General features: G+C 71.9%; 58 protein-coding genes (2 of these 58 cut by a window edge). 43 read left to right on the top strand and 15 right to left on the bottom strand.

Features of this window, described 5'->3' with window-relative positions:
• A protein-coding gene (locus N7L95_RS18380) for a hypothetical protein (protein ID WP_301256698.1) crosses the window boundary here: on the bottom strand, window positions 1-63 show its start. The gene continues 510 nt to the left of window position 1, outside the view; only the first 63 of its 573 coding nucleotides appear in the window; it begins with the start codon at window positions 61-63; its stop codon lies off the left edge, out of view.
• Window positions 64-381: 318 nt separating this feature from the next.
• On the opposite strand from N7L95_RS18380, the gene N7L95_RS18375 reads away from it, so the two are divergent.
• Together N7L95_RS18375 and N7L95_RS18370 are read left to right on the top strand one after the other, a co-directional pair.
• Complete coding sequence (locus N7L95_RS18375) at window positions 382-1,644, top strand: pectinesterase family protein (protein ID WP_301256697.1); 1,263 nt, start codon at window positions 382-384, stop codon at window positions 1,642-1,644.
• Between the two features lie 21 nt (window positions 1,645-1,665).
• Complete coding sequence (locus tag N7L95_RS18370; protein WP_301256696.1) at window positions 1,666-3,471, top strand: pectate lyase family protein; 1,806 nt, start codon at window positions 1,666-1,668, stop codon at window positions 3,469-3,471.
• Between the two features lie 25 nt (window positions 3,472-3,496).
• Here the strand turns inward: N7L95_RS18370 and N7L95_RS18365 are convergent, their stop codons facing one another.
• From N7L95_RS18365 to N7L95_RS18350, 4 genes are all read right to left on the bottom strand, one after another.
• A complete protein-coding gene (locus N7L95_RS18365) occupies window positions 3,497-3,826 on the bottom strand; it encodes a hypothetical protein (RefSeq protein ID WP_301256695.1) in 330 nt (109 codons plus the stop codon).
• Between the two features lie 23 nt (window positions 3,827-3,849).
• A complete protein-coding gene (locus tag N7L95_RS18360) occupies window positions 3,850-4,026 on the bottom strand; it encodes a DUF1328 family protein (RefSeq protein ID WP_301256694.1) in 177 nt (58 codons plus the stop codon).
• Between the two features lie 110 nt (window positions 4,027-4,136).
• Window positions 4,137-4,841, bottom strand: coding sequence for a response regulator transcription factor (locus tag N7L95_RS18355; protein ID WP_301256693.1), 705 nt, complete (start codon window positions 4,839-4,841; stop codon window positions 4,137-4,139).
• Window positions 4,842-5,438: 597 nt separating this feature from the next.
• Entirely contained in the window at window positions 5,439-6,200 is a 762-nt protein-coding gene (locus N7L95_RS18350) for a lytic transglycosylase domain-containing protein (protein WP_301256692.1), read from the bottom strand.
• A gap of 382 nt (window positions 6,201-6,582) precedes the next feature.
• Here N7L95_RS18350 and N7L95_RS18345 point away from each other — a divergent pair, with 382 nt between their 5' ends.
• From N7L95_RS18345 to N7L95_RS18255, 19 genes are all read left to right on the top strand, one after another.
• Window positions 6,583-6,855: a hypothetical protein gene (locus tag N7L95_RS18345; RefSeq protein WP_301256691.1), complete on the top strand. Its 273-nt coding sequence runs from the start codon at window positions 6,583-6,585 to the stop codon at window positions 6,853-6,855.
• Window positions 6,856-6,880: 25 nt separating this feature from the next.
• Entirely contained in the window at window positions 6,881-8,719 is a 1,839-nt protein-coding gene (sctC, locus tag N7L95_RS18340) for a type III secretion system outer membrane ring subunit SctC (protein ID WP_301256690.1), read from the top strand.
• 10 nt (window positions 8,720-8,729) lie between these two features.
• Window positions 8,730-9,752, top strand: a complete 1,023-nt coding sequence (gene hrpD5 / locus N7L95_RS18335; RefSeq protein WP_301256689.1) for an HrpD5 family protein — start codon at window positions 8,730-8,732, stop codon at window positions 9,750-9,752.
• A 17-nt stretch (window positions 9,753-9,769) separates the two neighbouring features.
• The gene (locus N7L95_RS18330) at window positions 9,770-10,033 is read left to right on the top strand and encodes a hypothetical protein (RefSeq protein WP_301256688.1); all 264 of its coding nucleotides are present in this window, start codon (window positions 9,770-9,772) and stop codon (window positions 10,031-10,033) included.
• A gap of 20 nt (window positions 10,034-10,053) precedes the next feature.
• Entirely contained in the window at window positions 10,054-10,458 is a 405-nt protein-coding gene (locus N7L95_RS18325; RefSeq protein WP_301256687.1) for a hypothetical protein, read from the top strand.
• A gap of 105 nt (window positions 10,459-10,563) precedes the next feature.
• Window positions 10,564-10,806: a hypothetical protein gene (locus tag N7L95_RS18320; RefSeq protein WP_301256686.1), complete on the top strand. Its 243-nt coding sequence runs from the start codon at window positions 10,564-10,566 to the stop codon at window positions 10,804-10,806.
• Between the two features lie 28 nt (window positions 10,807-10,834).
• Entirely contained in the window at window positions 10,835-11,380 is a 546-nt protein-coding gene (locus tag N7L95_RS18315) for a hypothetical protein (protein WP_301256685.1), read from the top strand.
• Between the two features lie 11 nt (window positions 11,381-11,391).
• Entirely contained in the window at window positions 11,392-12,561 is a 1,170-nt protein-coding gene (locus N7L95_RS18310; RefSeq protein WP_301256684.1) for an HrpF/NolX family T3SS translocon protein, read from the top strand.
• Window positions 12,562-12,565: 4 nt separating this feature from the next.
• Window positions 12,566-13,225: a hypothetical protein gene (locus N7L95_RS18305; protein WP_301256683.1), complete on the top strand. Its 660-nt coding sequence runs from the start codon at window positions 12,566-12,568 to the stop codon at window positions 13,223-13,225.
• An 89-nt stretch (window positions 13,226-13,314) separates the two neighbouring features.
• Window positions 13,315-13,770, top strand: a complete 456-nt coding sequence (locus N7L95_RS18300) for an HrpB1 family type III secretion system apparatus protein (protein ID WP_301256682.1) — start codon at window positions 13,315-13,317, stop codon at window positions 13,768-13,770.
• Window positions 13,771-13,798: 28 nt separating this feature from the next.
• A complete protein-coding gene (locus N7L95_RS18295; RefSeq protein ID WP_301256681.1) occupies window positions 13,799-14,185 on the top strand; it encodes a hypothetical protein in 387 nt (128 codons plus the stop codon).
• Between the two features lie 14 nt (window positions 14,186-14,199).
• On the top strand, window positions 14,200-14,985 hold the full coding sequence (gene sctJ, locus N7L95_RS18290; protein WP_301256680.1) for a type III secretion system inner membrane ring lipoprotein SctJ: 786 nt from the start codon (window positions 14,200-14,202) through the stop codon (window positions 14,983-14,985).
• A complete protein-coding gene (locus N7L95_RS18285) occupies window positions 14,982-15,614 on the top strand; it encodes a type III secretion protein HrpB4 (RefSeq protein ID WP_301256679.1) in 633 nt (210 codons plus the stop codon). The genes sctJ and N7L95_RS18285 overlap by 4 nt, the downstream gene beginning before the upstream one ends.
• Window positions 15,608-16,288 carry a type III secretion system stator protein SctL gene (gene sctL / locus N7L95_RS18280; protein WP_301256678.1) on the top strand — a complete coding sequence of 227 codons (681 nt, stop codon included), beginning with the start codon at window positions 15,608-15,610 and terminating at the stop codon, window positions 16,286-16,288. Before N7L95_RS18285 ends, sctL begins: the two co-directional genes overlap by 7 nt.
• A gap of 38 nt (window positions 16,289-16,326) precedes the next feature.
• A complete protein-coding gene (gene sctN / locus N7L95_RS18275; protein ID WP_435870027.1) occupies window positions 16,327-17,649 on the top strand; it encodes a type III secretion system ATPase SctN in 1,323 nt (440 codons plus the stop codon).
• 133 nt (window positions 17,650-17,782) lie between these two features.
• Entirely contained in the window at window positions 17,783-18,310 is a 528-nt protein-coding gene (locus tag N7L95_RS18270; protein WP_301256677.1) for a hypothetical protein, read from the top strand.
• Window positions 18,307-19,134, top strand: coding sequence for a type III secretion system export apparatus subunit SctT (gene sctT, locus N7L95_RS18265; RefSeq protein ID WP_301256676.1), 828 nt, complete (start codon window positions 18,307-18,309; stop codon window positions 19,132-19,134). The genes N7L95_RS18270 and sctT overlap by 4 nt, the downstream gene beginning before the upstream one ends.
• Window positions 19,135-19,273: 139 nt before the next feature.
• Window positions 19,274-20,890: a phage tail family protein gene (locus tag N7L95_RS18260; protein ID WP_301256675.1), complete on the top strand. Its 1,617-nt coding sequence runs from the start codon at window positions 19,274-19,276 to the stop codon at window positions 20,888-20,890.
• A 148-nt stretch (window positions 20,891-21,038) separates the two neighbouring features.
• Window positions 21,039-23,663: a galactose-binding domain-containing protein gene (locus N7L95_RS18255; RefSeq protein ID WP_301256674.1), complete on the top strand. Its 2,625-nt coding sequence runs from the start codon at window positions 21,039-21,041 to the stop codon at window positions 23,661-23,663.
• Between the two features lie 22 nt (window positions 23,664-23,685).
• Here the strand turns inward: N7L95_RS18255 and N7L95_RS18250 are convergent, their stop codons facing one another.
• From N7L95_RS18250 to N7L95_RS18240, 3 genes are all read right to left on the bottom strand, one after another.
• Window positions 23,686-24,354 carry a hypothetical protein gene (locus N7L95_RS18250; RefSeq protein WP_301256673.1) on the bottom strand — a complete coding sequence of 223 codons (669 nt, stop codon included), beginning with the start codon at window positions 24,352-24,354 and terminating at the stop codon, window positions 23,686-23,688.
• Window positions 24,355-24,436: 82 nt separating this feature from the next.
• Window positions 24,437-25,183, bottom strand: coding sequence for a YkgJ family cysteine cluster protein (locus N7L95_RS18245; RefSeq protein WP_301256672.1), 747 nt, complete (start codon window positions 25,181-25,183; stop codon window positions 24,437-24,439).
• On the bottom strand, window positions 25,180-26,622 hold the full coding sequence (locus N7L95_RS18240; RefSeq protein WP_301256671.1) for a helix-turn-helix transcriptional regulator: 1,443 nt from the start codon (window positions 26,620-26,622) through the stop codon (window positions 25,180-25,182). The genes N7L95_RS18245 and N7L95_RS18240 overlap by 4 nt, the downstream gene beginning before the upstream one ends.
• Before the next feature lie 287 nt (window positions 26,623-26,909).
• Here N7L95_RS18240 and N7L95_RS18235 point away from each other — a divergent pair, with 287 nt between their 5' ends.
• From N7L95_RS18235 to N7L95_RS18160, 16 genes are all read left to right on the top strand, one after another.
• Window positions 26,910-27,377 carry a hypothetical protein gene (locus N7L95_RS18235; RefSeq protein ID WP_301256670.1) on the top strand — a complete coding sequence of 156 codons (468 nt, stop codon included), beginning with the start codon at window positions 26,910-26,912 and terminating at the stop codon, window positions 27,375-27,377.
• A 219-nt stretch (window positions 27,378-27,596) separates the two neighbouring features.
• Window positions 27,597-27,800, top strand: coding sequence for a hypothetical protein (locus tag N7L95_RS18230; RefSeq protein ID WP_301256669.1), 204 nt, complete (start codon window positions 27,597-27,599; stop codon window positions 27,798-27,800).
• On the top strand, window positions 27,797-28,408 hold the full coding sequence (locus N7L95_RS18225) for a GNAT family N-acetyltransferase (protein WP_301256668.1): 612 nt from the start codon (window positions 27,797-27,799) through the stop codon (window positions 28,406-28,408). Before N7L95_RS18230 ends, N7L95_RS18225 begins: the two co-directional genes overlap by 4 nt.
• Before the next feature lie 21 nt (window positions 28,409-28,429).
• Window positions 28,430-29,527 (top strand): type III secretion system export apparatus subunit SctU, encoded by a 1,098-nt coding sequence (gene sctU / locus N7L95_RS18220; protein ID WP_301256667.1) that lies wholly within the window; start codon window positions 28,430-28,432, stop codon window positions 29,525-29,527.
• Between the two features lie 21 nt (window positions 29,528-29,548).
• On the top strand, window positions 29,549-31,603 hold the full coding sequence (gene sctV, locus N7L95_RS18215; RefSeq protein WP_301256666.1) for a type III secretion system export apparatus subunit SctV: 2,055 nt from the start codon (window positions 29,549-29,551) through the stop codon (window positions 31,601-31,603).
• Window positions 31,603-32,250: a type III secretion HpaP family protein gene (locus tag N7L95_RS18210; RefSeq protein ID WP_301256665.1), complete on the top strand. Its 648-nt coding sequence runs from the start codon at window positions 31,603-31,605 to the stop codon at window positions 32,248-32,250. The genes sctV and N7L95_RS18210 overlap by 1 nt, the downstream gene beginning before the upstream one ends.
• Window positions 32,247-33,290: a type III secretion system cytoplasmic ring protein SctQ gene (gene sctQ / locus N7L95_RS18205; protein WP_301256664.1), complete on the top strand. Its 1,044-nt coding sequence runs from the start codon at window positions 32,247-32,249 to the stop codon at window positions 33,288-33,290. The genes N7L95_RS18210 and sctQ overlap by 4 nt, the downstream gene beginning before the upstream one ends.
• Window positions 33,268-33,930: a type III secretion system export apparatus subunit SctR gene (gene sctR / locus N7L95_RS18200; protein ID WP_301256663.1), complete on the top strand. Its 663-nt coding sequence runs from the start codon at window positions 33,268-33,270 to the stop codon at window positions 33,928-33,930. The genes sctQ and sctR overlap by 23 nt, the downstream gene beginning before the upstream one ends.
• 12 nt (window positions 33,931-33,942) lie before the next feature.
• Complete coding sequence (sctS, locus tag N7L95_RS18195) at window positions 33,943-34,203, top strand: type III secretion system export apparatus subunit SctS (protein ID WP_301256662.1); 261 nt, start codon at window positions 33,943-33,945, stop codon at window positions 34,201-34,203.
• Entirely contained in the window at window positions 34,200-35,084 is an 885-nt protein-coding gene (locus tag N7L95_RS18190) for a hypothetical protein (RefSeq protein ID WP_301256661.1), read from the top strand. The genes sctS and N7L95_RS18190 overlap by 4 nt, the downstream gene beginning before the upstream one ends.
• Before the next feature lie 23 nt (window positions 35,085-35,107).
• Window positions 35,108-35,563 carry a type III secretion system chaperone family protein gene (locus N7L95_RS18185; protein WP_301256660.1) on the top strand — a complete coding sequence of 152 codons (456 nt, stop codon included), beginning with the start codon at window positions 35,108-35,110 and terminating at the stop codon, window positions 35,561-35,563.
• A gap of 137 nt (window positions 35,564-35,700) precedes the next feature.
• The gene (locus tag N7L95_RS18180; protein ID WP_301256659.1) at window positions 35,701-39,024 is read left to right on the top strand and encodes a hypothetical protein; all 3,324 of its coding nucleotides are present in this window, start codon (window positions 35,701-35,703) and stop codon (window positions 39,022-39,024) included.
• A gap of 136 nt (window positions 39,025-39,160) precedes the next feature.
• The gene (locus N7L95_RS18175) at window positions 39,161-39,388 is read left to right on the top strand and encodes a hypothetical protein (protein ID WP_301256658.1); all 228 of its coding nucleotides are present in this window, start codon (window positions 39,161-39,163) and stop codon (window positions 39,386-39,388) included.
• A gap of 23 nt (window positions 39,389-39,411) precedes the next feature.
• Window positions 39,412-39,732 carry a hypothetical protein gene (locus tag N7L95_RS18170; protein WP_301256657.1) on the top strand — a complete coding sequence of 107 codons (321 nt, stop codon included), beginning with the start codon at window positions 39,412-39,414 and terminating at the stop codon, window positions 39,730-39,732.
• 70 nt (window positions 39,733-39,802) lie between these two features.
• On the top strand, window positions 39,803-39,985 hold the full coding sequence (locus N7L95_RS18165; protein WP_301256656.1) for a hypothetical protein: 183 nt from the start codon (window positions 39,803-39,805) through the stop codon (window positions 39,983-39,985).
• A gap of 33 nt (window positions 39,986-40,018) precedes the next feature.
• The gene (locus N7L95_RS18160; RefSeq protein WP_301256655.1) at window positions 40,019-40,246 is read left to right on the top strand and encodes a hypothetical protein; all 228 of its coding nucleotides are present in this window, start codon (window positions 40,019-40,021) and stop codon (window positions 40,244-40,246) included.
• Window positions 40,247-40,282: 36 nt separating this feature from the next.
• Here the strand turns inward: N7L95_RS18160 and N7L95_RS18155 are convergent, their stop codons facing one another.
• On the bottom strand, window positions 40,283-41,212 hold the full coding sequence (locus tag N7L95_RS18155) for an NAD(P)/FAD-dependent oxidoreductase (RefSeq protein ID WP_301256654.1): 930 nt from the start codon (window positions 41,210-41,212) through the stop codon (window positions 40,283-40,285).
• Between the two features lie 97 nt (window positions 41,213-41,309).
• Here N7L95_RS18155 and N7L95_RS18150 point away from each other — a divergent pair, with 97 nt between their 5' ends.
• The 5 genes from N7L95_RS18150 (at window position 41,310) to N7L95_RS18130 (ending at window position 46,474) form a co-directional block, all read left to right on the top strand.
• Entirely contained in the window at window positions 41,310-42,173 is an 864-nt protein-coding gene (locus tag N7L95_RS18150) for a cyanophycinase (protein WP_301256653.1), read from the top strand.
• Between the two features lie 92 nt (window positions 42,174-42,265).
• Entirely contained in the window at window positions 42,266-43,237 is a 972-nt protein-coding gene (locus N7L95_RS18145; RefSeq protein ID WP_301256652.1) for an SDR family oxidoreductase, read from the top strand.
• Window positions 43,238-43,281: 44 nt separating this feature from the next.
• The gene (locus N7L95_RS18140) at window positions 43,282-44,331 is read left to right on the top strand and encodes an alpha/beta fold hydrolase (protein WP_301256651.1); all 1,050 of its coding nucleotides are present in this window, start codon (window positions 43,282-43,284) and stop codon (window positions 44,329-44,331) included.
• 117 nt (window positions 44,332-44,448) lie between these two features.
• Window positions 44,449-45,174 (top strand): c-type cytochrome, encoded by a 726-nt coding sequence (locus tag N7L95_RS18135; RefSeq protein ID WP_301256650.1) that lies wholly within the window; start codon window positions 44,449-44,451, stop codon window positions 45,172-45,174.
• A 10-nt stretch (window positions 45,175-45,184) separates the two neighbouring features.
• Window positions 45,185-46,474 (top strand): cytochrome c, encoded by a 1,290-nt coding sequence (locus N7L95_RS18130; RefSeq protein ID WP_301256649.1) that lies wholly within the window; start codon window positions 45,185-45,187, stop codon window positions 46,472-46,474.
• A gap of 40 nt (window positions 46,475-46,514) precedes the next feature.
• Here the strand turns inward: N7L95_RS18130 and N7L95_RS18125 are convergent, their stop codons facing one another.
• Entirely contained in the window at window positions 46,515-47,060 is a 546-nt protein-coding gene (locus N7L95_RS18125; RefSeq protein ID WP_301256648.1) for a 2OG-Fe(II) oxygenase, read from the bottom strand.
• 134 nt (window positions 47,061-47,194) lie between these two features.
• Here N7L95_RS18125 and N7L95_RS18120 point away from each other — a divergent pair, with 134 nt between their 5' ends.
• Entirely contained in the window at window positions 47,195-48,409 is a 1,215-nt protein-coding gene (locus N7L95_RS18120) for an AGE family epimerase/isomerase (RefSeq protein ID WP_301256647.1), read from the top strand.
• A 33-nt stretch (window positions 48,410-48,442) separates the two neighbouring features.
• Here N7L95_RS18120 and N7L95_RS18115 read toward each other — a convergent pair whose 3' ends face one another.
• From N7L95_RS18115 to N7L95_RS18095, 5 genes are all read right to left on the bottom strand, one after another.
• A complete protein-coding gene (locus tag N7L95_RS18115) occupies window positions 48,443-49,477 on the bottom strand; it encodes an STAS-like domain-containing protein (RefSeq protein WP_301256646.1) in 1,035 nt (344 codons plus the stop codon).
• 159 nt (window positions 49,478-49,636) lie between these two features.
• Entirely contained in the window at window positions 49,637-50,404 is a 768-nt protein-coding gene (locus N7L95_RS18110) for a carbonic anhydrase (RefSeq protein ID WP_301256645.1), read from the bottom strand.
• Window positions 50,405-50,586: 182 nt separating this feature from the next.
• A complete protein-coding gene (locus N7L95_RS18105; protein WP_301256644.1) occupies window positions 50,587-51,330 on the bottom strand; it encodes a hypothetical protein in 744 nt (247 codons plus the stop codon).
• 188 nt (window positions 51,331-51,518) lie between these two features.
• Entirely contained in the window at window positions 51,519-54,020 is a 2,502-nt protein-coding gene (locus N7L95_RS18100; RefSeq protein WP_301256643.1) for a penicillin-binding protein 1A, read from the bottom strand.
• A 148-nt stretch (window positions 54,021-54,168) separates the two neighbouring features.
• Window positions 54,169-54,270, bottom strand: partial view of a hypothetical protein gene (locus N7L95_RS18095; protein WP_301256642.1) — the 3' portion only. Its footprint extends 432 nt past the window's final position; the window shows 102 of its 534 coding nt (coding positions 433-534); its start codon lies beyond the right edge, outside the window; it ends in the stop codon at window positions 54,169-54,171.

Raw genomic sequence — 54,270 nt, 5'->3', positions numbered from 1 at the left:
GTTCCATTCCAGGCTCAGGTGCTTGTAGGCGAACCGCACCGGCGCGGCGGAGGGTTCTGGCATGGAGAGAGCAGTCATGGAGGCGGTCCCGTTCACCGGACACCCCTGTGCCCGCGGATGCATGCTACGAAATGTACAGACTCCGGGGCATCCCTCGGAGGGGTGATACCCGCAGCTGCACTGCCGCAGCGGGGCTGCCGGAGCACGGCCGGGGCTAGCGTGAACCCTAGTTGGAACAGCGTTTCAATCTCATGACAATCTACCGGCGGAGGCGCTGACATGGCGCCGCCGGCCGCCGGGCCCTGTGTGCCCCCCGCGGTGGAGCGCGTGGACTGCTGCCATGCCGAGCCAAGCACCACCACCACCGCGAGGAGACAAGCGATGCAGCGCATCCCGAAGGCCGGCCGGCTCGCCGGCCTGGCCGCCAGTGCCGTCCTGATGACCGCCTTGCTGGCCGCCTGTGGCGGCGGGGGCAGCACAGGTCCGGCCCCCGCCCCGGCGGCTGCGCCAGACCCGGGCCCTGCCGGCGCCGACCACCGCCCGCAGCTGGACGATGCGGCGGCGGCCGGCCACACCCCGGCCCGCTACCTGGCCCAGGCCGGCACGCTGAGCGGCCCGCAGGGCGCCGGCCTGACGGTAGACCACTGGATGCCGCCGGCCGTCGGCGAGGTGGCGAACCTGCAGGCCACCTACACGGTGGCCGCCGATGGCAGTGGTACCCACACCCGCGTGCAGGACGCGATCGACGCGGTGCCCGCGGCCGCAGACAGCGGGGACCGGGTCTACATCCGAGTCAAGCCGGGCATCTACCGCGAGGTGGTCTGCGTGCGCGACAAGGCACCGATCACGCTCTACGGCAGCGGCAGCGACGCCAGCCAGGTGCTGATCGTCCACGACAACTACAGCGGCAAGCCCAAGGCCGCCGGCCAGCCGGCCAACCCCTGCAACCCCAACCTGGACAGCACCACCCACGGTACCAGCGGCAGCGCCTCGGTGGCGATCTACAGCGCTGACTTCCATGCCAAGAACCTGAGCTTCGGCAACGACGCGATGAAGGACGTCGTGGCCGGCGTGGGGTATCCGCCTGGCGGCGAGAAAGCGGCGCAGGCGGTTGCGCTGATGACGCAGGGAGACCGCCTGGTGTTCGAGCAGGTGCGGGTGCTGGGACACCAGGACACGCTCTACATCAAGACCGCCAACGCCGCCACGGTGGCACGGGCCTACTTCAAGGACTGCCATGTCGAGGGCGATGTGGACTTCATCTTCGGCCGTGGCACGTTGGTGATGGACCGCTGCACCATCCACTTCCTGAGCCGCCGCCTCGGCCCGGGCCATGCCAGCCCGATGATCGCGCCGAGCACCTCGCCGCTGCACGAGCGCGGCTTCCTGATCGTCGACAGCCGCTTCACCGCGGACGCGCAGGCCAGCGCGGGCACCAGCCACCTGGGCCGGGCCTGGGACGAAGGCGTGCCAGCCGGCACCTGGGTGGCCGGCAGCTCGCCCAACGGGCAGCTGCTGATCCGCGACAGCCTGCTGGGGCCCCACATCCGCCCGCTCGACCCGTGGGCCGCTTCCACTTCCCGGCGCGCCTTCAGCGCCGCGGTCAATCGATTTGCCGAATACCGCAACACCGGCATGCACTGAGACAGCACGGCGGAGTCCACCATGATCGAACTGCTTCCTTCCCAGCGGCGGACCGCCTCGGCGGCCGCCTGCAGCCTGGCCCTGCTGGTCACCGCCGGCGGCTGCGGCGGCCGCGGTGACGGCAACGGCCCTGCCGCGGCGATGCCGGCGCCCGAGGCGGCGGCGACCCTGCCCGGCTCCCTGGGCGCCGACGGCTGGGCCAGCGTCGCGGCCGACGGCAGCCGCTACACCGTCACTGGCGGCCAGGGCGCGGATGCGGCCCACACCTTCCATGTGCGCACGCGCCGCCAGTTGATCGAGGCCTTGTACGGCCCGGGCGGCGACCCTCGCACGGCCACCCCCGACAACACGCCCAAGCTGATCTATGTGCATGGCACCGTCGACCTGGGCAGCGACGACACCGGCCGGCCACTGGCGGCCGAGGACTACATGCGATCCTGCCCGACCGCCTACGACAGCTTTGCCCGCTTCGACGCCGACTACAAGGCGGCCTACCAGCCCGACCGCTGGCTGCGCCAGTCGCTCGACAGTGACAACCGGCCACCGGCACTGCCGCTGGCAGACGCCGATGGCCGCCCGACGCTCGAAGCCCAGCGTGCTTGCTTCGCGGCGGCCCAGGCACGCCAGGTGGTCCTGCAGGTCGGGGCCAACACCTCGTTGTTGGGCGTGGGTCGCGATGCGCGCATCGTGCACGGCAACCTGCGGCTGGGGGAGCTGGCCACCGCCGGCAGCGATGCCGAAGGCCGCCCCGTCCTGGCGGTGCACCGGCCGGTGCACAACATCGTCGTGCGCAACATCGGCTTCGAGGACGCCTACGACTTCTTTCCCGCCTGGGACCCGAAGGACTCCTTCAGCATCGCCGCGGCCGACTTCGGCGTCGGCCTGTGCAGCAAGACCTACGAGGCCGCCACCGACCAGGGGCCACACCAGTGCCCTTCGCGCAAGGGCGGGCGATGGAACGCGGAGTACGACCTCCTCTCGGTGATCAACGCCAGCCAGGTCTGGATCGACCACAACAGCTTCAGCGACGGCGACCGGCCAGACCGGCTCGATCCGCCGGTGCCGCATTGGCCCGCCCCCTTCAACGAGCGCGAGCAGAAGGTGCAGCATCACGACGGCGCGCTGGACATCACGCTGCTGGGCACCCGGGTGACGGTCTCGTACAACCACTTCCATCACCACGACAAGACGCAGCTGCTCGGCGGCAGCGACAGCACCGTGCGCTACAGCGACGGCCAGCGTGAGGTGGCCAGCTACGGTCCCGGCAGCCTGGCGGTGACGCTGCATCACAACCGCTACCAACACACGGTGCAGCGCCAGCCGCGGGTGCGCTTCGGGCGGGTGCATGTCTACAACAACCACTACAGCGGCCAGCTGAAGCCGGACGATGCCAGCCTGCCGGTACCGGACTATGCCTGGTCGGTGGCCTGGACGCTGAGCACCGCCGCCAAGCTGTACGTCGAGAACAACGTGCTGGAGATCCTGCCCGGCAGCGAGGGACAGGCGCTGCCGGGGGCGGCCAAGCTCAGCTTCGGCGACAGCCTCTCGTCCTCATTGGCTAATCGTGGCAAGTGCGTGGCGGCCGGCTTCCGGGACGCCGATTGCGACACCTACTTCCACGAAAGCGGCACCCTGCTCAACGGCAGCGAAGTTGCGGCCGGCAGCCTGCTGGCAGCGGCCCAGGCCAGGGGCACCGGCAACAACGCACCGGTGCGCGTGCTGGATGCGGGGTACTGGGTGCCTGCCTCGAGCTACGCCTATACGGCCCAGCCGGCCGCGGCGGTAGCCGCCGAAGTGCTGGCCCGCGCCGGCGCCGGCAAGCTCTAGCGGAGGGCGGCAGCCGGAGGCGGCATCAGGCGGGGTCGACGCCGTGCAGGCTCAGGCGCGTCTGATGGGCAGCAGGGTCGGTCACCACATGGATCTCGGCGCCGGTGCCCAGGCGGTACACCGAGTGGACCGGCGTGCCGTCGGCCACTGCCTGCCAGTTGAGTTCCTCCTGCTCGCACGACAGGTCGCCGAAGTCGCCGCGCTCGTGCCGCTGGACCAGGCTGGTCTCGGTGGCACGGGCGGCAATGAGGGCGACCATCGCGGCGGCGGTACGGACCACGAAGCCGCAATCGAACAGCGGCCGCGGTGGCGCCGGCAAGCCGGCGTGGCAGGCGGATGCGAGCTGCGTGTTCATGGTCCGCTCCTGCACCGCGGCCGCTACTTGCGGATGCGGTTGAACAAGGTGCCGCCGGCCAGCAGGGCCAGCACGAACAGCACGACGAAAACGAAGAACAGGATCTTTGCGATACCGGCGGCACCGGCGGCAATGCCGCTGAAGCCCAAGGCGCCGGCGATCAGCGCGATGACTGCAAAGACGACAGCCCATTTCAACATGACGTTCGCTCCTGAGATCGGTTGCCGCGCGGCGTGCGCGGTGACTTCATCATCGATCCAGGCCCGGTGCCTGACTGTCAGTCGCGCACACAGTGACGGTCGGCGCCGTCCTACACCGGAGCCACTGCCGCCGCGGCCGCCTGTCGTTCCAGCTCGAGCCGGTAGCCCACGCCATAGACGGCCTGGATGCGTGGGCCGCTCGCCCGGTCAGGCCGGAGCTTGCGCCTGAGCTTGTAGATGTGCTGCTCGATGGTGCGCTTGCAGACCTCGCTGGAGCGGCCCCACACACGGGCCGACAGGGTGTCCACCGTGACCACCCGGCCCTGGTTGACGAACAGCGTCCAGGCCAGCGCGAACTCGCGGGCGGTCAGGCTGATCTCGCGCCCGCCCTTGCGCAGCACCAGGCTGCAGGCATCGAGCAGGTATTCGTCGACCTTGAGCTGCGTCTCGCTGGCGGCGCGCCGCCGCAACTGCACATGGGCCCGCACACGGGCCACGAAGTCGGCAGCACCGTCGTCGAGCAAGGCGTAGTCATGCGCCCCGTGATGCAAGGCCCTGGCAAGGCCCGAGCACGAGCCGGTGCCCACCACGATCTTGGGCAGGTGGCTGGTGCTGTGCAGCTGCAACATGGCGAGCCAGTTCGGCAGGTCGTCGTGCGTGTCCTCCAGCACGACGGCATCGAAAGCTTCCTGCCTCAAGGCACAGATGAGGGCGCCGATGCTGCGGAAATCCTCCGCCCTCATCCCGCCTTCCAGCAGCGCGGCCAGCGCGATGGTTTCCGCGTTATGACTGGCAAACAGTGTGGCGATCTTCATGGGTTCACCGTGGCTCTCACCACCGCGCGCCGTGCCGGCGGCAGCCGGTTCGGCGGCGGCTTGTTCCTGCGAGTTCACCGCACTTGGGAATGGATCCCTCACAGGTGCTGCATTTGTTCAAGACATGCAGTGCTTGCTTCTGCTCGACGACCGGCCTGCACATACACACATCGGCATGCAGCAGGGCCGGACGGCAGGCAGCGCAAGGCGCCGTCAATCGCCTGAACTCAACCACTTTTTGTGCATCTCTGCACAAATGGTGGGGCCCGAGACTATGGACTCGCGATGCCACCGTCAAGCCGTTTGTAGGCGGTTTTCTTGCGGCCAAGACAACCCGACACAACCAATGCAGGCGGTTGCCCTGGCTTATATGAAGCTGACGCGGCAAGGCCTGCGGCGGCATCGCGCCGCAGCGCGATCGAGGTGGGCACCTGCTCCAGCGCGAAGCCTCTTGGCAGCAGGCCACCCGGCGTCGACGCTTCGGCGTCCCGTAGGATGGGCGCCCTGTCGACGGGTCGGTAGCGCCCGTAATGCCGCCCAATGCTGGCAGCAACTGTTCCATTGGGCACGACAGATCCGGGCCGCGCCTGACCGGGCTCAGCGCTGTGCCACCTGGGCGCCGTAGAGTGCAGTGATCTTGCGCACGTAGTCGCGCGTTTCGCGGTAGGGCGGGATGCGACGGCCGTACTTGGCGACCGCGCCCTCGCCTGCGTTGTAGGCGGCAAGGATCAGCTCCAGCTCGCCATCGAACATGCGCGACAGGTCGCGCAGGTAGCGCGTGCCGACATCGATGTTGACGGCCGGCTGGAGCAGCTCGGCGGCCGAGTGCACGCCATAGCGCGCCCCGGTGGCCGGCATGATCTGCATCAAGCCGAGGGCCCCCTTGGGCGAGCGAGCCGTCGGCCGGTAGCCGGATTCGACATGGATGAGGGCGGCCACCATGCGGGGATCGAGCCCATGGCGCCGGCTGGCCTCTCGCACCAGGCCGGCAAACGCTTCCGGAATGGCCAGCCCGGCCGCTGCCACCTGACGCGACAGCGGCAGGACCGGCAGGCGCCGCGAGGCTTCGCTCCAGCCCGGCAGCACGGCCAGCGCGGCGCGCCCGCCGCTCGGCGGTGGCGGCGGCTGCAGCAGCGCCGCATCGACCTCGAAGGCTTCGCAGCTCGGTGCCGCCCGCGTGAACAGGCGCGACAGGTCCTGGGCCACCACCTTGACGGTGCCGTCGAGCAAGGTGCACCGGAAGCGGGTGACACGCTCGCCTGCCTGCAGCGCGCCATGCCACGCGAGCAGCAGGGCGGCGAGCCAGGCGCCTCGGCAGCGCCGTCGCCAACGGCCTGCCCGGGCTGCGACCCGCCTCACGGCACGCGCACATGGAGACCGACGGAGCCGCACTCCGCCCTGCGCGCCGACGGCCGGCCGGCGGGCTGCTGCAGCCTCGATGCGATGCCGGCCGGCGGCGCCGTCCTGGCGGGTTGCTGAAGCACGAATCCCTTCATCGGAACACCTCCTGTGTGAGCGGGCATGGAATGCGGACGCGGCGCCGCGCCCGGGGCGCAAGCACACGGGCCTGACTGTGACGGTGGCGAGGGACCGGCCGGCGCGGCCCCACGAAGCAGCGTCGGCAGCGGCGAAGGTGGGTCGCTGCCGTGCGCCTTCGCCGCCGCTCACGGCGCTTCGCGCACGGCAGCAAGGCGGCCAGGGCGGGCTTCTAAGGTTCGGGGCATCGAAACCAGGAGCGACCATGTCCATCACTTCCGTCCGGCCCTCCATGCCCCCCGCGGTCAGCCCCGTTCCCCCCACGGCAGCGCCCGGCCAGGCCGGCACCTCCTTCGATGCCACGGCGGCCCAGCAGGGCGGCAGCAACAACACGGCGCAGCAGAAGGCTTTCCAGGACCTGATGATGCAGACCGCCCAGGGCTTCCAGAGCCAGATGCAGAACAGCGTGCAGGAGACCATGCAAAGCCTCGGCGGTGGCGAGGAAGACGAGCCCGAGGAAGGTGACGAGCCCCTGTGAGGTGGTGCCCGCCATGAGCATGCGCATGCACTCCCCCCGCCCCCGCCTGCCGCTGGCAGCCCTGGCCCTGGCCATCGCCGGCGCCTTTGGCCTGCCCTCGGTCCTGCTGCCCACCGGCGCACAGGCCGCGCCGCGGGCCAGCGCCGCAGCGGCCAGCACACCGGCTTCGCGCAGCTGGAGCCAGCCGCGCTTCGTCTACCGCGCCGAAGGCAAGCGGGTGGCCGAGGTGCTGCAGGACTTCGCGGCCAGCCAGGGCCTGCCGGCGGTCATTGCCGAAGGCGTGGAAGGCCTGGTCAACGCGAACTTCGACACGCCGCCGGGCGCCTTCCTGGATGCCATGTCGAAGGCCTACGGCCTGATCTGGTACCACGACGGCACCGCGCTCTACTTCTATCCGGCCAAGGCGGTGCAGAGCCGCCTGTTCCGGCTGAAGGGCTTCAACCGCTCGCAGGTGCAGGAGCTGCTGGATTCGCTGCAGATCGGCGACCGCCGCTACCCGCTGCGCTTCAACGATGCGCAGAAGACCTTGCTCGCCTACGGCCCGCCGCGCCACATCGAGCTGGTGCGCGCAGCGCTGGAGTCGCTCGACACCGGTGCCCAGGAAAGCAACCGCATGGTGGCGCGGGTGTTCCCGCTGCGCTTCGCCTCGGCAAGCGACCGGGCGCTGGGCGAATCGACCATCCCGGGCGTGGCCTCGACGCTGCGCTCACTGTTCGGCGGGCCGGCCGAGCCGGAGCCCGACCCCCGGGCCGCCGCACGCGACCCGCGTGCGATGGCGGCCAAGGTGAAGGCCATGCGCTCGATGTACGGCAGCGACCGGCTGGTGCCCGAGCTGGAGCACAAGGCGCCGGACCCGGCCGTGGCCACCGGCGAGAAGCCGCCGCTGGGCACCGCCACGCGAGGCCTGCGCAGCCCGGTGGACTTCGACGATGACCAGCCCACCTTCCAGGCCGACGAGGGCACCAACTCGGTGGTGGTCTACGGCCGTGCCCATCGCATGGACGAGTACGGCGACATCATCCGCAGCCTGGACGTGCGGCCGACGCTGGTGGAGCTGGAGGCGATGATCATCGACATCAGCGACGACAGCGTGGAGTCGCTGGGCATCGACTGGTCGGTGCGCGGCAACCGCGGCAGCCTCTCGGTCGACTCGCCCGGCGGCAGCATGCCCGATGCCAGCCGCGGCGGCGGCCTGACGCAGGGCGTCTTCAACATCCAGACGCTGCTGTCCGACGCGGGCCGCGAGCTGATGCTGCGCATCCATGCGCTGCAGGCCAAGGGCAAGGCGCGCATCGTCGCCAAGCCCAAGGTGCTGGGCGTGGCCAACCGCGCGGCGGTGATGAAGGAAAAGCGCGTGGCCGCGGTGCGGGTGGCCGGCAACCTGGAGGCCAACCTGTTCCAGGTGGAAGCCGGCACCCTGCTGCAGGTGACGCCGCAGGTGACGACGCAGCTCGGCGCGCCGCAGATCAAGCTCTCGCTCTACATCGAGGACGGCAACTTCGAGGCCCGCCAGGTCGACAACATCCCGGTGGTCAAGCGCACCGAGATCCGCACCGAGGCGCATGTGGCCGACGGCGAGAGCCTGCTGATCGGCGGCATCACCATCGAGGCGGACACGAGCGACACCAGCGGCGTGCCGGTGGTCTCCAAGATCCCGTTGATCGGCGGCCTGTTCCGCTGGCAGGGCTCGCGCACCACCCGCAGCGAGCGGCTCTTCCTGATCACGCCCAAGCTGGTGCGCAGCATCGACCAGCTGCCCAGCACGCCGGTGCCGTCGGGCTCGCTGGAGCCCTATCGCCAGCCCGCCTCGGCCGCGCCGGGTGCGGCCACCGCCGCCGCGCCTGCGCAGCGGTCCCTGCGCTGATTCGCCAACCATGAAGCAGCTTCGCATCCTCACCGGTCGCCATGCAGGGGCACAACTAAGGTTGACGCAGTCGCGCTATGGCATCGCCCGCGACGACGACGCCGACGTGCAGATCACCGACTGGAATACCCCGCCCCTGCTCCTCACCCTCGAAGAAGGACAAGCCGTGACCCTCCTGGCCCTCGACACGCAAGCCCCCGACGCCGCCGCGGCGCCGCTGGGCACGCTGGAGGACTTTTGCCCGCGGCGCTTCGGCGACGTGGTGCTGTGCGTGGGCCCGGAGGACGCGCGCTGGCCGAGCGACATGGCGTTGCTGGAGCGCCTGGTGCATGACAGCTCGGCCGGGCAGCGTGCCGCGGCGGCGGCCGGCGGCGGTGCACGCCGCACGCTGCTGGGCATGGCGCTGGCCGGTGCGGTGCTGCTGCTGGGCGGCCTGGTGGTGGTGGCCAAGAGCGGCGACGCCAAGGCCGAAGCCCCGCCCGAGCCGCTGGTGCGGCAGGTGGAGCGCGCGGTGCAGGCGGCCTCGGTGTCCGGCGTGCAGGTGCGCCAGGCAGGCCGGCAGGTCGAGGTCGACGGCCTGCTGGCCGGCGCCGCCGACATGGCGCGGCTGCGCAGCGCGCTGGCGCCCTTCGCGGGCCAGCCACTGCTGCAACGCTATGCCTCGGCCAGCGACATTGCCCAGTCCATCACGGATGCGCTGGCCGACCCCAAGCTCGCCATCAGCTATCGCGGTGCCGGCGTGTTCCTGGTCGACGGCCATGCCGCCGACCTGCCGCGGGTGCGCGAGGCGGCCCAGCGCATCGCCACCGACCTGGCGCCGCTGGTGCGCCGCATCGATGTGGCCGCCATCGAGCTGCCGGCTCCCGAGCGGGTGCCGGTGGGCGCGATGCTGGCCGCCGACGACCTGCAGTACGTGCAGACGCGCGACGGCGTGAAGCACCTCTCCCTCAAGCCGCTGTCCCTGCCCGAGGAGACACCGAGCGACCCGGCCGACGGCGGCGCTGCGACGCCGCGGCCTCCCCTCACCCACTGACCCCCCAAGGACTTGCCATGGATGCACAAGCAGAGAAGACCGTGTTCGACGACCTCGCCCAGCTGGAGAAGACCCTGTCGGAAGACAGCAGCGGCGACCGTGCGCGCGCCATGTTGGGCTACTTCGACGAGGTGGCCCGCGCCAGCGAGGCCATGCTGGCCAAGCAGATCGTCGATACCGAGCGCCAGCTGGTGACGCACCTGATCGAAGGCTTCCGCGCCTCGCAGCGCATCATCCGCCACGTGTGGGAGACCCTGCACACCGCGTCGCTCGCCGTCTGAAGCCCAGGAGGAGACACAGCATGCACACCCTGCAAGGCGGCACCTCCGGCGACTACCCGGTCGTCTACCGCAACCTGATGGCGGTCGCGCTGCTGGGCGCGGTCTACAAGGCCCGCGACGATGCGGAGACGGTCAGCGCCGCGGTCGAGAAGACGCTCAACGACCCGCTGCAGTTCCGACTCTGCCGTGCCATCGCGCAAGGCATCGGCGGCGACGCCGAGTTCGCCCGCGGCACGCTCGGCAAGCACCTGGAGCAGCACCCCGACGACGATGGCGCCAAGGTCGCCATGGCTGTCTCGATGATGCTGGCCGGCAATGCCGAGTGGAAGCAGTGGATCGACAACGTGCTGGCCACCAGCACCGACCAGTCGGCGCGCGAAGCGGCCAACGGCGTGATCGCCTACCTTGGCTCGCTGCGCCACTGAACCGGACCTCATGAGGGCAGGCAGCCCGCCTGTCTACCGGCGACGCCTGGGCACAGGCGCGTCACGGGAAGCCCCGCTTCCCTCCACCAACCGAAAGGAAACGCGATGACGATCAATTCGAGTTCGGGCCTCAACGGCTTCCTCGGCGGCGCAAGCCAGATGAGCGCCGGCGCCACCGGCCAGGCCGGCGACGTGGGCGGCGACATGATGGGCCAGATCCAGCAGACCGCTGCGATGCAGATGAAGTTCCAGACCGAGATGGGTCTGATCCAGATGATGGTGAAGATGAACGAGGCGCTGGCCAAGATGTTCAAGTCCATCGGTGAAGCCATCAAGGGCCTGGCCTGAGCACGCTCGCTGACGGAAAGGAAACGTCATGGGAGCACCTCCGGTAGAAGGGGTGAGCGGCCCCTCAGGGCTCGGCAGTGCCAACCGCTACGCCGCCAACCTCATGCTCGACGTGATCGAACAGGCCATGAAGCAGTCGGGCCTGCCCCAGAACGAGCAGACCACGAATGCGCTGCAGAGCCTGCGCAACGAGATCAACGGCAACCAGAAGAACGCCGCCGGCCAGCTCGATGGCGGCAAGGGCACCGAAAGCGCCAAGGGCGCAGAAGGCACCAACGGCGCAGAAGGTCCCGGCGAAGCCGAAGGCGGCGAAGGCAAGGGCCTGATCGAGATGCTGATGAAGCTGCTGCAGATCCTGATGCCGCTGCTTCAGCAACTCGCCCAGGGCAAGCAAGGCGGCGCCAACGGTCCGGCCGACAAGGTCGCCGGCGGCCTGCCCGAGGGCTCGGGCTCGCCGCTGGGTGGCAACTGGCAGGACAGCCTCGGCAACCTCTTCACCAGCTATGGCGAGATGTTCGAGGGCATGAACAAGCAACTCAAGCCCATGCTGGGCAACAACATGTCTTGGAATTAAAGGATTCAACCATGAGCATCACTTCCCTCCAGAACCCCGCAGCGATGATGCTGCAGCAACCCGCCTTGTCCGCGCTCGGCTCTGGCAGCCAGCTGATGGGCAGCGTCGCCAATGTCCTGCAATCGCTGAGCGGCCTGCTGCAGGCCCTCGGCCCGCTGCTGCAGCGCCTGGGCGGCGGCGCTGGCGGCATGGGTGGCGGCATGGGCATGAACCCCGGCGCCACCACGCTGAGCCAGGGCATGCCGAACATCCCCGGCGGCCCGCTGGGCCAGGGCGGCCCGACGATGATGCCGGCGCTGCCGGGCATGGGCCAGCAACCCGGCATGGGCATGCCGGGGATGGGCATGCCGCCGGCACTCGGCCAGCCGGGCAACAGCCACTTCGGTGGCCTGCCCAACAACGGCAACTTCGGCGGCAACTTCGGCCTGCCCAACGGTGGCAACTTCGGCGGCATGCCGAACGGCGGCATCCAGACCGGCAACTCCTTCGGCAACGGCGGCGTCAACGCCGGCCAGATCCCGATGGACAACGACCGTGCGGTGCGCGAGCTGGCCCGCAACTTCACCAACCTGCGCGGCGCCGACGAGAAGCTGACCGTCAAGGACCTGAAGGCGATCGCCTCCGGCAACATCATGAACGGCAAGCTCAGCGCGAACTACACGCCTGAGCTGCGCGCCGCGGCCCAGCACATCCTGAACAACCCCTCGCTGATGCGCCAGCTGGACACGGCCGACTCGGTCAACTCCAAGGGCGTGGGCAAGGCCGACGGCAAGATCGGCATCGGCGACGTCAACGCCATGCTGCAGCGCACCGGCCGTGCGGTGGGCGAGGAGCAGACGCTGCAGACGCTGGCCAAGTACGGCGACCAGTTGTTCACCAACTCGGGCAAGACCTTCAACCGCCAGGACATGCAGACCATCGCCAGCACCGGCAAGATGCCCAACGGCAGCCAGGCACCGGCCGACCTGCAGGCCGCCGCCAAGGACCTGATGGCCCGTCCGGAGCTGTTCAACAAGCTCGACAACGCGGTGAAGATCCAGCGCGAAGGCAAGGGCGACCAGCGCGGCGACGGCAAGATCAGCGTGGAAGACCTGAAGGTCGCCATCAACGGCCCGCAACGCATCCAGACCGGCCACATCCAGGCTCCCATCATCGGCCAGCTCGACGTCGCGCGGAGGTGAGGCGATGAGCATCAACGCGATGAGTAACGGCGCCAACCTGGCCAGCGCCGGCCTCAACCTGGCCAGCACCGCGCTGAACGTGATGTCCACCGGCCTGCAGCTGGCCGGGCAGCTGCAGCAGAACCTGATGAGCGCGGCCCAGCAGCTGCCCTATGGCGGCGGCAACGGCACGCAGAGCGCGGCGCAGACGCCGGGCGGCGCGCCGGGCCTGGGCGGGCCGGGCGGCCCGGGGCGGGCAGCCGGCATGGCCAACGGGCTGGCCGGCATCCTGCAGGCGCTGACGCAGCTGCTGCAGATCCTGTCGTCGCTGCAGCAGGGCGGCATGGGGGGCATGGGCGGCGGCATGGGCGGCATGAACCCGATGGCCACGGGCGTGGCCAACCAGTTCCCGCAGTCGGCCGCAATGCCGCTGGCCATGCCGATGCAGGGTGGCTACGGCATGCCCATGCAAGGTGGCATGCCCATGCAGGGTGGCATGCCGATGCAGGGCGGCATGCCGATGCAAGGGGGCTACGGCATGCCCATGCAGGCCGGCATCCCGCTGGGCCAGCAGCAGGCCATGCAGTGGGCCTCGGGCTACGCCACCCCGCTGAGCAACCAGAGTGACATGCAGAACCTGATGAAGCTCTACATGATCTTCAACACCGGGCGCAATCACCTCTGACCTTCCTGCTCCGGGCCGGCCGCGCGGCCGCCCGGGGCCTTCTCTTCGACATTTTTCTGGTGTGCCGCTGCAACAGGAGGAAGCGCACGATGGACGCAAGACTGCAACGCAAGGAATTCGTCTCGGGATTGGTGGAGATCATCAGCCAGGGCATTTCCAACAACCGACTCGAAGATGCCGAAGCCGTGCTGTGCGCCGCCCGCGCGCTGCGGCCGCGGCTGGCCGAGCTGGACACCTTCGACGCCTGGATCGCCATCAAGCGCGGCTTCTGGCCCGACGCGATCCGGCTGCTGCGCAACCTCGACGCCTCGGCCAGCAACTGGAGCCTGGGCAAGGCGCTGCTGGCCTTCTGCCAGTTCGCCACCGGCGACGCGGCCTGGAGCATCAGCGCCCACGAGGTGCTGCAGAACAGCCAGAACGCCGAAGCCATCGGCCTCGTCAAGCTGCTGCTCAACCAGGACGACGGCCCGGCGGAGCCGGCGCACGAAACCACCTTCCCGGCCAGCCAGGCGCCGGTCGCCCAGGCGGCCTACCTGCGGGCCTGAGGCCGGCCTCGACAGCCAAGGAGCCGCCATGATCGAAGCGATCCCCACCACCCTGGCCGCCGCCCCCGTGCTGGAGCAGGCCGCCACCCAGGGTCCCGGCACGCAGGCGCTGTCCGAGCGCTTCCAGCAGATGATGTCGGCGCCCGGCGCCGCGCCCGCCGAGCCGGCGGCGCCCAGCCAGGGCCCGACGCCGGTGACCGCCTTCATCCGCGCCCAAGAGGACGTGATGCGCCAGACCTATGCCGAGGTGCGCAACTTCACGACCCAGGCGCCCCACATGGACATGCACGAGATGGCCTCCCGCCATATCGACCTGACCTACCAGCTCTCGATGGTGCAGGTGCAGTTCAATGCCGGCGTCTATGTGGCGCAAAGCGGCAAGAGCGGCCTGCAGACGCTGATGAAGAACCAGTGACCGACGGAGTCCCCATGCCCGCCCCCACCTGCCGCCGCCATGCGCGCGCTGCCGCGACGCTGGCCCTGTGCCTGGCGCTCGCCGCCTGCAAGACCGACCTCTACACCAAGCAGACCGAGGCCGACGCCAACGACATGGTGGCCGCGCTGCTGGAACGCGGCATCCACGCCGAGAAGCAGACGCCCGACGCCGGCAAGACCTGGAGCATCGTGGTCGAGCAGGACGAGGTGGTGCAGGCGCTGGCGGTGCTGCGCGCCAGCGGGCTGCCGCAGGACAAGCGGGTCAGCCTGGGCGACATGTTCAAGAAGGAAGGCCTGATCTCCACCCCCACCGAGGAGCGGGTGCGCTTCATCCACGGCGTGTCGCAGGAGCTGTCGGACACCCTCTCCAAGATCGACGGCGTGGTGGTTGCCAAGGTGCACATCGTGCTGCCCAACAACGACCCGATGGCCACCGAGAGCAAGCCGTCCAGCGCCTCGGTCTTCGTCAAGTACCGGCCCGAGGCCAACCTCAGCGCGCTGACACCGGCCATCAAGAACCTGGTGGCCCGCAGCGTGGAGGGCCTGGCCTATGACAACGTCACCGTCACGCTGGTGCCCGGTGCGCTGCTGCCGCCGCCGGCGCCGCTCGCGCAGCGCGGCATGCCGGGCTGGGCCTGGGGCGCCGCTGCGCTGCTGCTGCTCCTGCTGGCTGGCGGCGCGGTCGCGGTGCTGCGGCCAGCCTGGCTGCCGGCCGGCCTGGCGCGCCGCCTGCCCGCCCGCGGCAAGCCCGCCGCTGCTGCTGCCGCGGGCGCCGCATGACGGCGCCCGCCGTGGCCGAGCTGGCCGAGGGCGCGCTGGCCTTCGAGGCCAAGCTGCGCGCCCTGCCCGGCGACCTGCATGCCGACTGGCAGCGTGATGCGGACTCGCCCTGGGCCCTGCTGCTGCAGCTGCCGGAGGGCCCGGCACGCGAGCGGGCGGCTGCCGGGCTGTTCGCCGCCCACTGCGGGCCGCTGCCGGCCCTGCCGCGCCTGCTCGATGCAGCCGGCGCCTGGGTGCTGCAGGACCGGCCGACACTGACCCGGCTGTTCTGCGCGCTGGCCATCGCGCGGCGGCCTGGCGTGCTGCGCTGCTGCATCGAGAAATCCGCGCGGTTGGCGCTGCGGGCGGCGCTTGGCGAGTGGTTCGGCCGCCTGGCGGCACTGGCGCCGTCCGGGCGCGGGGTGCCGGCGCAGGTGGCGCACTGGTCGCCGATGCACTGGGCCTGCATCGGCTATTGGGACTGGGCCACGCTGCTGCAGCCCGATGACGGCCCGCTGCGCCGGCTGGCGCGGCTGTCGCTGCCGCGCGGCTTGCTGGGCACCGGCGCAGCGCGCGGTGCGGCCGCCCCCGACTGGCCGGCCGCCCAGGCGCTCGCCTGGCTCGGCGAGGAGGAGGCGGTGCCATGCTGATCTGGATGAACGGCGGTCCGGCGCCCGCGGGCCTGGAGCACGGCATCCTGCGCGCCGGGCAGGCGCAGACGGTGATCCGCCTCGCGCAGGCGCGGCAGGACCTGGCCGAGCAGCGCGAGCAGCTGCTGGCGCAGGCCCGCCGCGAGGCCGACGCGCTGTTGGCCGCCGCCGCCGAGGAGTCGGTGCGGGTGCTGGCCCAGGCGCGCGAGCAGGGCTTCGCGGAAGGCTGGCGACAGGCCGCCCTGGAATGGCACGAGAAGCAGACCGGCCAGAGCCTGGAGCAGGCCCGCGCGGTGCAGGCCCTGCATGCCCGCCTGGCAGAGATCGTCACGGCCGCGGTCGAGCGCATCGTGCACACCGAGCAGCGCGGCGCGCTCTACCAGCGGGCGCTGAAGAACGTGCAGGCACTCACGCGCGGCGCGTCCTCGCTCACGCTCAAGGTCGGCCCGGCCGACTACCAGGAAGCGCAGGACGGCATCGCGGCGTTGTCGGCCGTGGCCCTGGAGGGGCTGTCGGTGGAAGTGCAGGTGGACCACAGCCTGCGCCCCGGCAGCTGCATCTTCGAGTCGGAACTGGGCGTGCTCGATGCCAGCCTGCAAACCCAGCTCGATGGCCTGCGCGCCGCGATGGAGCGCGCGGTGCGCCGCGCGGTGGCCGACGGCGGCACCGAATGAGCCACGCCGCCGCTTCGCTTTCGACAAGGAATGACGCCATGGACCTGAAGGCCTTGACGCAATGGATGGAGACCGAGCTGGCCAGCGCGAGCATCGTGACGCGCGCCGGCAAGGTCACCGAAGTGGTCGGCACGCTGATGCGCGTGAGCGGGCTGGATGCCAAGCTCGGCGAGCTGTGCCACCTGCTCGACGCCAGCGGCGAGGTGATGCAGGTGGCCGAGGTGGTGGGCTTCTCCGGCGGGCGCACCATCCTGTCGCCCTTCGGCTCCATCCTCGGCGTGAGCGCGGGGGCCACCCGGGTGGTGGGCACCGGCCAGGTGCTGTCGGTGCCGGTGGGCGACCGGCTGCTGGGCCGGGTCATCGACAGCCTGGGCCAGCCCATCGACGGCAAGGGCGAGATCCAGTGCAGCGAGCAGCGCCCGGTGTTCGCGCTGCCACCCAGCCCGATGGACCGGGCCATGATCGAGCACCCGCTGCCCACCGGCGTGAAGATCATCGACGGCCTGCTCACGCTGGGCCAGGGCCAGCGCATGGGCATCTTCGCGCCGGCCGGCGTCGGCAAGAGCACCTTGATGGGCATGCTGGCGCGTGGCACCCAATGCGACATCAGCGTGATCGCGCTGATCGGCGAACGCGGCCGCGAGGTGCGCGAGTTCATCGAGATCATCATGGGCGAGTCGGGCATGGCCCGCTCGGTGGTGGTGTGCGCCACCTCCGACCGCTCCTCCATCGAGCGCGCCAAGGCCGCCCACGTGGCCACCGCGGTGGCCGAGTACTTCCGCGACCGCGGCCTGCGCGTGCTGCTGATGATGGACTCGCTGACCCGCTTCGCACGCGCCCAGCGCGAGATCGGCCTGGCCGCCGGCGAGCCGCCGGCACGGCGGGGCTACCCGCCTTCGGTGTTCGCCGAGATTCCGCGCCTGCTGGAGCGCGCCGGCATGGGCGCCACCGGCTCCATCACCGCGCTCTACACCGTGCTGGCCGAGGACGAGAGCAACAGCGACCCGATCGCCGAGGAGGTGCGCGGCATCCTGGACGGCCACATGATCCTGTCGCGCAAGATCGCGGCACGCAACCAGTACCCCGCCATCGACGTGCTGGGCAGCCTGAGCCGGGTGATGTCGCAGATCGTGCCGCGCGAGCACCAGATGGCCAACGGCAAGCTGCGCAAGCTGATGGCCAAGTACGAGGAGCTCGAGACGCTGCTGCAGATGGGCGAGTACAAGCCGGGCAACGATCCGCTGGCCGACGAGGCGGTGCAGAAGATCGAGGCCATCAAGGACTTCCTGAACCAGGCCACCGACGACCTCTGGCCCTACGAGAAGACGCTGGCGGCGCTGGGCGCGCTGGTGCAGGCATGAGGGCCGGGCCCCGCGGTGGCGCGCAGCGCGCGCTGGTGCGGCGCCCGTTGGCGCAGCACACCGCCTCCGCCGCCCCCCGCAGCCGGCGGCCGCGAGACGCCAACGGCGCGCCGCAGCGCCAGGAGCCGCGCCGATGAGCAGCCCGCAGGCCCTCAAGGTCCTGCTGTGGGCCAAGCGCCGCCGCGTGGAGCAGGCGGAGGCCGAGGTGGTGCAGCAGCAGTCCGTGCTGGCCGCCTGCCGCGCGGCGCAGGCGCAGGCCGAGCAGCACGAGCAGGCCTGCCGCGACGAGCAGCAGGCCTGCTTCGACAAGATGGAGGCGCTGTCCATGCGCGCCGAAGGCTTCAACGCCGCCGACATCGTCACCTTCCAGCATGTGCTGGACACCCTCAAGACCCGCCACCAGCAGGCCGCGCAGGCCGTGCAGGCGGCCAGCCAGCAGTGCGCCGACGCCGAGCAGCTGCTGCTGCTCAGGCGCCAGGCCGTCAAGCGCGCCCAGCAGCAGGTCGAGCACATCGAGGCGCGCCGCCGGGCGCTGCTGCAGGCCCAGGAGCTGGCGCAGGAGGACAGCCAGGACGAGGAGTCCGAGGAAGCCGCGGTGGCCCGCATCCTGGCCGGCCGCGCGCGTGAGCAGGCCGAGCTGGCGGCCGGGAGCCTGCAGTGAACGAATGGTTGTCGCGCCCGCTGGCCATCATCCAGTACGGCGAATCGCTCAAGAGCCTGATGACGCTGCTGGCGCTGTGCAGCCTGCGCGGCTATGCCGCCATGCTGCTGATGCCGCCCACCGCCGACCAGAGCCTGCAGGGCATCGTGCGCAACGGCGTGGCCCTCACCTTCGGCCTGTTCATCGCCTGGGGCCAGCCGCTGCATGTGGTGGAGGGCATCGGCACGCCGATGCTGCTGGCCCTGCTGGCCAAGGAGGCGCTGCTGGGCGTGCTGTTCGGCTTCGCGGTGTCGGTGGTGTTCTGGGTGGCCGAGGGCGTGGGCACGCTGATCGACAACCAGGCCGGCTACAACAACGCGCAGCAGACCAACCCGCTCAGCGGCGAGCAGAGCACGCCGGTGGGCAACCTCGTCTCGCAGCTGGCGATCGCCGGGTTCTACCTGCTGGGCGGCATGACGGTGCTGGCCGGGCTGCTGTTCGAGTCGTTCCTGTGGTGGCCGCTGGACCGGCTGACGCCCACCTGGTCCACCGCGCTGGAGGACTTCCTGGCCTTCCAGCTGACGCACTACCTCACCACCGTGATGAAGGTGGCCGCGCCGGTGCTGCTGGTGCTGGTGCTGATCGACATGGGCTTCGGCCTGATCGGCAAGACGGCCGACAAGCTGGAGCCCAACAGCCTGGCCCAGCCAGTCAAGGGCGCGGTGGCGCTGCTGATGCTGGCGCTGCTGGTGGCCCTGTTCTTCGAGCAGGCCCGCCCGGCGCTCGGGCTCAAGCCACTGGCCAGCGAGCTGGTGCGCTGGCTGAAGGCCGGCGCGGTGCCGTAGCGACTTCGCTCGCCGGCACCTGCCTTCCGCTGCCCGCCCGGCATGCCCGGGCGCGCTTCGCATGCTGTGAGCTGCCGATCCCCCGCCCGCCACGAGCGAGCGGCGACCTGCGCCGCGGCGCATACCAGGAGAGTCGTCCATGACCGTGTTGATCAACGGCAGCCGCGAGAGCAGCCTGCCGCTTCTGTCTCCCGACGTCGCCCCGCCCGGCCACGGGCTGGCGCAGCAGTGGGTCCAGCAAGGCCTGCTGGACCAGCTGCTGGCGGCGGCCCTGCGCAGCGCCTACGGCGGCGGCGCGAGCGGGGGCAACCTGCCGCCCGGTGCCTTCAGCGCCCCCCCGGCGCCGCATGGCTTCACCGCCCCGGGGGCGCCGACCGCCCAGCCGTTTGCGGCACTGGCGCCACCGGCCTTCACACCGCACGGCGGCATGCCCACCCTGCCCGAGCTGCTGGCGCCGCCCGGCAGTCCGGCCGCTGCGCCGTCGCCGGCCGCCGCAGGCGCGCCGCCTGCGGCCATCCCGATCCCGATCCGGCCGGAGCAAAAGTACTTCGGCGCCATGGGCAAGCCGGTGGAAGTCGACCGGCACGGCAAGCCGGTCGCAACGCCCCCCGCATCGCCGGAGGCCCGCCCGCCCGCACCACCGCGCCAGGCGGCCGCGCCGGGTGGTCCGTCGCAGGCCGGCGCGCCGCAAGCCGGCGGTCAGCAGGCGGCCGAAAAGCCGCAACGCGGCAAGGCCGACCCGATCAGGACCTTCAACAGCTACGAGCGCGAGATCGCCGCACCGGCCAACGGGCTGGAACGCAGCTCGCACGCCGGCAGCAAGCACGAGCAGGTGAGCGGCAGCGGCGCCAACCAGAGCCGCACGCTGGAGCAGACCGGCGCCTGGGCCCGTTCCAGCGAGCTGGCCGAGGTGCGGGGCGGCAATGCCGTCGCGGCCGGCTACGGCGAGGCGGCGGTCGGCGCCAAGGGCGAGGCGAGCTACAAAGCCAGCGGCTCCAAGGGCAGCGTGGAAGCGTCCGCGCAAGGACAGGCCGGCGCCGAGGCGCGCGGCTACGGGCGGGCCAATGCAGGCGTCGGCGGACTCAACCTGCAGGCCGGCGGCCTGGCCAAGGGTGGCCTGTTCGGCGAGGCGGGCACCGAGCTGAGCCCGGCACGCCAGTCGGTCAACCTGGGGGGCGTGAACCTGGACCTGACGCCCAGCATCGGCGTCAAGGGCCGCGCCATGCTGGGGGGCGAGGCCGGCGGCACCGGCTTCCTGGGCGTGCAGATCCCCACGCCGGCCGAGATGGCCGAGGGCATGCGCTTCAAGGCCGGTGCCGAAGCCTCCGGCAGCGCCTTCGCCGGCGCCAAGGCCGAGGGCGAGCTGAGCGCCGGCATCGGCGGCAACAAGCTCGGCGTCAGCGGCGGCGTGATGGCCGGCGTCGGCATCGAGGGCAAGGCGTCGGCCACGGTGGCGGAGGTGAACGGCAAGAAGCGGCTGAAGCTGGAGCTCAAGCTCGGTGCGGCACTCGGCATCGGCGCCTCGCTCGGGATCAAGCTCGACATCAACGTGCAGCCGCTGGTGGATGCCTTCAAGGCGGTGAAGAACGTCGGCAAGAAGATCGTCAAAGGCGTCTCGAACGCGGTGGGCAAGGTCAAGCAGCACTTCAACAACGTGGGCGACGCCTTCAACAAGGCCAAGCAGGAGGCCGGCGGCGGCGTGAAGGGCTTCTTCGCCGGCATTGGCGCGGGCATCAAGAAGTTCTTCGGCGGCTGAGGCCGGTTGCGGCCCTGTTGCGCGCGGGGTCCGCGCCGGCAGGCGGGCGCCGGCCCTCCTATCCTGTGAGAGTCCAACCGGACCAGGCGTGCGCCCAGGCCGCGGCGGCGGACGCCCCGCGTCGACCGCGGCTCAGTGGAGGCTCACCATGGACAGGAACTGTCTTCCGGCGGTACACGCCACCGGCATCACCGCCCGGCTGGGCGCATTGCCGGCCTTCCTCAGCCTGGCCCTCGCCGCCTGCGGCGGCGGGGGCGCTGGCAGCGGCGGCAGTGGACCGGGCACACCGGCCACCCCCCGCAGCGGCAGCCCGAGCAGCCTGCGCGCCACCCGCCAGGCGGCGGTGATCGCGCCGCGCGAGGACGCGCTGGTGGGCGCCCTGACGCCGACCGCCGACGCCCCCGAGAAAGGCATGTGGTCGCCGCTGGTCCCGTGGCCGGTGATGGCCGCGCATGCCACCTTGCTGCCCGACGGCCGGGTGCTGAGCTTCGGCACCCAGCCGCCCGACATCGAGCAGGCCGAGGCCCGCACCTTCGACGTCTGGACCCCGGCCCTCGGCCTGGTGCCCGAAGCGCACCGCACGGTGCCCAACCCGACCAAGGTGGACAGCTTCTGCACCGCCAGCACGATGGGGCCGGACGGCATGGTGCTGATGGTGGGTGGCGACAACCCTTCGCTCTACGCCACCACGCAGTGGGACCCCGACCGCGACCTGCTGCGGCTGCGCGCCGCCCAGCCGCAGCTGCCGCGCTACTACGCCACGCTGGTGCGCCTGGGCGACAACCGCATCCTGCTGCTGGGCGGCAACAACAAGCCGCGGCTGCCCGAGCTGTATGCCGAGACGCCGGAGGTCTTCACTGCCGCCACCGGCTGGCGCCTGCTGCGCGGTGCCAAGAGCAGCGAGCTGTTCGGCAAGTTCGACTCGCGCTGGTGGTACCCGCGCGCCTGGCTGGCGGCCGACGGCCGGGTGGTGGGCGTCTCCAACGACCGCCTGTGGCGGCTCGATCCGGCCGGCGATGGCCACATCGAGGCCCTCGGCGAGACCGGCCACCGCCTGGGCGTCAGCGGCACCGGGCTGATGTTCCGGCCCGGCAAGCTGCTGCTGCTGGGCGGCGGGCAGCTGAGCAATGTCGACCCTGCGCCGGCCACCGCGCAGGCCACCGTGGTCGACTTCACCGGCCCGCAGCCGCAGGTGATGCCGGTGGCGCCGATGGCGCATGCGCGCAACTGGGGCACGGCCGTGGTGCTGCCCGACGGGCAGGTGATGGTGACCAGCGGCACCAGTGTCGGCAACAACGGCGCCAAGGCGGTCTTCCCGGCCGAGCTGTGGCAGCCGGACAGCGGCCAGTGGCGGCTGCTGGCGCCGGCGGCCGAGCGGCGGCTCTACCACTCGCTGGCCATGCTGCTGCCCAGCGGCGCGGTGCTCAACGCCGGCGGTGGCTCGCCCGGGCCCATCTATGCACAGAACGCGCAGGTCTTCTTCCCGCCCTACTTCTTCCGGCGAGCGGCGGACGGGCAGGTGGTGTGGGCCGACCGGCCCGGCATCCGCAGCGTGCCGCCCTACTTCGGCTACGGACCGGCCAGCGACGGCCGGCTGCTGCTGCGTGACGCCCGCCGCATTGCCTCGGTCGCCCTGATCTCGGCCGGTGCGGTGACGCACAGCCACAGCACCGACATGCGCTATGTGCCGTTGCCCTTCAGCCAGCGCGGCCGGCAGTTGACGCTGCACCTGAGCCAGCTCGACAACCTGCGGGTGCCGCCGGGGCACTACCAGCTGCATGTGGTCGACACGCAGGGCGTGCCCTCGGCCGCGGCGGTGGTGGAGTTCCGCACCGAGCCGCGCAACATCGCCCCGCTGGGCAGCCCGAGCCAGTCCACCACCTGGAGCAGCGAGACGGTGGCCGGCCGCGCCATCGACGGCCGGCTGAGCGGCTTCACCGCCACCGGCGGCAAGGACGTAGCGCCCAGCTGGCGGCTGGACCTGCCGCAGAGCCGGCCGCTGTCGCAGATCAGCCTGTTCAACCGCCTGGGCTCCTGCGAGGCCACCGGCGACTGCCGCACGCGGCTGCGCGACATCACGGTGTCGGTGCTGGACGACGCCGGCACACCGGTGTGGACCTCGGCCCTGCTCAACCCGGAGAACGAGCTGGCCTCGCCCGACCGCTTGCACATCGACCTCACCGACCTGGCGGGCACCGCGGTGCGCGGCCGCAGCATCGTGGTGCGGCGCGAGCCGGACCCCGACCTGTCCGGCAGTGCCGGCCTGGGTGGCGAGGCCGAGCGCCGTGTGCTCTCGCTCACCGAGGTGCTGGTGGAGGAAGGCGCGCTGAACCTGGCCTTGCACCGCCCGGCCAGCCAGTCGAGCACCGCCGGCGGCGCGGTGGCGTCACGGGCCGTGGATGGTGGCCTGGGCGCCGAGCTGGCCGGCGGCAGCGTGACGCAAACCGCCTCGAGCCGCCAGCCGTGGTGGCAGGTGGACCTGGGCAGCGCGCAGGCGCTGAAGTCGATCCGGCTGTGGAACCGCTTCGACCCCTGCTGCGCCGGGCGGCTGGCCGATTTCCACGTGCTGCTGTCCGAGGCACCCTTCGGCAGTGACGACCTGGCGACCGAACGCCAGCGCCCGGGGGTGACCGACCTGTACGTGGCGTCGCTCGACGGCGAGCGCGCCATCGAGCTGGCCGTGCCGGGCCAGCGCAGTGCCCGCTACCTGCGGGTGTGGCTCAACGGCAGCGAGGCGCTGTCGCTCACCGAAGTGGAGGTGTTCGCGCCCTGAGCCGGCCAGGCCGCGGCGCTGTTCAGCGCCGCGGCGCCGGCTCGGCCTGCTGCGGGTCCTCGCGGGGTGGGTCGGCCGGGGCCCGGGCCAGGCCGAGCATCACCGCCACCAGCACCGCCGCCACCACTGCCGCGAAACCCCAGGCAATGACGGCCAGCACGCCGCCGTCGGCCGGCAGCTCGGTGCGGCGCACCTCCAGCGGCGCGCGCACCGGTGCCACCGCGGCCACCGCCGTGTCGTCGCTGCGCGCATCGTCCAGCACCCAGGGCGGCAATGGCTCGCAGACGGTGTCCAGCCAGGCATCCTCGCCGCCTGCCAGCGGCGCACGGCGGGGCTTGCGGCGGCGCCGTGGCGTGGCGGGTGGCGGCGCCGGCGCGGCACGCGGCGCCGGCTCCGGCACCCGCGGGCGGCGCGGTGCGAGGCGCTGCGGCGGATGGACCGGCGGCTCGCTGCCAGCCGCGCCGTCGTCCGTGGCCGAAGCGCAGTCACCGACATCGCTGTCCTCGCCAGCGGCCAGGCCGCCCACCTCGACTTCGGTGATGCACAGGTCGTCGCCGTCTGCCTCGGCGGCAATGCTGCGGCTGACGCTGCGTGTCACCGCTGCCCACACCTGGTGGGCCGCGGCGCTGACCGCGCTGCGCTGAGCCACCGCTTCGCCGCGCGCGCGGCTGCGGGCCGCAGCCGTCGGCACGGCGGCCTCCGGGGGCGGCGGGGCACGCTCGGGGCCGGGTGGCGCAATCGGGGTCATGGCCGGGTGGCGCGCGCCATGCGCTTCAGACGGCGTGCTCGCCTTCGGCCGTCACCGCCGCCTGCAGGAAGGCCCGCTGGCCGCGCCGGAAGCGGTCACGGCTGCCCTGCGGATCGTCCAGCGCCTCGCACAGCGCGGTGTTGAGCTCGTACTGCGTGGTGTCCAGGCCGCTGTCGGACAGCGCACGCCGGAAGCCGAGGTACTGCGCCATGTCGAACACCAGCTGCGGCGTCGACAGGCGAATGCGGCTGTGCAGGTCCTGCGGCGCATCGAAGGATGCCTTGCAGGCCTGCGCCGACAGCGAGTGGTAGCGCCGGCAGCTGGACGGGCGGCTCTCGTAGCTGCCGCAGGCGCCGTCCGGGCCCAGGAAGGCGCACCGCAGCGGCGTGCTCCAGTGGCGCTGGCGGTCCATCGCGGCCACGCGGGCGGCGTTCTCGCGCAGCCGGGCCAGCCGCTCGGCGCGCTGCGCGCCATCGTCCATGGCGAGCAGCGCATCGGCCAGCAGGAAGACTTCGTGGGCCGGGGCCGACACCCTGAGGTGGCAGCAGTAGCTGCAGCCCTTGCTGCAGGCCACGGCTTCGGCCGCGGGCGGCAGCGCGGCGGCACGGATTTCGTAGCGGCGGAAGTAGCGGCGGGTGGCGGCCGGCTCGCCGGCCGGCACGGCCTCGGTGGTGGCGGCCTGGTATTCGTCGCTCAGCACCTGCATGGCCGTCGCCTCCCAGCCGCCACCAGCAGCCGCAGTGGCGGCCAGCTGCATCGCGGCGGCCGTCATGCCGCCACCACCGCACCGCGCAGGGTGGCCGAGGGCGTCTCGTCGAACTGCTGGCGATAGTTGTGAGCCAGCGTCGAGCGGTTGGTCAGCCCCCAGCGTGAGGCGACCTCCAGCACGCCTTCGCTGCCGGCGCCGCTCTTGAGCTCGCTGCGGATGCGCTCCATGCGGCGGCTGCGGATCAGCTCGGCCGGTGTCATCCCGAGGTAGGTGCGGAAGGCCATCTGCAGGGCCCGCTCGGTGACGTCGATGTGGGCCGCCACCTGGCGGATCGACAGGTTGCGGTCGTCCAGGTGCTCGACGATGTACTGGTAGGCCTTGCGATAGCGCAGCGGCAGGCGCAGCTTGGCGGCGTCGCTCTGCTCGGCCAGCTCGTGCTTCTCGAGGAAGCGCGAGCGCGGGATCTGGAACCACTCCTTCTTCAGCGAATGCAGCGCCTGCATCACATAGTCCTTGTACAGGCGCAGCGCATCGCCATGCCGGCCGGCCAGCGCGTGCACCTTGGACATGCAGTACTTCAGCTCCAGCGCGTAGCGGTGGCGGCGCATCTGCTGCTCGTCGTAGACCAGCGCGCCCAGCATGTCGCAGGCGGCGCGGCTGTCGCCGTGGTGCACCAGCACCATGCCGGCCTCCACCCGGGCCAGCTGCTCGAAGGCCACCAGCTTCTGCTCACGCAACCAGCGCAGCTCGTCGTTGAGCCGGGCCCGGCCGGCGGCCGAGCCGACCGCGTCGCACAGCAGCGCCTCCACGTAGCGCAGCCGGCGCTGCACGAGCTCGGCCGAGCCGAGGCGGGCAATGGCCGCCGCCAGCTGCCGGCGCAGCGGTGCCGGATCCACCGGCGGCGCGGCGGCTTCGCAGCCATGCGCCTGCTCGCGCAACTCCTCGGCCTGGAAGAAGCACTGCCCGGTCAGCTCCAGGCCCAGCGCGTCGAGCAGTTCACCGGTGCCTTCGAGCCGCTCCTGCTGGGCCAGGCGGCGGGCTTCATTGAGCGTGTGCATCGAGCGGCGGTGCTCGCTGGAGCGATGCAGCGCAATCGACAGGCCGGCCAGCGCCTCGGCCCGCAGCACGGCCGGGGCGCTGTCGTCATCGGCCACCACGTTGAAGGCTTCTGCCGCCCGCCCGATGCGGTTGAGGTGCAGGAACAGCGCCGCCTGGTCCAGCGAGGACTGCCAGCGCACCGTCGAGCGGGAACAGGTCTCGTAGATCTTGTGCAGGCGCTGGAACAGCTCCTCCGCCTCTTCCTCGCGGCCCAGTGCGAGCAGCGCGCGGCCCACCAGCTGGCCCAGCGCGGCACGCTGCGAGGCCGTCGCGGTGGTGGCCGTGCGCTCGAAGCGCTCGCTGCCCAGCCGCACCGCATCCGCCAGCTGCCCCTTGAGCACGGCCGCGGCGAGGCCGGGCTCCATCTCGTTCACTCGTCGGCAAGTCAAGGCCAACATCAACATGGCTTCACCTCCACTAAGCGCCACGGGCTGTGGCATGTCATGAATGCTAGGGAGGGGGGCTGCGCAGGTGGCTCAAAGGTTCTCAGCGAAATCCTCAATCACTCTCGCTTGAATTCTCAACCGATGCTCAACAACGCCGGCCGCTTCGCAGGGCCGCATGCGGCTTCGGCTGGCGGAGCCCGCAGGGCGGCGCTTCTTCACTATGGTCGCAGGACCTTCCTGCCGCATCTGCCAGCCCCGCTGTCCGGTCGATGCTGCCGGTCCTTGTTCTCAGAAAGGAAACCTCCATGAGCGTGAACGGATTGGGCGCCGCCCTCAAGACGGCCGCCAACGTTGCGACCAGCGTGGCCGGCACCGTCGGCAATGCGGTCGGGACCGCGGCGAAGACGATGCAGACCCTGGGCAACCAGGCGCACGGCCTGGCCAGCCGCGGCGCGTCGGCGATGAACGCGGCGGCCATGCCGCCGCGGCAGTCCAAGCTGCCGACGCCGGCGCACACGCCCTCGTCCAGCCACGGCGCCGGCGGCCCTCAGGGCCACATGCCGCAGGCTGCGGTGAAGGCCAACCAGCAGGCCGCCAACACCAACGAGAAGGCGATGGGCGACATGATGAAGCAGATCGAGAACGCGTCGATGCTGCAGATGAAGTTCCAGGCCCAGAACGCGGTGATCCAGTCGGTCACCAAAATGGCCGAGGCGGCCGCCAAGCAGACCAAGGCCGTGGGCCAGGGCGTGGCGGCCACCGGCGCCCAGTAAGCCACCCCGCATCGCCACCCGGCATGGCCGCTCGCAAGAGCGGCCATTTTTTTGCGAGACCGCCGCGGCAGCTGCAGCGGCCTTCGCGCGCCGGCTCGCCGGTTCGCGTGCGGGCCGCGGGCGGCGGCGGCATCGCCCTACCGTTGCAGCAGCCCGAGCGCCGCAGACCGGCGTGCGGCCCTCACTGCCACCGGGAGCCTGCTTCCTATGCAAACCTTCATGGCCCGTTTCGTGCGCCCCAGCGGAGAGCGGGGTGTCGTCCACCTGATGGCCTCCAGCTCCATCGTCGCGATGCTGGACGTGCTGGAGCGGCAAGGCCCCTTGTCGATGGTGAGCGTGTCCCCGCAGCGCGTGGCCGCCCTGCTGGCCGCCGGGCCCACCGCGCGCAGCACCCGGGCCGAGCGCCGGGCGCAGCAGCCATGAGCAGCGTCGCGCTGGATCCGCCGGCCACCGCCGGCCGCATCATCGAAGTGCTGCACCCCGGGCCCGTCCCGGTGGCCGAGCCGGCGCCGGCGTCGCCGGAGGGCGGCCTGCTCATCCACCCTGCCTGCACGGCCGATGCAGCGGCCATTGCCGCGATCTACAACGACACCCTGCCGCCGCCCGCGCTGCGCGGCACCCTGCGCGCCCTGGGCCTGGCCGAGGTACAGGGCTGGATGCTGCTGCACCGCGGCAGCGGCCGCCCGCTGTGGGTGGCGCGCAGCGGGCCGCACACGGTGGGCTGGCTGAGCTTCCTGGGCTACTTCGACCGGCCCGGCTGCGAGGCCACGGCCGAGCTCTCAGTCTACGTGGCGCCGGCCTGGCAGGGCCGGGGCATCGGCCGCCAGCTGGTCGACCGCGCGGTGCAACGCGCCCCGGCTTGCGGCTACCGGCGGCTGCTGGCGCAGATCTGGAGCGACAACCATGCCAGCCTCGGCCTGTTCGCCCGTGCCGGCTTCGTGCTGTGGGGCCGGCTGCCGGGTGCGGTGCGCATCGGCGAGCGCCGCTGCGACATGGTGCTGCTCGGCCACGAGCTGGCAGAGCGGCCCTGAGCATCCGACCGCGAGGCCAGCATGTCCGGCGAGAAGACCGAAGAGCCGACCCAGAAGAAGCTCGACGATGCCCGCAAGAAGGGCCAGAGCACCAAGAGCCAGGACGTCAATGCGGCCGCCGGGCTGTTCGCGCTGACCGTGTGCCTGGCGATGGCGTCCTCGCTGTCGGGCCCGCACCTGGTGGCCCTGTTCACGCTGGCCGGCACTGACGCGCTGGCGGTGCGCGACAACACCGAGATGCAGGCCGTGGCCATCGCCATGCTGCGCGAGGCGCTGCTGCTGGTGCTGCCCTATGTGGCGGTGTCCATCGCGATGGGGCTGGTGGCCTCGTTCGCGCAGGTCGGCTTCATGATCACCTTCGAGCCGCTGGCGCCCAACTTCGACAAGGTGAACCCGGGCTCGGGCATCAAGAAGCTGTTCTCGGTGCGCTCCATCATCGACTTCCTCAAGATGGTACTCAAGGCCGTCGCGCTGGCCGCGGTGGTGTGGGTCATCGTGCTGGACCTGCTGCCGCTGCTCATCGGCGCGAGCGTGCAGACGCCCACCGGCATCGTCGCCATCGCCTGGACCGCGCTGCTCAAGCTGCTCGGCGCGGCGGTGATCGTGTTCGTGGTGATCGGCCCGGTGGATTTCGGCATCCAGAAGTGGCTGTTCAAGCGCGACCAGAAGATGTCCAAGGACGAGGTCAAGCGCGAGTTCAAGGAGATGGACGGCGACCCGCTCATCAAGGGCCAGCGCCGCCAGCTGGCGCAGGAGCTGGCCAACTCCGACCCCAAGGCCCGCGTGCCCACCGCCAACGTGGTGGTGACCAATCCCACCCACTACGCGGTGGCGCTGCGCTACGACCCGCGCGAGACGCCGCTGCCCATCGTGGTGGCCAAGGGCGTGGACGCCGAGGCCGCCCGCATCCGCCAGCTGGCCGAGCAGCACGGCGTGCCCATCGTCGGCAACCCGCCGCTGGCCCGCGCGCTGTTCCGCGTGACGCTGGACGACCCGATCCCCGAGCCGCTGTTCGAGGCAGTCGCCGCGGTGCTGCGCTGGGTCGCGCTGGTGGCCCAGCTCACCCAGGGCAGCGGCATCGTCGGCCGCGCGCCGCCTGCGACCCCTGAACGCCCCTGAAGAAGACGAGCGAGAACTCCCATGGCCCTCAAACTCAACACCACCCTGGGCAACGACATCTCGATGGCGGTGCTGGTCGTCGCCATCGTCGCGCTGATGGTGCTGCCCCTGCCCACGCTGGCGATCGACAGCCTGCTGGCCTTCAACATGGCCGTCAGCGTGCTGCTGCTGATGACCTCGCTGTTCATCCCCAATGCGGTGGCGCTGTCGTCGTTTCCGTCGCTGCTGCTGTTCACGACGCTGTTCCGGCTGTCACTCAACATCGCCTCCACCAAGGCCATCCTGCTGCATGCCGATGCGGGCCACGTCATCGAGAGCTTCGGCGAGCTGGTGGTGGGCGGCAACCTGGTGGTGGGCATCGTCGTCTTCATCATCATCACGGTGGTGCAGTTCATCGTGATCTCCAAGGGCTCGGAACGGGTGGCCGAGGTCGGCGCGCGCTTCACGCTGGACGCCATGCCCGGCAAGCAGATGAGCATCGACGCCGACCTGCGCGCCGGCATCCTCACCGCCGACGAGGCCAAGCGCAAGCGCGCCATGCTGGCGATGGAAAGCCAGATGCACGGCGGCATGGACGGCGCGATGAAGTTCGTCAAGGGCGACGCCATCGCGGGGCTGATCATCACGCTGATCAACATCCTGGCCGGCATCGTCGTGGGCGTGATGTACCACAGCATGTCGGCCGGCGAGGCGGCCAACCGCTTTGCGGTGCTGTCCATCGGCGACGCGATGGTCTCGCAGATCCCTTCGCTCTTCATCTGCGTGGCCGCCGGCGTGCTCATCACCCGGGTGGCCGACGAGCACGAGAAGAAGCCCCGCTCGCTGGGCCAGGAGATCATCGGCCAGCTGACGATGAACGCGCGCGCCATGTACCTGGCCGCGGCGCTGGTGGTGGGCTTCGCGGCGGTGCCGGGCTTCCCGGCCATCCCCTTCCTCGGCCTGGCCGGCGGGCTGGGCTTTGCGGCCTATGTGCTGGCCAAGAAGCGCCGCAGTGCCGAGGTGGCGGTGATCTCCAAGCCCATCACCTCGCTGCAGCGCGAAGGCGGCAAGGGCGAGCCGCCCTCCATCCTGCAGCAGGCGCCGCACATCGCCAAGCCGCTGGGCATCCGCATGTCGCAGGCGCTGGCCGTGCTGCTGGAGGCCGACCGGCTCGACGAGGCGCTGGCCCGCGAGCGCCAGCGCCTGCAGGCGCTGCTCGGGCTGCCCTTCCCCGGCATCTCGATGTGGGTGGCGCAGGACCTGCCGGAGCTGGGCTTCGACGTGCTGCTCAACGACGTGCCGGTGTGCTCGGTGGTGGTGCCCGGGCGGCTGCTGTGGCTGAGCGACCCGCAGTCGCCGCTGGCCGCGCAGGCCCAGCGCCACGGCCCGATGATGGGCCAGGCCCAGTCCCTGTGGCTGCCGCCCGAGGCGGTGCCCGACGAGCAGCGCGCCCTTTGCCTGGGGCTGGAGCAGGTGATCGCCCGCCAGGTGATGACGGTGCTGCGCTTCCATGCGCACCTCTTCATGGGCGTGCAGGAGGTGCAGTGGGTGATCGACCGCGCCATGCCCGACTACCCGGGCCTGGTGGCCGAGGCGCAGAAGATCCTGCCGCTGCAGCGCATTGCCGAGGTGCTGCGCCGGCTGCTGGAGGAGCAGGTGCCGATCCGCAACCTGCGCAGCATCCTCGAAAGCCTGATCGCCTGGGGCCCGAAGGAGAAGGACATGCTGCTGCTGACCGAGTACGTGCGTGGCGACCTCGGCCGCTACCTGGCCTTCGAGGCGGCGGCCGGCCAGGGCCATGTGGCGGCCATCCTGCTCGATCCCAACCTGGAGCAGGCCATTCGCCAGTGCATCAAGCCGACGCCGGCCGGCAACTACCTGGCCATGCCGCCCGAGGCGGTGCAGGCCATCACCGAGAAGGTGGCCGAGATCGCCGGCCACGAGGCCCGCCAGGGCGTGGCCCTGGTCACCTCGATGGACATCCGCCGCTATGTGAAGAAGATGATCGAGGCCCGGCTCGACTGGCTGCGCGTCTACTCCTACCAGGAGCTCAGCAGCATGGTGGAGCTGCGGCCCATCGGCCGGGTGAGTGCGTGATGAGCGACAAGGACCTGCGCCGCCCGCGCCGCATCATCCCCGGCCCCGAGCTGCCGCCGCCGCCCCCGCCTGCCACCCTGCAGCAGGCCGAGCGCTTCCAGCGCAGCCTGATGCAGGGCCGGCGCCACGACCTGGCGCGCGGCGAGGCGCCCGCCGCACGGGCGGCCACCCCCACCATGCCGGCTGCCGCCCGCAGCCCGGCGCCGCCGGCGGCGGGTGCCGCCCCGGCCCCGCTGCAGCAGCGCCCGCTGTCGCCGCTGGCACGGCTGCAGGCCGCCCTCGACACGGCCGAGCTGCAGGAACCGCCGCCGCAGGAGGCCACCGAGCCTGCGCAAGGCGCGGCCGCGCACCCTGCCGCCTGGCAGGACGAGCCGGCCTGGGAGCAGGAGCTGGCCGAGATGGTCGCCACCTTGTGCAGCAAGGCCGACCCGGCCTTCCAGACCTGGACCGTGATGGTGCCGCTGAACCCGGCCGTGCTGCCCGACACCGAGCTGCGGCTGAGCCTTTCGCCCGAGCGGCTGTCGCTTCGGTTCCAGAGCGGCTCGGCGGTGGCCCGCCAACTAGTCTTGAGCCACAGACCGCAGCTGCAGCGCCTGCTGGAGCAGTCGCTCGGTCACCTTCGCGACATCGACATCGACCTGCCATGAACCCCGCCTTCGACACCGCTCCTGCCTGCCAGCCGCTGGCCAGCCGCCTGCAGCGGGTCGGGCGCGAGCAGGCTCGGGTCTCGCGGGTGGTGTTCGATGCCCGGTTGCAGCACGGCCTGGCCGAGGCCCTCGACCAACCGGGCCTGGCCGTGGTCACCCGGGCGCCGATTGCCGATGCCGCGCTGCTGGACCTGCAGGCCGCGGAGGGGCGGCTGCAGGTCGAGGTGGACACCGCCGCCAGCCCGGCGCTGCGCCTGGCGCTGGCCCTGCCGGACGACGAGCTGGCCTGCGAGGTGGCCAACGCGGTGCTCGCGCCGCTGCTGGGCGGCGCTGGTGCGGCCGCCTCGGGCCTGCGCATCACCGGCCGCCAGCTCGGCGCCGGCCAGGCACCGGCCGGCACGGGCCGTCACGAGCAGGCCACCCTGGTGACGCCGCAGGCCCGCGTGGCAGTGCGCGACGTCGACGATGCGCTGGCCCGCCACCTGCGCCGGCTGTGGGACGTGCCGCAGGCCGGCACGCTGCACACCTGGCGCCACCTGCAGCTGCGCGGGCGGCTGCGGCTGATGGAAAGGACGCTGCCCTGCGCGGTGCTGGGCAGCCTGGCGCCGGGCGACATCGTGCTGGCCAGAGCGGCCGGCGCGGCGCCCGCCTACCGATGGATCACAGGAGTGGGCATCACGATGCAAGCCGAAGCAGAACTCGACCTCGAACAGCAGACCCTGCGTGTGGCGCAGCCGCCGCAGCTGCAACCCGAGCCCGCCCCGGGCGGCGAGGCGGACGGCCTTGCGCTCGACGCGCTGCATGAGCTGCAGGTGCCGGTGGCCTTCGAGATCGACACCGCCCGCATCGGCCTGGGCGAGCTGGCCAGCATCCGGCCCGGCTATGTGATCGAGCTGGATGCGCCGCTGATGGAAGCCTCGGTGCGCCTGGTCTGCCATGGCCAGACCATCGGCCTCGGCCAGCTGGTGGCGGTGGGCGACCAGCTGGGCGTGCGCATCACGCGGATGGAGGTCCGGCATGACGCCGCTGCCCAGCGCTGACCCGGTCTCGCTGTTCCTGGTGCTGGTGGCGCTGGCCGTGCTGCCCTTCGCAGCCATGGTGGTCACCTCGTACACCAAGATCGTGGTGGTGCTGGGGCTGCTGCGCAATGCCATCGGCGTGCAGCAGGTGCCGCCCAACATGGTGCTCAACGGCGTGGCGCTGATCATCTCCTGCTACGTGATGGCGCCGGTGCTGATGGAGGCCTCGCGCAGCATGGGCATCGGCTCGCCAGCGGCCGGCGGCTCCAGCGCGCAGCAGCTGCTGCAGGCGGCCGACGCCGCCCGCGAGCCCTTCCGCCGCTTCCTCGACAAGCATGCCGAGGAGCGGGAGAAGCAGTTCTTCCTCAAATCGGCCGCGCTGGTCTGGCCCGCCGAGGAGGCCCGCAAGCTGCAGAAGAGCGACCTGCTGGTGCTGGCGCCCGCCTTCCTGCTCACCGAGCTGGTGGAGGCCTTCCGCATCGGCTTCCTGCTCTACCTGGCCTTCATCGTGGTGGACCTGGTGATCGCCAACGTGCTGCTGGCCATGGGCCTGTCGCAGGTCACGCCGACCAACGTCGCCATCCCGTTCAAGCTGCTGTTGTTCGTGGTGCTGGACGGCTGGCCGAAGCTGGTGCACGGGCTGGTGCTCACCTATCGCTGAGGAGCCGCGAGCATGTCCTACGACACCGTCATCCAGCTCACCTCCGAGGCCCTGATGATGTGCGTGCTGCTGTCGCTGCCGGCGGTGGCGGTCTCGGCCATCGTGGGCCTGCTGGTGTCCTTCTTCCAGGCCATCACCTCGCTGCAGGATTCGAGCATCTCGCAGGGCATCAAGCTGCTGGCCGTCACGGTGGTGGTGTTCGTCGCCGCGCCGTGGGCCGGCGCGACGCTGCTGCGCTTCTCCGAAAACATCCTGGAGGCCTTGTTCCGATGAAAACCGAGCGGGCCCACGACAGCGCCGCCGCCCTGCTGCGCCAGGAGCGTGCCGAGAACCGCGACCGCAAGGCGCACGACCGCCAGCACGAGCACGGCCAGTTCGGCGGCTATGTGTTCCGCCACCTGCGCTCGCGGCCGGCCTCGGTGCAACTGCCGGCGCTGCGGCGCCCGCCGCGGGCGGCCGGCCCGCGGCCGCGCCCGGCGGCCAGCCATGCGTCGAACCAGCACCATGACGAGCCGCTTGCGCACGACCGCGACCCGGCCGCCTCCAACTGGCTGCTCACTCCCGACCAGCCCCGCGTGGTGGTCGAAGCCGGCGGCGGCGGGGGTGCCGAAGACGGCCACCACGAGCAGGACGAACACCGCCGCATGCTGGCGCGGGCCCAGGGCCGCAGCGAGGCGCTGGGCTACTCGCTGCAGTGCCGCACCCTGCCCGACCCGCGTGGCGCCGGCCAGGCGCTGAAGCAGCGGCTGCTGGCCGCCGCACTGCCCGGTGCGCAGGCCTTGTTCGGCGCCGCTGGCGGCCTGGCGGGCGACGAATCGGCCTTGCTGCAATCGGTCATCTCGCTGGTGGCGTCGGCCGCGCAGGCGCCGCCCACCGGCGCGGCCCTGCCGCTGAGCGCGGTGATGCTGGCCGCCGCCGAGGCCTGGCTGCGCCACACCCGCTCGCCGCAGGCGTTGAGCCTGGCGCAGGTGAAGCAGGCCCTGTTGTCGGCCCGGCTGCCGCGCGATGGCGGCGTGCACAGCGAGCGGGTGCAGAACGCCCTGATGCTGCTGCCCCTGCTGGTGCTCAACCTGACCCGCCCGCGCACCGGCGCGCAACGCGAACAGGCACTCGAGCGCCTGCAGCTGATGCGCCAGTCGCGCGGGCTCTACTGAAGAACCGGGACGAAGGAATCGCGGTGAGCGCAGACGTCTATTGCAGCCTGGTGGTGGACCTGTGCCAGCTGATCGGCCTGCCCGACGCCGACGAGGTGCTGCGGCGCGGCGCCATCGAGGTGGAGGGCTTCGAGGTGCTGCTGGGGCACTTCGAGTCCGACCCGCAGGCGATGTACCTCAACTTCCACTTCGGCATCGTCACCGCCGGGCGCACGCTGCGCACCTTCCAGTTGCTGCTCGAATCCAACCTCACCGTCTATGCCCAGGACCAGGCCCAGCTCGGGCTCAACCCCGACACCGGCGGCGTGCTGCTGATCGTGCGGGTGCCGCTGACGCCGGACATCGATGCCGCGTGGCTGGCCGAGACGCTGACGCACTACACCGAGCATGGCCGCTACTGGCGCGACAACATCCTCAATGCCAGCGACGAGATGTTCACCGGCATCTGCGCCGGGGACTACTTCTGGGTCAAGGCCTGAGGCCGGGCCGGCGCCCGCGCGCTTCGCGCCGCCGGACCTTGCTTCGCCCGGGCCACTGGCGCCTGCACCAGCCTGCCTAGATTGGGGGCTCTGGCTGCCCGCCCCGGGGGGCCGACCGCCTGCAGAAGGACGTCACCATGAGGATAGGCCCGGCCTCGGCCCGCCCCCCCGACAGCACCGCCGAGCGCAACCGCACCGATCCCCGGGAGCCGGCGGCGCCGCGCCTGGCGGATGCCACCGAATCGCTCGGCAACCTGCAGCGCCGCGGCCCGGTGAAGCTGCGCGTCGGGGCGGTGCCCTTCCACGCCCGCGCCAGCATCGGCCCCACCGCGCCCGACGTGCACGGCCCCCCGGGCCGGGCCCCGCAGCAGGCGGTCCTGACCGGCAAGCAGCTGTCGGCCAGCCGCGCGCAGGGCATGCAGCAGCGGCTCGAGCAGGGCACCGCCATGCTCACCGGCCGGCAGCATCCGCCCCAGGGCCCGCAGCGCACGCCGCACACGCTGGACGCCTTTCGCTCGCCCGAGGCCTGCCGCGAGGCGGTGCTGAAGCTCTTCGGCCCGCAGGCCGGTGAGCTGGCCGCGCAGCTGCTGCAGCATGCCGCAGCGGCCGGTGCGCGGCCGCTGGAGCAGCCGCTGCTGCTGGCCACCGCCCTGCACGGCGTCTGCCACCAGGACCATGAGCTGGCCGCCACTTTGCTCGGCCGCCTGGACGGCAGCCGCATCGGGCCACCGACCGCCACCGAGGCGACCTCGCTGCACCGCTTGCAGCGCGCCCTGGCCGCCACCCCGGCCGGCATGGACGCGCTGTGTGCGCTGGAAGGCGTGGCCCCCGCGCAGCGCGCGGCCTACCGCACGGCACTGCAGGTGTCCCACCATCTGCTGGCGCGCGGCGTGGACCCCGGCGGCAGCGGCACCGCCTCGCTGGACGACTTTCGCCGCCTGGCGGCGGCCGACCCGGCCTCGGCCCGGCCAGTCGGCGGGCGCGACGACGGCCCCCACCAGCTGGCCCAGCAGGCCCTGCTGCATGCGATGTCGCAGCTCAAGGGCGACACGCCGCTGAACACGCGCCATCGGGCGGCCTATGTGGCATGGCGCAATGGCTATACCGAAAGCGGCAAGGGCAGCGACTTCGAGAAGACACTGCAGCGGCTCGCCAAGTTCGTGCCCTATGCCGAACGCGGCCAGCACGGCGTGCGGCCGCGTTCGGTGGCCGGCCTGGCCAACGGCATCGTGCGGGCGCTGGCCAAGCCGTTCGGCAAGCAGCTCTCGCCGATGTCGCAGATGCGCGAAGGCGCGCATGGCGCCACGCTGGGCGAGCTGAAGGCGGAGCAGCAGGCCTTCCAGGCCGGGCTGCGCGACGCCATCGCGCCGGTGCGCGAGGGGCTGCTGCAGCAGGCCCAGGCGCTGGCCAGCCGGGCAACCCGCACACCGGCCGACCATCGGCAGCTCGACCGCCTACTGACCCGGGTGGCGACGCTGGACCAGTGGCAGGCGGTGTCCCGCCTGGGCATCAAGCCCGATGCCGCCCGGGTGCAGCAGGCGGCCCAGGCGCTGCTGCCGCGCCATGCGCTCGACGCCCGCGAGGTGCAGCGCGAGCTGAAGGACATCGGCAAGCTGCAGCTCAAGACGCTGCAGGCCTGGGGCGCCGAGGCGCTGCCCGCTGCGGAGCGCGCCGCCTTCGCCACCCGCATGGAGCAGCTCGGCGAGACGGCCACCGGCAAGCCGACCCGGCCGAGGACCTTCGGCATCGAGGACATGCGGCAGTTCGCGCTCAAGGTGGTGAGGGGCAGCGACGTCGCTCGCTTCTCCGACGGCGGCACGCGCGGCGTGCAGGTGGCGCCGGCCGTCAACCTGGCCGACCTGCAGCTGCCCTCGGTCGGCATCGGGCCCGACGTCAAGCTCGAGAGCGGCCGACATGCCACGGTGCAGTTCGGCGTCTCTTCCATCGGCGGCGAGGTCTTCATCGGCAGCGAGCGCCGGCGGGCCGGCCACCTCGGCGTGGCTGCCTTCTTCGGCTGGAAGCTGCATGAGCACGCTGCCGCCGGTGTCAATGCCGGGGGCAAGTGGGCGGTGGAGACCCTGGCCGGCGAAGGCGTGGCCATCCGCACCCGCAAGGGCGCCGACCCGAGCTGGAAGGAGAAGTCGGCCGACGTGGTCAACTTCCTGTTCGACCAGGTGCAGCCGCCCGCCGGCGGCCGACGCCCCGCCGACAACGCCGACCTCTGGCAACGCTTCGCGGACCGCTTCCACGACGAGCCGGACGTGTCGGTCAACTGGGTCTCGCAGCAGGGCCGCACCGACCGCTATTCGGCCTCGGTGGGGGCCGGCGTGCGGGCCGACATCGCCGGCTGGCGTATCGGGCCGGCCGCCTCGGCCGGCGTGGAGCACAGCCGCAGCACCAACCTGCGCGACGACCAGTCCGGGCAATGGAGCAGCTCGGTGGCGGCCAAGGGCAGCCGCACCCAGGTGAACCTCAGCCTCTCGTTGGCCGGGGGCGCGCCGTCGCTGCAACCCTTCCAGGACGCGCAGGGGCAGCCGACCTCGATGTTCGGCGTGCAGTCCTTCTCCTGGCCGGGTGCCACGCTGCTCGGCGTGGGGGTGGACCTCACCTGGCGTGGCGAGAACGGCGTGACCCGGCTGACGCAGGAGCAGGGCCGCCTGAGCCCGGACCTGAGCTTCCAGCAGCGCGAGTTCGCCACCGCCAGCGACTTCGTGGCTCACATCGAGCGGCATCGCAGCGAGTGGGAGGCGCAACTCGGCCAGCGCGACGCCCAGGGCGTGCTCACCGGCGGCAGTGCCGCGCTCGACGCCTTCCTGCGCGAGGTGAAGAGCCTGCCCTGGCCCGGCAACAAGACCTTCATCGAACGGCGCAGCCTGGAGCCCGAGGTGGCTGGCCGGGTCGATGCCTACAACGCCCGGGCCGCCACGCTGCGCGGTGCAGGCGACGTGGACTTCAGCCGCGCCCCGCTCGGCGAAGCCGCCCGCGGCGAGCTGCAGGCGCTGGAGAACGAGGTGCACCGGCTGCTGTGCGATCCGGCCAGCTGGCGCCCTGCGCGGCTGTATGCCAGCGAGACCAACAGCACCCTGAAGGAAAGCGGCATCGACTTCGTGCTCAAGCTCAACGGCCGCGGCGAAGCCAGCGCGAGCCGCGACCTGGTGGCGCTGTCGGCGGACCGGGGCGCTGCGCCGGCCCTGCCGGCGCAGCAGGCGCAGGCGGGGGCGACGACCGCCACCCCGCCGGTGTCGAGCTCGACGCCGACGCCGATGCCGATGCCGATGCCTACACCCACATCCGCAGGGACACCGCCACCGACACCCGCACAGCCACCCACCGCCACGCCCGCCCTCACCGCCACCACCTCCGACGACGAGATCCGCCAGCTTGCCCGGCAGACCGTCGAGGCGATCTTTGCCCAGGTGGCGCGCGAGGCGGCCGAGCGCCGCGAACCGCCCGCAGGATGACCCGCTCGAGGTGGTAAAGCCTGCCGGCCGCCGGGCGGCCCCGCCGCGCCGGCCCGGCCCTGCGACCTGACGCGGCAGGATTTCCCGTGGCGGCACGCCGCTTGCACGGTAGGAGCTACCCAGGAGGAGTTCCACCATGCAAGCATCCAAGCTCGACTGGATACGCCGCTGCGCCGAACGTTTTCTGGTCCGGCACCCGGCGCTGGAGACCGACCAAGCCATCCAGCTCGCTGCTGCGCTGTGGAGCCATGCCGAGCGCGAAGAGAGTCCGGAACAGGCGGCCGACGCTGAAATGGCGGTCTGGCAAGCCCACCTGGAACCGCACGCCATCGCGCCCAATCTTCAACCGGAGACGCGCCATTGACGCGCCTCGCCGCAGGAGTCGTTATGCAGTCCACTCCCCGCAGTTCCCGCCCGCAGGGCACCCCGCAACGCAGCACCCGCGCCCCGGCCGAAGGCGTGCTGCCCGACCAGGACGTGTCCTACGACGCCGCCCCGGCCGATGACGGCACCTCCGGCGCCACGCCGCAGGCGCGCAGCAGCGAGGCCCCGGTGGAAGGCCGGCCGCAAGGCACGGCTGCCACCGGCCAGCCGGCCGACTGCGTGGGCCGCCAGTGCGAGGAAGCCGGCAGCGGCAACAGCCTCGGCGACGGTCGCACCGCGGGCGGCGACTACAACGCTGCCAAGCGCGACCGGCTGCAGCACTGAGCACCCCATCCATTCCCACCCGGCCGCACGGCGCCCCGCGCTGCTGCGGCCTTCGACAGGAGTCACGACCATGCCCAATGCCAACCGACCCGCCGGCCCGGCTTCGCCCAAGAAGGAAGCGCTGGACCATGTGAAGACGCGCGAAGGCCTCGACGAGACGGCCCGCGAGATCGGCGCTGCCGCAGTGCCGGAAGCGCACCGCCCGCCGGCACGCTCCAAGGACGCCGACAACCAGGATGACATCAAGGGCTGAGCCCTCGCCTCACCCGTCCACACGGAGCACACCATGCAGACCACGACCAAGATTTCCTGGATCGAGCGCTGTGCCGAATGCCTGCTGAGCCAGCGCCCCGAGATGGATGTGGACCAGGCGGTGGAACTCGCCGCCGAACTGTGGGAGCGCGACGAGGAGGGCGGCGCGCCCGAGGACGTCGCCGCCCGGGCCGCGCAGCGCGCGCCCCGCCGCGCCTTCTCGGCCGCCTCGCGCCGGCTGATGCGCACGCCGGTGCACTGAAGGCGGTCCGGCCGCCAGCCCGCGGCCAACCCGCCGTCAGCCGGCCGGCTGGCGCCGCGGCGGCAGGCTGTTGTGGATGGCGGCGGCCGCGATCGCGGCCTGGCCCAGCGCCACCGCCACCTGGTCCAGGCTGCTGACCACGTCGCCGGCGGCATAGAGACCCTCGACGCTGGTGCGCAGGTGGCTGTCCACGGTGAGGCAGCCGCTGGCGTCCATGGCCGCCCCCAGCTGGCTCGCGAGTTCCGAGCGCGCGGTGGAGCCGAGGGCGGCATACAGCACGTCGAAGCCGTGGCGCTGGCCGTCCTCGGCCACCGCCGTGGCCGCGCCTTCGGCGCTCTCCTCCACACCGGTGAAGGGCCCGTCCAGCACCCGCACCTGGGCCTCCTGCAGCCAGCCGAGCGCTTCGGCATCCGGCCGGTCGCCGGGTTGCAGGCACAGCAGCGTGACGCGCGCGCTGTAGTTGCGCACGAACAGCGCCTCGCGCGCGCCATGCCGGCCGCGGCCGACCACACCGATGCGCTGGCCGCTGAACTCGAAGCCGTCACAGATCGGGCAATAGCGCAGCAGGGCCCGCCCGCGCAGCGCGTCGATGCCCGGCAGCTGCGGCTCGACGTCCACCACCCCGGTGGCCAGCACCACGCTGCGGCTGCGCCACACCCGCGCACCGGCCTGGGCGGTGAACACGCCGTCGCCCGCATCGCGCCGCAGTTGCTGCACCTGGCCGGACTCGACGCAGCCACCGCAGCCCTCGAGCTGCTGCCGCAGCCGCTGCAGCAGCTCATGGCCGCTCACCCCATCCGGAAATCCGGGGCAGTTGTGTGAGGTCGGGATGCGCTTGGCGCGGCTCGCGCCGGCATCGAGGATGCGCACGTCGCGGTGGAAGCGGCGCAGATAAATGCCCGCCATCAGGCCGGCCGGGCCGGCGCCGATGATGAGGCAGTCGTGCAGGGGAGACGAGTCGTTCATGTCGGGAAAGCCTTTCGATGAAGCAGCGCCGCAAGCGGCGTGCCGCCGCTGGCGCGGCGATTGCTGGAAAGGCTCGTTGCCACAGCGGAGCAGCTGCATGACATCCAGCCCATCGTCCCCGGCCGGCCACCTGGTCATCATCGGCGGTGCCGAAGATCGCACCGAGAGCAAGTCCATCCTGCAACGTTTTGTCGACCTTGCCGGCCACGGCAAGGTGCTCGTCATCACCGCTGCCAGCACCGAGCCGGAAGAGATGTGGAAGACCTACCGTGAGGCCTTCGGCGAGCTGGGTGTGCAGGACTGCGAACATGTGAAGATCCTCACCCGTGAAGATGCCGACCAGGCTGCCTTGGCGGCCAAGGTCGAGGCGGCCGGCGGCGTCTTCATGACGGGCGGCGACCAGAAGCGCCTGCTGGCGCTGCTCGGCGGCACCGAGCTCTGCAAGACCATGCGCAATGCCTATGCCGAGCAGGGGCTGTGCGTGGGCGGCACCAGCGCCGGCGCCTCGGCCCTGTCGGAGCACATGCTCTCGCGCAGCGCCGCCGACGTGCACCCCGAGCGCGAGGCCGCCTGCCTGGGCGTCGGCCTCGGCTTCGTGGCCGATGCCGTCATCGACCAGCATTTCTCCGAGCGCCAGCGCCTGGGCCGGCTGCTGGCCGCGGTGGCCCACAACCCCAAGCTGGTCGGCGTCGGCATCGACGAGAACACCGCGCTGGTGGTGCATGGCGGACGCGGCCTCGAGGTGGTCGGCGACGGCGCGGTGACGTTGATGGACGGCCGGGACATGGGCTTCGACTTCCTCGAGAGGGAGGACGGCTCGGCGCTGCAGCTGGCCGATGTGCGGGTGCATCTGTTGCCTGCCTCGGCCCGGCATTTTCCGGATGACCAGGCGCCGTCGCAGAACGTCTCGCCCCGCATCCGCGACCTGGTCAGCGGGCTCTGCAAGGTGCAGACGCTGTAGGGCGCGTCGCCGCCGCGGGGCGGTGTGGGCGGCACGCGACAGGCACGGGCCTTGCCGGCCCCGCTTCTACTGTCCCTTCCAGGAGGTCAACAATGCAAGAGCGTGATCTGCGCGGCGCCACGGTGGTGCTGACGGGCGCTTCCAGCGGCATCGGGCGGGCGGCGGCCATCGCCTTCGCCCGCGCGGGTGCCAACCTCGTGCTCGCCTCGCGCCGCGATGCGGCCCTGCGCGAGGTGGCCGCCGAATGCGAGCCCTTCGGCGTCGAGACGCTGGTGGTGCCGACCGACGTGACCAGCGCCGACGCGATGCACGACCTCGCCGAGTCCGCCTTCGCCCGCTTCGGCGCCATCGACGTGTGGATCAACAATGCCGGCGTCGGCGCCGTCGGGCCGTTCACCGACACACCGGCAGAAGCCCACGAGCAGGTCATCCGTACCAACCTCATCGGCCACCTGCATGGCGCGCATGCGGTGCTGCCCTATTTCCAGTCGCAGCGCTCGGGGGTGCTGATCAACACCATCTCGGTCGGCGGCTGGGCGCCGGCGCCTTACGCGGTGGCCTACAGCGCCAGCAAGTTCGGCCTGCGCGGCTTTTCCGAAGCGCTGCGCGGCGAGCTGACCCGCTGGCCCGGCATCCACGTCTGCGATGTCTTCCCGGCCTTCATCGACACGCCGGGGCTGCGCCATGGCGCCAACTACATCGGCAAGCTCATCAAGCCGCTGCCGCCGCTCTACGACCCACAGCGGGTGGCCAATGCGATGGTGTCGCTGGCGCGCCGCCCGCGCCGCTCGGTGACGGTGGGCGGCGCGGCCACCGTGATCCGGCTCGGCCACTTCCTCGCGCCCGGCCTCACCACCTGGATGATGGGCCGGCTCACCGAGTCCTACTTCCGCCGGGCCCAGCCGGTGCCGCGCACGCACGGCAACCTGTTCGAGCCGCCGCCGCAGGGCGGTGGCATCTACGGCGGCTTCCGCTCGCCGGCCCTGCGCCGGGCGGTGCCGGCGGCCGGCGTGCTGCTGCTGGCCGGCACTGCGCTGGCGCTCTACCTGCAACGCCGGCGCTGAGGCCAGGCCATCGCCATGCCGGGCGCCTGCACGCAAGGCCGACCATGATCGGCATCACCCCCTGGCACGCGCTGGACGACCTGCGCCGCTGGACCGGCCTGGGCCTGGACGCCGCCGGCCTGGCACCCCGCCAGACCCCCAGCACCGACGTGCTGAACGAGCCGGGCCTGCGCCTGCGCCGCTACCCGGCGAACGGTGCCGGCGGCGCGGCCCTGCTGCTGGTGCCGGCGCCGATCAAGCGGCACTACATCTGGGACCTGCACCCCGGCTGCAGCGTGGTGGCCCATGCGCAGCGCCGCGGGCTCGACGTCTGGCTGTCCGAGTGGACCGAAGCCTCGCCAGAGGACGGGCTGGACCGCTACGTGTCCCACCTGGCCCGCTGCGTCGACACCATCGAGGCGGCCACCGGCCAGGTGCCCCACCTGGCCGGCCATTCGCTGGGCGGCACCTTGGCGGCGCTGCATGCCACCCGCCACCCCGACCGGCTGCGCGCGCTGGTGCTGCTCGAAGCACCGCTGCATTTCGCCCAGGACGCCGGGGCCTTTGCGCCGCTGCTGCAGGCCACGCCCAGCGCCACGCCGATGGCCGCCGCGCTGGGCCGGGTGCCGGGCAGCGTGCTGAACGCCGCCGCGGTGCTGGCCTCGCCGAAGGAATTCATCTGGCAGCGGCGGGCCGCCGGCCTCGCGGCCGCCGCCCGCGGCGGCGAGGCGCTGCGCACCTACCTGATGGCGCTGCGCTGGAGCCTGGACGAATTAGCGCTGCCCGGCCGGCTGTTCGCCGAAGTGGTGGACGGCCTCTACCGGCAGGACCGGCTGATGCGGGGCGAGCTGGAGCTGCTCGGCCAGCGGGTGCGGCCGGCCGACCTGCGGGCCCCGCTCGCCACCGTGGTGGACCCGCGGGCCGACGCGATCCCGCCCGCCTCCGGGCTGGCCTTCCACCATGCCGCATCGAGCGCCGACAAGCTGGTGCTGTCGTACGACGGCGATCCCGACGTGCTGCTGCAGCATGTCGGCAGCCTGACCGGCGAGAGCGCCCACCGCCGCCTGTGGCCGGCCCTGTTCGACTGGCTGGCCCGCACCTCGGCGCCCGCATGACCGGCCACCCCGTGCGGCAGCGCCTGCACCGGCCGGCGCCCGGAGTAACATCGCCGCCTCGCCAGGCCCGGCCAGCGCGCTGCCTGGTGCCCGCCTGAACCCACCCTGCTGCCCACGATGCCCGCTCCACTTCTGTTGCGCCTTGCCGGCGGCCTGTCGGCCGGCCTGCTGTCGATGTCGCCGGCCGGCGCCGCGCCTGCGGCGGCGCCCGGCCAGGTGCCTGACACCATCGCCCAACGTGCCGCCGCCTGCACCACCTGCCATGGCAAGGAGGGGCGGGCCACCAACCAGGGTTACTTCCCGCGCATTGCCGGCAAGCCGGCCGGCTACCTGTACAACCAGCTGGTCAACTTCCGCGAAGGCCGCCGCCATTACCCGCTGATGACCTACCTGGTGGAGCACCTGTCCGACGCCTACCTGATGGAGATCGCGCAGCACTTCGCCTCGCTCGACCTGCCCTACCCGCCGCCGCAGACCAGCGGCGCACCGGCGGCCCAGCTCGAGCATGGCCGCCGGCTGGTGCAGCAGGGCGACCCGGCCCGCCAGCTGCCGGCCTGCGTGGCCTGCCATGGCAACGCGCTCACTGGCGTCAAGCCGTCCATTCCCGGGTTGCTGGGAGTGCCACGCGACTACCTCAACGGCCAGCTGGGCGCCTGGAAGAACGCGCAGCGGCGCGCCCATGCGCCCGACTGCATGGCCAAGATCGCCAGCCAGCTGACGCCCGAGGACATCGCCGCCGTCTCGACCTGGCTGTCCTCCCAGCCAGTGCCGGCCGATGCAAAGCCGGTGGCGGCCCTGCCCCAAGCGCTGCCGGTCGCCTGCGGCGGCGTGGGCGCACAGTGAGGAGCGCAGCATGAAGAAGACGCTGCGGATCCTGTTCCTCCTGCTGCTTGTGCTGCTGGCCCTCGGCCTGGCCGTGACCCTGCTGCATGTCCACGACGAAGAGGCACTGGAAGCCGGGCCGACGGCTGCCGCCGGCACCGGCGACGCGGCGCTGGTGCAGCGCGGCGCCTACCTGGCGCGCGCCGGCAACTGCATCGCCTGCCACACCGCCCGCGGCGGCGCCCCCTATGCCGGCGGCCGCGCCATCGAGACGCCCTTCGGCACCCTCTATGCCAGCAACCTGACGCCCGACGCCCGCACCGGCCTCGGGTCGTGGAATGCCGCCGAGTTCTGGCGCGCGATGCACCACGGCCGCTCGCGCGACGGCCGGCTGCTCTACCCCGCCTTTCCCTACCCCAACTACACCACCGTCACGCGCGAGGACAGCGACGCCCTGTTCGCCTACCTGAAAAGCCTGCCGCCGGTGGCCCAGCCGACGCCCGCCCACCAGCTGCGCTTCCCGTTCGACAGCCAGCTCGCACTGGCGGCATGGCGGGTGATGTTCTTCCGCCCGGGCAGCTACCAGCCCGAGCCGCAACGCTCGGCGCAATGGAACCGCGGCGCCTACCTGGTGCGCGGACTGGGCCATTGCAACGCCTGCCATGCGGCCCGCAACGTGTTCGGCGCCACCAGCGAGCGCCTGGAGCTCAGCGGTGGCCTGATCCCGATGCAGAACTGGTACGCCCCTTCGCTGAGCGACGCCGGCGAGGCAGGCGTGGCCAGCTGGCCGGTGGAAGACGTGGTGGCGCTGCTGCAAAGCGGCGTGTCGCCGCACGGCTCCGCCATGGGGCCGATGGCCGAGGTGGTCTACAGCAGCACCCAGCACCTGTCGGCGGCCGACCTGCGGGCGGTCGCGGTCTTCCTGAAGGAGCTGCCGCAGGCTCCGGCCCGCCCGCCGGCCAGCGTGGCTGCCGCGGAGCCGGCCGAGCTGGCGCGCGGCGGCAAGATCTACGAGGCGCAGTGCCTGCAGTGCCATGGCGCCTCGGGCGAGGGCGCGCCGCGGGCCTACCCGGCGCTGTCGGGCAACCGGGCCGTCACGCTCGGCACGCCGGCCAACCTGATCCAGGTGGTGCTGCACGGCGGCTTCGCGCCGTCCACCGCGAGCAACCCGCGCCCCTACGGCATGCCGCCCTTCACCCATGTGCTGGACGACGCCGAGATCGCATCGGTGCTGACCTACATCCGCCAGTCCTGGGGCAACCAGGCGGCACCGGTGTCGCAGCTGGACGTGCTGCGCTTCCGGCAAGGCCGCGGCGAGTAGCGGCGGCGGCCGCGGTGCGGCCCGCCCTCGCGGCCGGGGCTCAGCCCGCCGGCCCGTACAGCAGGTCCGAGCGCAGCACGTACTTGCTGCCGGCGGTGAGGGCGCGGCCCTCGTGCCAGGTCTCGTGCACGAACAGCAGCGCGGTGCCGACGGCCGGCGCCACCTGGAACTCGCGGAAGTCGGTCTCGCCGCCGGAGAAACCGTCATTCAGGTAGAGCAGGAAGGTCAGCCGGCTCTCCAGCCCGCGTTCGCGCAACCGGCCGTCCTTGTGCATCTTGAAGCGCTGGCCGGGCAGGTAGCGGTAGAAGCGGAACTGCTCCGAGACTCCCTGCGCCACCTGCCCGTCGATGACAGGCAGCGGCAGCCGCCGCAGATCTTCCCAGAACGCGGCCGCCCAGGCAGGCGAGGGGTACAGCAGGCGGTCGTTGTTGCGGATGTGGCTCATCATTCGCACGCCCTGCGCGGTCTGCACGCCGGCCGCAGCGAAGCCCTGCGCCTCGGCGGCCAGGATCAGCGCGGCACAGGCCTCGGGGCTGCGAAAGCCGGGCAGCGAAAAGACATCCGGGTGGTGGTGATCGATCTGCACGGGGCGATTCTCGCGGCTCGCCGCACCGCCGCCGCTCCCACGCTTTGTTTTCTGTGTGAACATATCGGCCTTGCCGATCCCTGCGCCGACACCGCGCCGACCCACTGCCTGACCACCGACGAGAGCCCATTGCCATGCCTGCTGCGCTGCCCCCCGCCCTGCCCGACTTCCACCGCCGCCAGGCCGTGCTCGACCATGTGCACGACATCCTGGCCTTCTACCATCCGCGCGCGGTCGACCCCAGCGGCGGCTTCTTCCACTTCTTCAGGGACGACGGCACCGTCTACGACGCGCACACCCGCCACCTGGTGAGCAGCACCCGCTTCGTCTTCCTGTGGGCCATGGCCGCGCGCCATTTCGACGAGCCGGCCTACCGCGACCACCTGCAACGCGCGGTGCGCTTCCTGCGGGAGGTGCACCGCAACCCGGCCACCGGCGGCTATGCCTGGCAGCTGCGCTGGCAGGACGGCCGGGCCGAGGTGACCGACGCCACCAACCACTGCTACGGCCTGGCCTTCGTGCTGCTGGCCTATGCGCATGCGCTGCAGGCCGGCGTGGCGGAGGCGCGCGAATGGCTCGACGAGACCTGGGAACTGATGGAGCAGCGCTTCTGGGAGCCGCAGCACCAGCTGTACGCCGACGAAGCCACGGCCGACTGGCAGCTGCTGCCCTACCGGGGCCAGAACGCCAACATGCATGCCACCGAAGCCCTGCTGGCCGCCTACGAGGCCACTGGCGAGGCACGCTTCCTGGACCGCGCCGCCACGCTGGCCGAGTCCATCGTGCAGCGGCAGGCCGGCCTGGCCGGCGGGCTGGTGTGGGAGCATTACCGCAGCGACTGGACGCCCGACTGGGACTACAACCGCCACGACCGCAGCAACATCTTCCGGCCCTGGGGCTTCCAGCCCGGGCACCTGACGGAATGGGCCAAGCTGCTGCTCATCCTCGAGCGGCACCGCCCGCTGCCCTGGCTGCTGCCACGCGCCGAGGCCCTCTTCGAGGCGGCGATGCAACACGCCTGGGATGCCGAGCACGGCGGGCTGTACTACGGCTTCGCGCCCGACTTCTCGGTGTGCGACGACGACAAGTACCACTGGGTGCAGTGCGAGACCCTGGCCGCTGCCGCGGTGCTCGGGCAGCGCACCGGCAAGGCCGGCTACTGGGACTGGTATGACCGGCTGTGGGCCTATGCCTGGCAGCACTGGGTCGACCACCAGCATGGCGCCTGGTTCCGCATCCTCACTCGCGACAACCGCAAGCTCACGGACGAGAAGAGCCCTGCCGGCAAGGTGGACTACCACACCACCGGCGCCTGCTACGAGATCCTCGGCACACTCCCCGCCGCCTGAGGCGGGCCCGCGGCGGCCGGGAGCCGCCGCGGCTCAGGCCCGTGCCAGCGCCGGGGCGGGTGCCACCGCCTCGCGCACCGACTGCGCCACCGCCGGGCTCATGTTGAGCGGGCGCAGCGAGACGCCGGGATGCTGCTGCGCGAACACGCGGAACAGCTCGTCGGCAAAGGCCTGGCCGATCACCGGCACGTCGGCGAAGTCGAGCTCCACCGTCTGGAAGGACTGGAAGCGCGCCACGATGCGCTTGGCCTGGGCACGCGACTCCAGGTCTTCGCCGGCCAGCCGCGCCAGCCGCATCGGCACCACCGTGCGGCCGAAGTCGGCGCCGTCGGCAGCGGCGTGTTCCTCGTACACCTGGGCCAGCGTGCGGGTGGTGTTCAGCGGCAAGGACATGAAGATGGTGCTGCCCGGGCGGTGCAGTGGGTTGGCCGACAGCCAGTCGCGCCGCTGCCAGTGCTGGTGCTGGTAGACCAGGCCGTTGGCATAGAGGTCGAAGACGTCGAACAGGCGCGAGGTGAAGAACAGCCCGCGGCCGGTGTGGCGCTCGGGCTGGCTCGTCAGCTTGCCCTTGCTGAGCTCCAGCAGGGCCAGGCGTGCGTCATCGATGTCGAAGGCATCGCGGATACGGTCGAACACGCCACACCCGTCGTCGCTCATCAACAGGTGCAGGTGGGTGCGGTTCTGCCGCATGGACACCGTCACCTGGCTGCCACCGCTGTGGTCGATGGCGTTGTTCAGCAGCTCGGTGTAGGCGTGGTGGGCCAGGCCGGCCACGCCTTCGGGCAGGTCGAAGCAAGGGGCGAAGTCGCGCTCCCAGGGCGTCTGCTCATCCAGCCCGGCCAGCCGGTAGCTGCGTGTCACCTCGCGCATCACGCCGGGGCGGTAGCTCGGCCGGCTGCGGCCTTCGCGCACCAGCCAGCCGCTGTCGATCAACTCCCGCAGCGCGCGCGAGGCGGTGCTGCGGCCGACCCCGAAGCGCCGAGCCGCCTCGGCGCTCAGGTCTTGTGGATGGAAAGTGGCTCCGGTCGTGATCCAGCGTTGCAGATCGACGCGGTTCAGGCGTTGCATGGCATCCCCGTCTCGCTTGAGAAGGTGCCCAGTGTGCGCAATCCGGCCCCGGGCGAATGCCGCAAAGAGCGCCGGAAAGCCGGCTTTTATGCCACTTGCCAGCAGGCCGAAAGCGGCCCGGCCACGGCGCGGCACCGCGGCGGCCGGCACCCGCCCTGCCTACTGCGACACGCGCACCTCGCGCCCGTGCAGCGGCTGCACCGGGCGGGCATTGGCCGGGTACAGGCGGCGGAAGGCCTTCAGGTGCTCGGGCTGCACCCGCATCGGCTCGCGCAGCACCATCCAGTGCACCCCTTCCGAGCAGGGCGGTGTCGTCAGCGAGCCTTCGAAGTCGTAGTAGCCCCGCTGTGCCGGCAGCAGCGCGTTCAGGTCCAGCGCCAGGTCGGCCACGCTCAGCGTCTCGCCGGCACGCTGCGGCAGGTGGGCCAGCACCTCGTCGAAGGCCGAGCCCGCGGCGCCGGGTTGCAGCAGCACCGCCACCACCCCGAGCCGTCCTTCGGCATCCCGGTGCACGAAGTGCGCCACCATCGCGCTGGACTTGCCCGCCACCTTCTCCTCGCTGGGCGTGTGGAAGTGGAACTGCAGCAACTCGTAGCGCCGCTCGCCCACCTGCAGGGTCTGCCCGCCCGGCACATTCACCTGCACCGTGTGGCCGTTGTTGAAGATGGCCGGCGCCACCTTGCCGTAGCTGAAGCCCAGCTCGGGCAGCGCGGCCGGCGTGGCGTCGCGGATGTCGATCGGCGACTGGCGCTGGCCGCTGGCGCAGGTGGCGAAGCCGGCATCGAGCCGGGCCCAGTGGGCGGTGCCGTGCGAGCCGGCATAGCCCCAATGCGGCGGCGACTTCGCCGGCTCCGCCACTGCGGCGGACAAGGAACACAGGGCCATCGAACACAGCGCGGCGCTCAGGCGCGGGGAGAAGCGGAACATCAGGCAGCCTCATGGTCAGCTCGGCAGAGCCGGCTGGCCCCTGACCATCAGGGGGCCGTCCGCCAAGCTGCAGGCTCAACGCTCGCAGGGTGGCGACGTTGACCGCGCCACGCCAAAAACCTGCGCTTCCTTCTTCCGGTGCGGCGTCAGGGCGGCGCCCGCCCGCGGACACCGGGCGGCCCTCAGCCGCGGACCCGCTCCCAGGCATGGCGCACCGCGCGCCGGAAGTGCTCCCACGGATGGCTGGGATTGACGCGCGTCCACATCCGCCGGGCCTGCGGCTCCACCGCCTCCCAGCCCCAGCCCAGGTACCGCCGGTCGTGCCCCAGGCCACGGCCGAAGCGGTAAGCCGGCAGGTAGTCTTCGTAGCGGGCGCCGGCGTCGCCATAGGTGGCTTCGAAATGAACGCGGAAGTCGTGCTCCGGGTCGGCAGCGGCGGCCGGTGCGCCGGGCTGCGGCACCTCGTCCTGCAGGACCGGCAGGGCACTGCCGGCCAGGGCCGGCGGCGGGTCACGGCGCGGCAGCGGGGCGGCCTCGACGCGCGGCGCCCCGGCGGCGGCGGCGGTGGCGGCTGCACTGTGGCGGCGGTCCATGTGCTCCTCGATGTCCACCGCGCCGGCCTCGAGCAGCGCCTCGCGCGCCAGGTTCACGCGCGGCTCGTCGTCCACCTCCACCTGGACCCGCGCCGCACCGCGGCCCGGCGGCTGGCCGTCGGGCTCGTCGCCCGTGCCGAACAGGCTGTGCCAGAAGCCGCGCAGGTGGCCCACCACGCCGCGGTCCTCGCCATGACCGTCGGGCTCGCCCGCGGCCTCGCCGTCCGGCGCCAGATGGATGCAGTCGTGCTCGATCCCGCGCGCGGCCAGGGCCCGGGCGGCTTGCTGGGCCGCGGCATAACGGTCGAACACGCCGACCACGGTTTGTCTCATCGCCAACTCCTTTCTGCGGGGTCCTGCGTGGCAGGCCGGGTCACCCGCGGCCCGCCGCGCGCCCAGGCGCCCGGCCGCGCGGGTGCCGCGGATGTATCGAGCGTGGCAATGCAGATGCCTGTCGCAGGAGGCTGCCGCGGACGCCGCCGGCCCGGCAGGCAGGCCGGTGGCGGCGAGTGGGCCGGTGCTCAGGGCTCGAAACCGGGGTCCTGGCGCAGCACGTCGAGCACCGCGCCGGCACCCGCACCGCGCGTGCCGGCGGGCGGCACGGTGGCAGCGGCAGGCGGTGGCGCGGCCGGCGGCGAAGCGCCGTTGCCGGTCATGTCCTGGCGCAGGCTGCGCACGGTGCGCTCCAGCTCCGCAGCACCGGGCAGCGGTGCGGACGGCGACCCCTCCGGGCCGGCAGGCCCCTCTTCCTCGGGCTCGGGCGGCGGCGGCGGTGCACCATCGGGCGGCACCTCCATCAGCGGATCGGCCGTGCCGGAGGCTTCCTCCCCCGGCAGCTCGGGCAGGGCCGACGGGGGCGGGTAGCGCGAGGGCGGGAAGCTCGCGCCGGCATCGATCGCCTTGCGCTTGAGCAGGCTGCGGAAGAAATCGCCCACCACCAGCGCCGCGTTGTGCGCGCCCTGGCCCCAGTAGTCGCTGCGCATCGTCACCCGCTGGTCGTTGAAGCCCACCCAGGCGCCGCCCACCAGCTGGGGATGCATCAGGATGAACCAGCCGTCCGTGTTGTTCTGGGTGGTACCGGTCTTGCCCGCAAAGTCGGCGCTCAGGCCGAAGCGGTTGCGCACGCCGGCGCCGGTGCCTTCGCGCATGACGCCGCGCATCATGTCGATCAGCTCCACCGCCGACTCCGACGAGAAGGCCCGCTCGCTGCGCGGCGCGAACTCGGCCAGCACCTCGCCGCGGGCATCGGTGACGCGGCGCACGAACACCGGCTCGCGCCAGTCGCCCTGGGCCGCGATGGTGGCATAGGCGTTGACCATCTCCAGCAGCGTCACCGGGCTGGTGCCCAGCGCCAGCGACGGCACCGGGTCGAGCCGGCTCTCGCGCACGCCCGCCGCGCGCGCCAGCGCGGCCACATCCGGCACGCCAACCTCTTGCATCACCTGCGCGGTGATGGTGTTCTTGGAATAGACCAGGCCTTCGCGCAGGCTCATCTCACGGCCGCTGGAGCCCGACATGTCGGTCGGCCGCCAGACGCTGCCGTCGGCCTGGCGCAGCTCCACCGGCGCATCCAGATAGTGGCGGTAGGGCTCGATGCCGTTCTCCAGCGCCGCCGCATAGACAAAGGGCTTGAAGGTGGAGCCCGGCTGGCGCTGGGCCTGCACCACATGGTCGAACTGGTCGCGTGCGAAATCCCGGCTGCCGACCCAGGCCTTCACTTCGCCGGAGCGCGGGTCGATCGCGACGAACCCGGCCTCCAGCCGCGTCTTCTCTTCCCGCAATCGGGCCAGGAAGGTGTCGTCGGCCTGCAGCGCGGCCAGCGCCTCGGCTTCGCTCGTGCCGGCCGCCACCCGCTTGCGGAACTCGGCGGATTCGCGGATGAAGGCCGCCTGCAGCGCCTGCCCCTGGCGCCAGAAGTGCGCGAACGGTTCGGCCTTGCCGGCCGCCCGGTAGGCAGCCGCGCTCGACGACAGTGCCGGCAGGCGCGGCCGGCTCCACTCCACCGCAGCCACCTGCTGCAGGGCGTCGGTCTGCTCGCTCAAAGCCTGCTCGGCCGCGGCCTGCATGCCGGCGTCCAGCGTGGTCTGCACCACCAGGCCATCGCGGTAGGGATCCAGCCCGCGCAGCTCGGCCCATTCCACCAGCCATTTGCGCACGTGGGCGGCGAAGTGCGGCGCGCTGCCCAGATCCTCGCTGGGGCGGGTGAACTGCAGGCCCAACGGCCGGGCGGCCAGCGCGCGCGCCTCGTCCTCGGCCAGCACGCCGTGGCGCGCCATCTGCGACAGCACCACGTTGCGCCGCGCCAGCGCGCGTTCCGGGTGGATCACCGGGTTGTAGTAGTAAGTGCCCTTCAGCATGCCGACCAGGGTGGCGCTCTCCAGGGCGTCCAGCGTGGCGGCGGATTTGCCGAAATAGGTGCGAGCGGCCATCTCGATGCCGACCACGCCATACAGGAAGGGCACGTTGTTGAGGTAGCTCTCCAGGATCTGCTGCTTGCTCAACACGCCCTCGATGCGGCGCGCGGCGATCATCTCCTTGACCTTGCGGTTGAGCGACCGCGAACGGCCGATGTCTTCCGGGAAGAGGTTGCGCGCCAGCTGCTGGGTGAGCGTGGAGCCGCCCTGCGGATCACCCAGGGCGGTGTGCAGCACCGCCGACACGCTGCGCAGCAGGTCCACCCCGCCGTGCTCGTGGAAGCGGTGATCTTCGGTGGCGATGAGCGCCCGGACCAGCACCGGCGAGACGCGGTCCAGCGTCACCGGCTCGCGGGTCGTGCGGCGCAGGGTGGCCAGCGTCTGGCCATCGGCCGACAGCAGCACGCTGGGCCGCTCGGCATGCGCCGAGCGCAGCGCCGCGGTGCCGGGCGTGGCGGCCGCCATGACGGCAAGGTAGGCGCACAGCAGCACCGGCAGGCCGATGGCCAGCGCCAGCAGCCACCGGCGCAGCCGGCGCGGCGAGGTCGGGCGCCGCGCGGGGCGCCGTTCGATGGGCCGCTCGCGCGGCGCCCTGGGGGCAGTGCTCAAATCGGACTCCGGCTAGGGGGCACGTCGAGCACGGCCCCGGGGCTGGGCGATTGCAACAGCCCCCGGCGGGGGCCGTGCAACCGGTCACTACGATAGCGCCCCGGCGCGAGCGGTTCTTGCTACCGCCGTTTCGGTCCGTTAACGAGCGTTAACCGATGGCGCCCCCGCCGGGACCGGGCAACTGCTCCTGAGGCACCACCACCGCCTGGCCGCGGTAGCGGATGACGCGCCCGCCGTGCGAACGTGCATG

Origin of the sequence: Eleftheria terrae, from assembly GCF_030419005.1 — a bacterium.
GTDB lineage: Bacteria > Pseudomonadota > Gammaproteobacteria > Burkholderiales > Burkholderiaceae_C > Caldimonas > Caldimonas terrae.
Note: the sequence above shows the minus strand (reverse complement) of the source record. Positions and strands in the feature narration are given on the sequence as shown.

Bases quoted from the DNA above. Each gene is read 5' to 3' on its own strand.
- N7L95_RS18175 (WP_301256658.1), top strand. From the start codon at position 39,161: ATGCAAGCATCCAAGCTCGACTGGATACGCCGCTGCGCCGAACGTTTT.
- N7L95_RS18245 (WP_301256672.1), bottom strand. From the start codon at position 25,183: ATGACGGCCGCCGCGATGCAGCTGGCCGCCACTGCGGCTGCTGGTGGC.
- N7L95_RS18135 (WP_301256650.1), top strand. From the start codon at position 44,449: ATGCCCGCTCCACTTCTGTTGCGCCTTGCCGGCGGCCTGTCGGCCGGC.
- N7L95_RS18120 (WP_301256647.1), top strand. From the start codon at position 47,195: ATGCCTGCTGCGCTGCCCCCCGCCCTGCCCGACTTCCACCGCCGCCAG.
- N7L95_RS18130 (WP_301256649.1), top strand. From the start codon at position 45,185: ATGAAGAAGACGCTGCGGATCCTGTTCCTCCTGCTGCTTGTGCTGCTG.
- N7L95_RS18110 (WP_301256645.1), bottom strand. From the start codon at position 50,404: ATGTTCCGCTTCTCCCCGCGCCTGAGCGCCGCGCTGTGTTCGATGGCC.
- sctN (WP_435870027.1), top strand. From the start codon at position 16,327: ATGGACCTGAAGGCCTTGACGCAATGGATGGAGACCGAGCTGGCCAGC.
- N7L95_RS18145 (WP_301256652.1), top strand. From the start codon at position 42,266: ATGCAAGAGCGTGATCTGCGCGGCGCCACGGTGGTGCTGACGGGCGCT.
- N7L95_RS18170 (WP_301256657.1), top strand. From the start codon at position 39,412: ATGCAGTCCACTCCCCGCAGTTCCCGCCCGCAGGGCACCCCGCAACGC.
- sctQ (WP_301256664.1), top strand. From the start codon at position 32,247: ATGAACCCCGCCTTCGACACCGCTCCTGCCTGCCAGCCGCTGGCCAGC.
- N7L95_RS18160 (WP_301256655.1), top strand. From the start codon at position 40,019: ATGCAGACCACGACCAAGATTTCCTGGATCGAGCGCTGTGCCGAATGC.
- sctR (WP_301256663.1), top strand. From the start codon at position 33,268: ATGACGCCGCTGCCCAGCGCTGACCCGGTCTCGCTGTTCCTGGTGCTG.
- N7L95_RS18105 (WP_301256644.1), bottom strand. From the start codon at position 51,330: ATGAGACAAACCGTGGTCGGCGTGTTCGACCGTTATGCCGCGGCCCAG.
- N7L95_RS18230 (WP_301256669.1), top strand. From the start codon at position 27,597: ATGGCCCGTTTCGTGCGCCCCAGCGGAGAGCGGGGTGTCGTCCACCTG.
- N7L95_RS18260 (WP_301256675.1), top strand. From the start codon at position 19,274: ATGACCGTGTTGATCAACGGCAGCCGCGAGAGCAGCCTGCCGCTTCTG.
- N7L95_RS18300 (WP_301256682.1), top strand. From the start codon at position 13,315: ATGGACGCAAGACTGCAACGCAAGGAATTCGTCTCGGGATTGGTGGAG.
- N7L95_RS18210 (WP_301256665.1), top strand. From the start codon at position 31,603: ATGAGCGACAAGGACCTGCGCCGCCCGCGCCGCATCATCCCCGGCCCC.
- N7L95_RS18330 (WP_301256688.1), top strand. From the start codon at position 9,770: ATGGATGCACAAGCAGAGAAGACCGTGTTCGACGACCTCGCCCAGCTG.
- N7L95_RS18325 (WP_301256687.1), top strand. From the start codon at position 10,054: ATGCACACCCTGCAAGGCGGCACCTCCGGCGACTACCCGGTCGTCTAC.
- N7L95_RS18310 (WP_301256684.1), top strand. From the start codon at position 11,392: ATGAGCATCACTTCCCTCCAGAACCCCGCAGCGATGATGCTGCAGCAA.
- N7L95_RS18345 (WP_301256691.1), top strand. From the start codon at position 6,583: ATGTCCATCACTTCCGTCCGGCCCTCCATGCCCCCCGCGGTCAGCCCC.
- N7L95_RS18285 (WP_301256679.1), top strand. From the start codon at position 14,982: ATGACGGCGCCCGCCGTGGCCGAGCTGGCCGAGGGCGCGCTGGCCTTC.
- N7L95_RS18370 (WP_301256696.1), top strand. From the start codon at position 1,666: ATGATCGAACTGCTTCCTTCCCAGCGGCGGACCGCCTCGGCGGCCGCC.
- N7L95_RS18355 (WP_301256693.1), bottom strand. From the start codon at position 4,841: ATGAAGATCGCCACACTGTTTGCCAGTCATAACGCGGAAACCATCGCG.
- N7L95_RS18365 (WP_301256695.1), bottom strand. From the start codon at position 3,826: ATGAACACGCAGCTCGCATCCGCCTGCCACGCCGGCTTGCCGGCGCCA.
- N7L95_RS18180 (WP_301256659.1), top strand. From the start codon at position 35,701: ATGAGGATAGGCCCGGCCTCGGCCCGCCCCCCCGACAGCACCGCCGAG.
- sctU (WP_301256667.1), top strand. From the start codon at position 28,430: ATGTCCGGCGAGAAGACCGAAGAGCCGACCCAGAAGAAGCTCGACGAT.
- N7L95_RS18295 (WP_301256681.1), top strand. From the start codon at position 13,799: ATGATCGAAGCGATCCCCACCACCCTGGCCGCCGCCCCCGTGCTGGAG.
- N7L95_RS18240 (WP_301256671.1), bottom strand. From the start codon at position 26,622: ATGTTGATGTTGGCCTTGACTTGCCGACGAGTGAACGAGATGGAGCCC.
- sctL (WP_301256678.1), top strand. From the start codon at position 15,608: ATGCTGATCTGGATGAACGGCGGTCCGGCGCCCGCGGGCCTGGAGCAC.
- N7L95_RS18150 (WP_301256653.1), top strand. From the start codon at position 41,310: ATGACATCCAGCCCATCGTCCCCGGCCGGCCACCTGGTCATCATCGGC.
- sctV (WP_301256666.1), top strand. From the start codon at position 29,549: ATGGCCCTCAAACTCAACACCACCCTGGGCAACGACATCTCGATGGCG.
- N7L95_RS18115 (WP_301256646.1), bottom strand. From the start codon at position 49,477: ATGCAACGCCTGAACCGCGTCGATCTGCAACGCTGGATCACGACCGGA.
- sctS (WP_301256662.1), top strand. From the start codon at position 33,943: ATGTCCTACGACACCGTCATCCAGCTCACCTCCGAGGCCCTGATGATG.
- N7L95_RS18320 (WP_301256686.1), top strand. From the start codon at position 10,564: ATGACGATCAATTCGAGTTCGGGCCTCAACGGCTTCCTCGGCGGCGCA.
- hrpD5 (WP_301256689.1), top strand. From the start codon at position 8,730: ATGAAGCAGCTTCGCATCCTCACCGGTCGCCATGCAGGGGCACAACTA.
- N7L95_RS18270 (WP_301256677.1), top strand. From the start codon at position 17,783: ATGAGCAGCCCGCAGGCCCTCAAGGTCCTGCTGTGGGCCAAGCGCCGC.
- N7L95_RS18155 (WP_301256654.1), bottom strand. From the start codon at position 41,212: ATGAACGACTCGTCTCCCCTGCACGACTGCCTCATCATCGGCGCCGGC.
- N7L95_RS18375 (WP_301256697.1), top strand. From the start codon at position 382: ATGCAGCGCATCCCGAAGGCCGGCCGGCTCGCCGGCCTGGCCGCCAGT.
- N7L95_RS18315 (WP_301256685.1), top strand. From the start codon at position 10,835: ATGGGAGCACCTCCGGTAGAAGGGGTGAGCGGCCCCTCAGGGCTCGGC.
- sctJ (WP_301256680.1), top strand. From the start codon at position 14,200: ATGCCCGCCCCCACCTGCCGCCGCCATGCGCGCGCTGCCGCGACGCTG.
- N7L95_RS18225 (WP_301256668.1), top strand. From the start codon at position 27,797: ATGAGCAGCGTCGCGCTGGATCCGCCGGCCACCGCCGGCCGCATCATC.
- N7L95_RS18305 (WP_301256683.1), top strand. From the start codon at position 12,566: ATGAGCATCAACGCGATGAGTAACGGCGCCAACCTGGCCAGCGCCGGC.
- N7L95_RS18255 (WP_301256674.1), top strand. From the start codon at position 21,039: ATGGACAGGAACTGTCTTCCGGCGGTACACGCCACCGGCATCACCGCC.
- N7L95_RS18165 (WP_301256656.1), top strand. From the start codon at position 39,803: ATGCCCAATGCCAACCGACCCGCCGGCCCGGCTTCGCCCAAGAAGGAA.
- N7L95_RS18140 (WP_301256651.1), top strand. From the start codon at position 43,282: ATGATCGGCATCACCCCCTGGCACGCGCTGGACGACCTGCGCCGCTGG.
- sctC (WP_301256690.1), top strand. From the start codon at position 6,881: ATGCACTCCCCCCGCCCCCGCCTGCCGCTGGCAGCCCTGGCCCTGGCC.
- N7L95_RS18360 (WP_301256694.1), bottom strand. From the start codon at position 4,026: ATGTTGAAATGGGCTGTCGTCTTTGCAGTCATCGCGCTGATCGCCGGC.
- N7L95_RS18235 (WP_301256670.1), top strand. From the start codon at position 26,910: ATGAGCGTGAACGGATTGGGCGCCGCCCTCAAGACGGCCGCCAACGTT.
- N7L95_RS18190 (WP_301256661.1), top strand. From the start codon at position 34,200: ATGAAAACCGAGCGGGCCCACGACAGCGCCGCCGCCCTGCTGCGCCAG.